This window comes from Pseudomonas sp. 65/3-MNA-CIBAN-0223 (genome assembly GCF_040310425.1).
In the GTDB taxonomy this organism is placed as follows: domain Bacteria; phylum Pseudomonadota; class Gammaproteobacteria; order Pseudomonadales; family Pseudomonadaceae; genus Aquipseudomonas; species Aquipseudomonas gregormendelii.
In genome coordinates this window covers 1-56,420 of record NZ_JBEOPV010000010.1, presented here as the reverse complement: position 1 = coordinate 56,420, position 56,420 = coordinate 1, and the positions used below count along the sequence as shown (strand labels likewise).

Genomic DNA, 56,420 nt, shown 5'->3' with positions numbered 1-56,420 from the left:
CGATTGCCACCTTCGGCGCGATCTGGACGTGGGTAATGATCCTTCTGGCCCAGCTCAAATTCCGCAAGGGCCTGAGCGCCAGCGAACGTGCCGGCCTGAAATACAAGATGTGGCTGTTCCCGGTCAGCTCGTACCTGGCGCTGGCGTTTCTGGTGCTGGTGGTTTGCCTCATGGCCTACTTCCCTGACACCCGCGTGGCGCTGTATGTCGGCCCGGCCTTCCTGGTACTGCTGACGGTGTTGTTCTACGTGTTCAAACTGCAGCCGACCAATGTATCGCAGGGTGCAGTGCGTTCGGCTCCTTGAGTCTTCGTATGTGAGATGCCAAAGCCCCGGTCTGTCGATCGGGGCTTTTTCGTTCCAGGATCTCACCGCCGGTCTGAAAAAAAACCCCGCCTGTGATTTATGACAGTCGACAAGCTCAAACCCTTATGTGCCGAGGATGACGGCAGTCAGCGAACGGGGGGGCGCCATGAGACGCTTGTGGAAAGGAATGTCCAGCTACACGGTGATCGGTATTGCAAATACGCTGATCCATTGGCAGATTTTTTTCCTGCTCAGCGTGGCGGCTGACTTCAGCCAGGCCATCAGTAACCTCATGGCGTTCTGCGTGGCCGCCTCTTTTTCTTTCTACATGAACGCGCAATTCACCTTCGACGGCAAAACGTCGGTCGCCAACTATGCTCTATTCCTGATAACCATGGGCGCCTTGAGTCTGGGGGTGGGCCATGTTGCTGACGTCTGGCGACTGCATGGCCTGCTCACGGTCGGACTGTTTTCCGCATTGAGCCTGGTGCTGGGTTTCCTTTTCTCCAAATACGTTGTTTTCCGCGAGCGTCAGGTATGAAAATCTCGCTCATCGTGCCGGTGTTCAATGAAGAACAGGCCATCAATCTGTTTTACCAGGCCGTGCGCAACGAGCTGAAACTGGACCAGACCGAAGTCGAAATTGTTTTCATCAACGACGGCAGCACGGACCGTACAGCCGAACAGGCAGCCGCGCTCGCGCAGGTCGACGAGCAGGTCGTGCTGATCAATTTTTCCCGTAATTTTGGCAAGGAACCCGCGCTGTTCGCCGGCCTCGAACATGCCACCGGCGATGCGGTGATTCCCATGGACGTCGACCTGCAGGACCCGATCAGCGTAATCCCGTTGTTGATCGAACAGTGGTTGAAGGGGGCGGACGTGGTGCTTGCCAAGCGCCGTGATCGCAGCGCCGACAGCTACATGAAGCGCCACAGTGCATCACTTTTCTACCACCTGCTCAATCGCATTTCCTACACCCGCATCGAAGAAAATGTCGGCGATTTCCGGCTGATGGACCGCAAGGTCGTCGACGTGATTCGCGCGCTGCCGGAACATCAGCTGTTCATGAAAGGCGTGCTGTCCTGGGCCGGTTTCAACACCGTGGTGGTGGAGTACGAGCGCGCCTCGCGGGTGGCCGGCAACAGCAAATTCAACGGCTGGAAACTGTGGAACCTGGCGTTGGAGGGCGTGACCTCGTTCAGCACGGTGCCGTTGCGTCTGTGGACCTACATCGGTGGTGCCATTTCAGTCTTTGCCGTGCTGTATGCGGTGTACATGGTGCTGGACAAGATCTTCTTTGGTAACAGCGTCCCTGGGTACCCCTCGCTGATGACCGCCATTCTGTTTCTCGGCGGTGTTCAACTGATCGGCATCGGCATTCTCGGCGAGTACGTCGGCCGCATCTACATCGAGGCCAAGCATCGACCGCGTTATGTGATAAGGGACATCGTCGGCGCCAGGCAGGGGCGCGATCTTTAACATGGGCCGACTGCGTGACGCTCTCACCCGTGAGCTGGGGCGGCGCCAGGCCTGGTGGTTGTTTGTGCTGGCGACGCTGGTGTATGTGTTGCCGCTGATCCTTGCCGACTACCGCTATATCGATGACAACTGGCGCGCGTTGTCGGGCGGCATGGAATGGGCAGGGCAGGGACGGTTGTTCGCCGAGCTGATGTACAACGCCCTGACTTTGAGCCCTGGCGCGCCGAACATTTTTCCGTTGCCGCTGTTGATCGCCACGCTGGCCATGGCTTCGGCCTTGACCCGCCTGACGTTTCACTACTGGCGCGAGCCCAGGGTCTCCAACTGCCTGGTGGTGTTGCCCCTGTGGTACAACCCGTTTTTTCTGCAGAACCTGTCTTATCAATACGATGGCCCTGCGATGGCATTGAGCGTGGTGGCGGTCGTCTACGCGATCAGTTTTCACCACCCCTCGCGCATCCTGCAGTGGCTGGTGCCGGCCGGTCTGGTGGCGCTGGGTTTGGGCTTGTATCAGATTAGTTTTAATGTGTTCCTGGGCTTGTGCTGCCTGGAGGTCCTGAAGGGCGCCCATGACCAGCTGGAATGGCGCAAGTGGCGAGATCTGATCGGCTGGAGAATCGCCCAGGCGGCCCTTGGCGCGTTGATCTACGGCGTGACCGCCTACCCGTTTACCGAGGCAAATCGCACCTTGTTATTGAACCTGGACGCCGATCCCTGGCTGCAGGTGCTGATCAATATCGGCCGCGTACTGGAAAAGGTGCAGTTGCTGTTCCATGGCGGCTTTACCTGGGTGTTGGCCGGGCTGCTGTTGTGTGCAATAGCGGGCGCCGCAGGGCTGGGGCGCGAGATTTCCAGGCGTCCGGACAGCGCAGCCAAACGCCTGTCCATCGGCCTGGTATGCCTGCTGACCCTACCGCTGGTGACCTTGCTTGTGTCGGGCATGGCGCTGTTATTTCGCGACTTCAACGAAGGCGCCAGAACCTTGATGGGCTTCGCCGTGCTGCTGGTGCTGCTGTTCTACCTCGGCCACCTGGCATTGGCGCGGCTTCACCCGCGCCTGCCGCTGCTGCTGGCCTTACCGCTGCTGGCGATGCTGTCGCTGTCCTACGCCTACGGCCGGGTGCTGACCGTGCAGAAAGCCTTCGCCACCCAGGCCCTGGGCAGTCTTGCGCAAGACATCAGCGCCCATCGCGAGCTGCGCGAAGCCAAGCGTATCTACCTGTCGGTGACCTATTCCGACCACTGGCTGACCGGCGCGGCCGGTTCGTTCAGGCAGATGCCGGTGCTGCATTACCTGCTCAACATCGACTTCTACATACTGGCCGAGAACCTTCCCGGCGTCGGCATCACCAATGTGGTCGCCGAGAAGGAACGGCGCAATGCCACGCGCGTGGGATACCTGGCCTATCCAGCGCTGGTGGACAGGCCGTACTACCGGATATACCTGATTGGCGACTACGGGTTTATCGTCGTCAAGGAACCACCGCCGATCAAGACTTTGCGCTGGTGAACCCGCTGATGCCAGCCTCGCGGGGCGTCAGTCGACCTGGCTGCTCTGGCGAATGGGTAACTCGACCCGGAATGTGGTGCCCACGCCGACTTCACTGCGAACCGTGATTTCTCCGCGATGCTTCTTGATAATGCCGTAGGACAAGGACAATCCCAGGCCTGTGCCCTGGCCCACGGGTTTGGTGGTGAAAAACGGGTCGAAGATTTTCTGCAGGTCCTGCGGTGCGATGCCGGAGCCGGTGTCTTGCACTTCGATCCATACCGACTGCGCAGCATGCCCGGTGCGCAGGGTCAGGGTGCCGCGTTCCGGGCCAATCGCCTGGGAGGCATTGACGATCAGGTTCATGAATACCTGATTGATTTGTGAGGGCAGGCACTCGATGTCAGGTAGCACCTGATACTCCTTGAGCACATCGGCCTTGTACTTGAGTTCGTTGGCGACGATGTTCAGGGTCGACTCGATGCCCTGCTGCAGGTTGATCCACTGCCATTCCTGATTGGCGTCCACCCGGGAAAAATCCTTGAGGTCCCTGACTATGCGGCCAACCCGGTTGATGCCGTCCTTGGACTCCTTGATCAGCAGCGGAATGTCCTCGCGCAGGAAGTCCAGTTCAATCCGTTCGCGCAGCTGCTGCAGGCGTTCGGCCCACTCACCGGCCTGGATCAAGGTCTCTGCCTGCCCATAGGCATCGAGCATTTCCTGCAGTTGCTGGAAGTAGCCATCGAGCGTGCCGAGGTTGGATGAGATGAAGCCGATGGGATTGTTGATCTCATGGGCAACGCCGGCGGCGAGCTGCCCCAGCGACGCCAGTTTTTCCGATTGCACCAGTTGTGATTCAAGCTGTTTGCGCTCGTCGACTTCCCGCTGCACCAGATGCTCAAGATGATTCATCTGCAAGCTGGCCCGTTCTGTCATGTCCCATTTGGCCAGCAGGGTATTGGCCATTTGCTGCACTTCCACATTGTCGAACGGCTTTTTCAGAATCAGTACCCGGTCATGGGCGTGCAGGCGGTCGAGCAGTTCATCCCAGGAATAATCGGAGTAGGCGGTACACACCACCACTTGCAAGCGCGGGTCTGCCTGCCACAGTTGTTCGATGGTCTGGGCGCCGTCCCAGCCTTCGGGCATGCGCATGTCGACGAAGGCCAGGGCATAGGGTCGCTGTTGGTCCAGTGCCCACTTCAGTTTATTCAGGCCTTCCTGCCCTCCGTAGGCCGAATCCAGCTCAACCGTCACGCGGGTCGGTGCGGTCTCGCTGCCGAACAGGGTCGCTTCCATCGCATCCATCTCCTGCATCTGCACCGGGGGAGGCATGAGGATCTTGCGAAAATCCGCATGAATGGACGGAGTGTCGTCGATCAGCAGGATGCGTCGGTTGAAACCCTCGCTCATGCTGGCTCCTGTACGAGGTGCAGCGGGATCCGCAAGGTGAACAGGGCGCCTTTGCCCGGGCCGTCGCTGTGGGCGGTGAGGTTGCCGTTCATCTCGATGGCGGCGAGGGCGCAGCTATGCAGACCGAAGCCGTGACCTTCCTTGCGGGTGGTAAAACCGTGGGCAAAGATCCGCGTGATGTTTTCCTCGGCAATGCCTTCGCCGTCGTCCTTGACGCTGACTTGCAGGGTTGTGTCATCGATGATTTTCACCGCCAGGGTCATTTGCCGCGCACGATTACTCAGGCCCGACATCGCGTATTTGGCGTTGCTGATCAGGTTGATCAGAATCAGCAGCAGCCGGTGCTTGTCACCCATGACTTGCGGCAATGCGCTGTAATCCTTGACCACCGTCACCTGATGTCGGGTCAGGGCGCCCGCGTTCATGCGCAGGGCGTCTTCGAGCAATTCGCTGATGTACAACGGCTCCATGAGGCTGTTGGCGCCCGCATAGGATTGCTGGGTGGCGACGATGTCCTTGATGTGATCGACGCTCTTGCTCAACTGCGCCAGTTCCTCGCTCATGCCCTGCTGCTCCAGGGCTATGGCTTCCACCAGTTGATTGAGGTAACCGGGAAGCAGTTTGCCTTTCGGGTCCTGGGTCAGGAAGGTGCCCAGATCCCCTGGATGATCGTTAATCAGCTGCATCGCCTTGGCCAGGCCCTGGGCCTTGCTGGCGCGCAGTTTACGAGTCACCAGGTCGGCGGAAATGTTGACGCTGTTGAGTACGTTGCCGACGTTGTGCAACACGTTGGTCGCTATCTCGGCCATCCCGGCCTGGCGTGCAGTGTCGAGCAGTTCACTCTGGGTATCGCGCAGTTCACGGGTGCGTTTTTCTACCCGCAATTCGAGGTCGTCATTGGCGGCTTCCAGGGCTTGGTTGACTCGCTGGATCACCCTGAAACTGCGCATCAGGTGAATGGTCAGGTACACCAGGCACAGCACCAGCAACACTGAAAATATCAGCATGGAAAAATGGTAGCGCTGGTCGACGGCTACGGTCCTGTGCTGGTCAGTGTTGAGCAGGTCGGTAATGTCGTCCAGGCGTTCGGCCACGGGGATGGCCTCGATGTTTTCCAGCAGCCGGTTGACCAGTGGTTGTTCGCGCAGGATCAATGAAATATGGCTGCTGAGGATGTCGATCGGGCTGTGAAACTGCTCGGGCAGGCGTTCTTTGTTGACCTTCAGTTTGTTCAAGCCGAGCAGAATGTCGGCAGCCTTGCCATCAGAGGTGACCTGGGCGAATTCCAGGCTGCTGAGCAGCAAGTCATAGGTGTCAGTGGCGATGTTCTGCAACTGCAATTTGTCGCCGTCCACCAGTTCGGCCAGTTGCGCCTGGATGTCGTCCTCGGCGGTGGGCAGAAACGCCAGTGAATTACGCAACACGGCGTTGTGCGACTTGAATTGTTCGACCAGGCGGGTTTTTTCCTTGAGGGCGGCAAGGAAGGCATCATGACTGGTGCGCCAGGCGGCCGAGGCATTGCGGTCGTGGCTTGACTCCATCGAATCGAATCGTTGCCAGAGCCGGGTCATCTCGGTGAGTGGCGAAACCAATGGGTCATAATTGTGGCTGATGGCGATCCTGGCCTTGAGGATTTCGGTTTCCCACTGCGCATTCAGCTGTTTGATGCGGCCGATCAAGTCCCTGGATTCGGCGTAGGTCGTGGTCTGGTCCGCGCTGGATTTGAGGTACAGGAACAGCAGCGTCGAGGCCAGCATCAGGGCGACGATGCCCAACAGCGTCATGTTGCGTCGGTAGGACAGTGTCATAAGGCTTTACCCTCCCATTCGCCGGTCAGGGTCTTGAGAAACTTGATGATCAGGTTTTTATCTTCGGCCGAAGGAATACGGCCGAGCTGGAACTTGAACATCACGTCCACCGCCTCTTCGAGCGTCGCGGCCGAGCCGTCGTGAAAATACGGCGCGGTGATTGCGACGTTGCGCAGGCTGGGCACCTTGAACACGTTGCGGTCCTCTTCGTCCCCGGTTACCAGGTATCGCCCCAGGTCGGCCTCCACCGGGTTGCCCCGCACCTGGAAGTAATCGCCCAGGACGCCGAACTTCTGGTACATGTTCCCGCCGATGTTCACCCCCTGGTGGCAAGCGATGCAGCCGTATTCCTTGAAACGCTGATAGCCGTACTTTTCCTCGCGACTGAGTATCTGGGTATCGCCCAGCAGGTACTGGTCGAACCGCGAGTTGGCGCTGATCAGCGTGCGCTCGTAACTGGCGAGGGCGTTCTGCACGTTGTCCCTGGTCACCCCGTCGGGGTAGGCGTTGGCAAATGAAGTGCGGTAGGCCGCATCGGCGGACAGGGTCTGCACCACGTGTTGCCAGTTGCTGCCCATCTCGCTGGGGCTCTGTACGACTTCGTCGATCTGGGCTTCCAGGGAGTCTGCGCGACCGTTCCAGAACTGCCGGAAATTCAGGCTGGCGTTGAGTACGCTGGGGGTATTGACCGCCACCGGAAGACCGGTAAAGCCAATCGAAAAGGCCTTGTTGTCGGCGCCGCCCCTGGTCAGATGATGGCAGCTGGCACAGGACAGTGAACCATTGACCGACAAACGCGTTTCGTTGAACAACTGGCGCCCCAGTGCTACCCGCTGAGCGTCCTGTTGAGGCACCGCCGGCAGGGGTTTGAGCGGTTCGTCCAGCGGCGCGGCTTCGGCGCTCAGGCACACCCCGAGCACGGGTATCAGCAGCAGGTGGTGAAAGCGCAACCTCATCTGGTGTTTCCTTGGCGCTGGGCATGAGTGTCGTTGGATCGGATTCACGGGAGGTTCGACAAGGAGGGCCTCAGCGACTCCACATAGCGAACGAATACCTCGGGCTCCACCGCTTTGCTGAAGTAGTAGCCCTGGACTTCCTCACAGTGCTGGGCCTTGAGGAAGTCCAGTTGCTCAGCGGTTTCCACCCCTTCGGCAATGATGGTCAGCTTGAGGCTGCGCCCCAGGCTGATGATGGCGCTGACCAGCGCTGCGTCGTTGCTGTCGCTGCCCAAGCCGCGAATGAATGACTGGTCGATTTTCAGGACGTCGATGGGAAAGCGCCGCAAGTAACTCAGGCTGGAGTAACCGGTGCCGAAGTCGTCGATGGCCAGGCGCACCCCCAGTGCCTTGATCCGTTGCAGGGAGGTAACGGTGGACTCGATGTTTTGCATCAACACGCTTTCGGTGATCTCCAGCTCCAGAAGGGCCGGCTCCATGCCGGTTTGCGCGAGGATCTGCTCGATGCCATCGACAAAATCCCGCTGACGGAAATCAATGGCTGACATATTCACTGCCATGCAGATCGGTGGCAGCCCGGCTGCCCGCCACGCGCAGCTCTGTCGACAGGCTTCGGCCAGGACCCATTTGCTCAGCGGCACGATCAGGCCGCTGTCTTCGGCCACTGCGATGAATGCCGATGGATAGACCAGGCCGTGGCCGGGCTTGTGCCAGCGGATCAAGGCCTCGGCGCCGACCACCTGGCCACTGCGAAGGTCCAGCTTGGGTTGGTAGTGCAGGACAAATTCGTTGCGAGCCAGCGCCAGGCGGATGCCGGTCTCCATGCTTTGCTGGTACAAGGCGCGCTGGTTCATTTCTTCGATGAAAAAGCGGTAGCTGTCCGGGCCGGTCTCCTTGACGTTGCGCATTGCGGTTTCCGCTTTCTTGATCAGCGAAATCGCATCAAAACCGTCGTCTGGATAGAGGCTGATACCCAGGCTGGCGGTGACCCTCAATTCGTGGCCGGCAATGTGCTGGGGCGCCCGGATCGCGTTCAGGAGTTTCTCGGCGATGCCGGTGGTCTGCTGGGGATGGCGAATGTCGGCGAGGATCACCACGAACTCGTCCGAGCCATAGCGGAACACCGAGTCGGACGCACGCACCGCCGCCACCATGTTGCGCCCGACCAATTTGAGCATCTGGTCGCCGGCGGGATGGCCGAGCGCGTTGTTGATGCGCTTGAAGCGATCGAGCCCGAAAAACATCACCGCCAGTTGTTTGTCATGGCGCCGGGACAGGGCCAGTGACTGGTTCAAGCGGTCCCCGAGTAACGTGCTGTTGGGCAGTTCGGTGAGCACGTCGTATTGCAGCAGGTGCGAGACCTTGAGCAGTTCGTGGACCCGTGCCTCGATGGTCTGTTCCAGGCTCAAGACTTTTAATGCCGCGTCCTGGGCCATCTGCCATTTCCAGGTCATGGCGCTGGCCATCTGGCGGATTTCCAGGCTGTCGAAAGGCTTTTTCAGCACCAGCAATTGATCGCCGAATTCCAGCCGCTCGGCGATGTCTTCCCAGCTGTAGTCGGAGTAAGCCGTACACAGGGCGATCTGCAGCTGCGGGTCGGCCTTCCACAGTTGCTCGATGGTTTCCAGGCCATCCCAGCCCGGTGGCATGCGCATGTCGATGAAGGCCATCGCATAAGGTCGCCCCTCCACCAGGGCCTGCTGGACTCGCGCCAGGGCTTCCTGCCCCTGATAGGCGGAGTCGAGCTGGAATGTCAGGCGCTCCACCGGCTGCGTGCCGAACAGGGCTTCCTCGGCGTCGGCCAGGGCCAGTTCGTCGTCGATGGCGGGAGCGAGGATCTTGCGGAAATCCGCATGAATCGACGGTGCATCGTCGATGATCAGAATGCGCCGGTTGGTCCGCGCCAGCAGGGTCGTCATTGACGTGAGCCGAAGCCGGCAACGGTTTCGTGGAGTGTGCTCATAGGAGGGGTATCCTTTCCCTGATCACCTGGCCGAACGTACAGATAAAGGATCCGAGTCACCTGAGCATAGACCTCTGGCCAGTGCTTCGCGCTGGCAAAATGAAATCATTTGCCGGAAGGCGCTCAATTTCATCTAGCCTGTAGGCCAGACTCCGCTTTCAGGCGCTGTCCACCCCGCCCGGACCCGGCGATGCAGCAGTGTTATCCGAGGTGACATCATGGAAGAGCAACCCCCCACCACTTTGAGTCATAAACCCAAAGTGCTGCTGGTTGATGATGAGGAGTCGATTCTCAATAGCCTGCGCCGCCTGCTGCGCGGTCAACCCTACGACGTGCTGCTGGCAACCGGTGGTGCCCAGGCGCTGGAGATCATGGCGCTGCAGCCCATCGACCTGGTGATGAGCGATGCCCGCATGCCCAATATGGATGGCGCCACGTTCCTGGCGCATGTCCACCAGCTTTATCCCCATACCACGCGAATCATGCTTACCGGCTACGCCGATCCCGCGGCCATCATCAAGGCGATCAACGAAGGGCAGATTCATCGTTACATCAGCAAGCCCTGGCACGATGAGGAGCTGCTGCTCACCCTGCGCCAATCACTCGCCTACCAGCACTCGGAGCGCGAACGCCTGCGCCTGGTGCAGGAAACCGATCAGCAGAACGAGCAGCTGAAGCGACTCAATGCCACGCTGGAAAAGCATGTGGCCGCGCGCACTGCCGAATTGCAGCAGACGGCCGATATGCTCGACCTGGCCTACGAAGAGCTCAAGCGCAGCTACGTCACGGGTACCGAGGTGTTTTCACTGCTGGCCAATTTGCGCTTGCCGCCGGCCAAGCAGACCAATCGCCAGATCATCGAGCTGGTGCGGGTGTACTGCAACCGCCATGGGGTGGATGAAGCCACCGGTCGCGACCTGACCATGGCCGCAGCGCTCTACAACATTGGCAAGCTGAGCTGGACGGACAGCATGATGACCGCCCCGGCGGACTTGCTGCATCACAACGACCGCGAGCGTTATCGCGGTTATCCGAAACAAAGCGAGACGTTGCTGATGACCCTCGACCCGATGAAGGATGCGGCCCGCCTGATCCTTCACCATCAGGAGCATTGGGACGGCACCGGTTTTCCCGACCGGCTCAAGGGCGAGGCCATTCCCTTTGGTTCGCGGCTGCTGAAACTGGCGGTGGATTTCATCGAGTTGCAACGCGGGCTGATTCTGGAGCGGCAGATGAACAGCGATGAAGCTCTGCTCTATATCCGCAACTATGTGGGACGGCTCTATGACCCGGGGATGGTGGAAGATTTCATCCAGGTCTGCGCCGCCTGCCAGAGCGATGTCTCGCTGGCCGACCCCGCGGTCAAGGTGTTGACTACTCGCGACGTGACGGCGGGCATGATCCTGGCGCGCAACCTCAATGCTGACAATGGCATGCTGCTGCTTAACGCCGGCAAGGTGTTGAACGGGGCACTGGTGGAGAAACTCATCGCCTTTGAAGCCATGGAAGGGGCGAAGTACAGCATCTTTGTAAAGGTCCCGCAGGAGCCGCCGGCTAATGTTGCGCACGCGCAGGAGAGGGCTTAGGCGTTGTACTGATCCATTGGGAACGGACAGGCGGACCTGTATCCTTGGGTTTTTTATCCAGGGCAGGTTTTCCTTCATGACCGTTACTTCAACCCCCCGCGTCATCCACATTGCCGCGGCGCTGCTGATCGGCCCGGACGGGCGCACGCTGCTGGTACGTAAACGCGGTACCACCGCCTTCATGCAGCCCGGTGGCAAGATCGAAGCCCAGGAGCAACCGGTGCACGCGCTGGCGCGGGAGTTGGAGGAAGAGTTGGGGCTGTTGATCGATCCTGCGCACGCCGCCTACCTCGGCCAGTTCAGCGCCCCGGCCGCCAATGAGCCGGGTTTTGTCGTGCAGGCAGAGCTGTTTCAGCTGGCGATTGCGACTGACGTGTCGCCGGCGGCGGAGATCGAAGAGGTGATCTGGATCGATCCGGCCACCGATGGCGATGTCTTGCTGGCGCCATTGACACGGGACCTGATCCTGCCGTTTTATCGAGCTTCGCTCATCGCGACTGCCTGATCTTTTACGGACGAAGGATTGCCCATGATTCCACTCCACGACCTGTTGATTTTCGCCGCCGCGGCGTTGCTGATGGTGCTCACGCCCGGGCCGAACATGATCTATCTCATTTCCCGCTCCATCTGCCAGGGACGCAAGGCTGGCGTGGTTCGTCCACAACCCGGGCTGGCTGGCAGTGCAGCGGTATTTCATGGGGGGTGTGCTGGCGGCGCTGGCGGTGCGCTTGATGCTGGAGCAGCGTAAGGCAACCTGAAAAGCCCAGGGACGGCTCAGGCTGTGAGGCTTTCCACGTAATCGATGTCAGCCGAACCGTGTAGGAGCGAGCTCGCTCGCGAAAAACCTGAGTGCGCCGAGGGGTGTCAGGTTTCCCGCGTCATCGTTGGCGTCCATCGCGAGCTAGCTCGCTCCTACCGGACGGCACTGACGCCATCGAGCGTCGAGAACGAGGTGTCCTTGGCGGTCAGCAGGAAGTCGCGCATGTAAGGCGCATCCAGCATGTCCGCACGAATTCCTGCGTACAACGTCGCGAACAAGCCTTTCTCGCCAAGGCGCTTGGCCTTCACATAACCCCGTGAGCTGTATTCATGCAACGCCCAATGGGGCATGCCGCATACGCCACGACCGCTGGCCACCAGTTGCATCATCATCACCGTGAGTTCGGAGGTGCGAACCTGCGCCGGTTCGGTGTCGGCCGGCTCCAGGAAGCGGGTGAAGATGTCCAGCCGGTCGCGTTCCACCGGGTAGGTGATCAAGGTCTCGCTGATCAGGTCTTCGGGCACGATGTACGCCTTGCTCGCCAGACGATGCTGGTTGGCCACCGCAAGCATTGCCTCGTAAGTGAACAGCGGCACATAGGTGATACCCGCCAGCTCCTGCGGGTCCGAAGTCACCACGAGGTCCAGATCGCCGCGCGCCAGGGCCGGCAGCGGGGCGAAGGAAAAGCCCGAGGCCAGGTCCAGTTCGACTTCCGGCCAGGCGTCGCGGAACTGGTCGATGGTCGGCATCAGCCACTGGAAGCAACTGTGGCATTCGATAGCCATGTGCAAGCGTCCCGCCGTGCCGCCGGCCAGCCGGGCAATGTCGCGCTCGGCGCCACGCAGCAGCGGCAGTGTCGCATCAGCCAGTTGCAGCAGGCGCAAACCCGCGCTGGTGAAGCGCACAGGCTTGGTTTTGCGCACGAACAGCGGCATGCCCATGCGTTCTTCCAGCTCTTTGAACTGGTGGGACAGGGCCGACTGGGTCAGGTGCAGGCGGTCGGCCGCATCGACCAGGCTGTCAGCTTCGCGCAAGGCGTGCAGGGTTTTCAGGTGGCGGATTTCAAGCACCGGGGTGTCTCCATGAGGAAAACTTGTGATCAACACGAAAAGGTTGAGTTTGTCTCATGTTGCCCTGTCTGTCGACAATAGCGCCATGTTTCACGTCCCCTTTTGATTGAGAGCATTCCCCATGGCGTTGGCCCACACACTTGGTTTTCCCCGCATCGGCGCAGACCGCGAACTGAAAAAAGCCCTTGAATCGTATTGGAAGGGCGACCTCGACCAGGATGCGCTGCACAGCGTCGGCCGGCAGTTGCGTGCCACCCATTGGCAGCTGCAGAAAGACGCCGGCATCGATTTGCTGCCGGTAGGCGACTTCGCCTGGTATGACCAGGTGCTGACCCATTCCCTGACCTTCGGCGTGATCCCACAGCGTTTTGACGGCGCCAAAGACGAGAACGGCCTGCCGACCCTCGATACCCTGTTTGCCATGGCCCGTGGCGCCACCGCCAGCTGCTGCGGCAGTGAGCATGGCCAGGCGCAATACGCCCAGGAACTGACCAAGTGGTTCGACACCAACTACCATTACCTGGTTCCGGAGTTCAGCGCCGATCAGCAGTTCAAACTCAGCTGGGAGCAACTGTTCGACGAGGTCGACGAAGCCTTGGCGCTCGGCCACACCGTCAAGCCGGTGATCATCGGCCCGCTCACCTACCTGTGGCTGGGCAAGGCCAAGGGCGACGACTTCGACCGGCTCGATCTGCTCGAACGGCTGTTGCCGGTCTACAACGAAATCCTCAGTCGCCTTGCCACGCAAGGCGTGGAATGGGTACAGATCGACGAACCGATCCTGACCCTGGACCTGCCTCAGGCGTGGAAAAGCGCATTCGAACGCGCCTACCACATCCTCCAGTACTCACCGCTGAAAAAACTCCTGGCGACCTACTTCAGTGGTCTGCAAGACAACCTCGGCCTGGCGGTCGGCCTGCCGGTGCAAGGCCTGCACATCGACGCCGTGCGTGCGCCGGATCAACTCGGCCAGGTGCTTGATCGCCTGCCGACCTACAAGATCCTGTCCGTGGGCCTGGTGAACGGGCGCAATGTGTGGCGCTGCGAACTGGAATCGGTGCTGGCGCAATTGCAACCGGCCCAGGAACGCTTTGGCGACAACCTGTGGGTCAGCAGTTCCTGCTCGCTGCTGCACAGCCCCGTGGATCTGGATCGCGAAGACAAACTCGATCCGGAACTGAAAAGCTGGTTGGCGTTTGCCGTGCAAAAGTGTGGCGAGATCGCCGTGCTGCGTGACGCGCTTAACGATCCACAAGCGCCCAAGGTGCGAGCGGCGCTGGCTGAAAGCAATGCCATTGAGGCCAGTCGTGCCGAATCGCCGCGTATTCACAAGACTGCCGTGCAGGCTCGTGTTGCGGCGGTAAGTGCCGCTGACAGCCGGCGCCAATCACCGTTTGCCCAGCGTATTGAACAACAGCGTGCTCGCCTGCAGTTGCCAGCATTTCCCACGACCACCATTGGCTCGTTCCCGCAGACCGGTGCGATCCGCCTGGCGCGCCAGGCATTCAAGCAGGGCAAGCTGTCTGCCAACGACTATACCGATGCCATGCACAGCGAAATCCGGCACGCCGTGCAAGTCCAGGAGCGCCTGGGCCTGGATGTGCTGGTGCATGGTGAAGCCGAGCGCAACGACATGGTCGAGTACTTCGCCGAGCAGCTCGACGGTTATGCCTTCACCCGGTTCGGCTGGGTACAGAGTTACGGCTCCCGTTGTGTGAAACCGGCGATCATCTATGGCGACCTGAGCCGTCCCAAGGCCATGACGGTGGACTGGATTACCTATGCCCAAAATCAGACCGAGAAGGTGATGAAGGGCATGCTGACCGGGCCGGTGACCATGCTGATGTGGTCGTTCCCACGGGAAGATGTTTCGCGCAAAGTCCAGGCTCAACAGTTGGCCCTGGCACTGCGTGACGAAGTGGTGGACCTGGAAAAAGCCGGCATCAAGATCGTGCAAATCGATGAGGCTGCGTTCCGCGAAGGCCTGCCAATGCGTCGGGCGCAATGGCAGGAGTACCTCGACTGGGCGGTGGAAGCGTTCCGATTGACCGCCTCGGGTGTCCGTGACGAAACCCAGATCCACACCCATATGTGCTACAGCGAATTCAACGACGTGATCCAGGCCATCGCGGCCATGGATGCCGATGTAATCACCATCGAAACCTCACGTTCGGACATGGAATTGCTGGAGGCTTTCGAGGCGTTCGACTACCCGAATGATATCGGGCCGGGCGTCTACGACATCCACTCGCCGCGAGTGCCGGATACTGTCGAGATGGTCAACTTGCTGCGCAAGGCCGCCAAGCGGATTCCGGCCGAGCGCCTGTGGGTCAATCCCGATTGCGGACTGAAGACCCGTGCATGGCCGGAGACCGAAGCTGCGCTGGTGAACATGGTGGCGGCAGCGCGGCAGTTGCGCACTCGATTGGCATAGCCTGGCGGCGCATGCTCCGGGCGGCGATCCGACCATCAACGATCGCATGGTTGCGAATATGACCGCTCGGCACTCTTCATCAAACTGTCATGGAACTGTGGCAGCGCGCTTGAACAAACTTCATCAGACTCGCGCTCTACTGGGGTTCTGCGTTTCGGTGTTTTTTCATGCGTTTATTTCTTTTACTGGCCGCGTTGTTGTTCGGCCTGCCGTCGATGGCGGCTTCGCGTTGCGATGTCGATGTTCCAACTGAACGAGCCGATCTGGCACAGGTAAGCCTGGCATATCAGAGTATTGGCCGTGCTTCGGATCCGGCGCTGTTGCTGGTGATGGGACTTGGCGGCCAGTTGATTCACTGGCCGGACGAAGTGGTTGTCGCGCTGTGTCAGCAAGGCTTTCGGGTGATCCGTTATGACAACCGCGATGTCGGTCTCTCGACGTGGCGCCAGGCACCCGTCGACGCCAACCTGACCTTCGAGGTGCTGCGCTACAAACTTGGTTTGCCAGTGTCCGCGCCCTACACCCTGACCGACATGGCTGATGATGCGTTTGGGTTGATGGATGCCTTGCACGTTGAGCAGTTCCACGTGCTGGGCGCGAGCATGGGCGGAATGATTGCCCAGCACATGGCGGCGATGGCGCCGCAACGGGTCGAGAGCCTGACCCTGATCATGACCAGTTCCGGTGCCGAAGGACTGCCTGCACCGAGTGCGGCGTTGGTGCAGTTGCTTGCGCGTCGTGGTGCGCCGAATCGCGAAGCAGCGCTGGAACAACAGGCTGATCTGCTCGCGGCGCTGGGCAGCCCGACGGTGAGTGATGATCGCCAGGCGTTGCTGCAACAGGCGGCGCAATCCTATGACCGGGCGTTCAACCCCGAAGGCGTGAAACGCCAGATCATGGCCATCCTCGCGGAACCGAGTCGGGTGGCGCTGCTCAATCAACTGCGGGTGCCAACCCTGGTGGTGCACGGTACGGCTGATCCGTTGCTGCCGGTCATGCATGGCGTGCACCTGGCGGCGCATATTCACGGAAGTCAGTTGAAGCTGATTCCGGGACTGGCACATCGATTCCAGGAAGCGTTCAAGGCGCCGCTGTTGGCGGCGGTGCTGCCCTATTTGCAGGCTCACCGCGAAGACACGTCGCATTGGGCGCAGATTGACCCGTTACCGGCCCCCAATCTCCTATAACCCCCCGGTCCCTGTAGGAGCTGCCGCAGGCTCGGGCCGCGTTCGGACGATCTTTTGATCTTGATCTTGCCCAGATCGCTCTAGACCAGAATCAAAAGATCGCAGCCTCTGGCAGCGCCTACGGGTGTATCGTTGGACCTTTGCGACGCGTTCCAGTCTGCGAGGTGAGTGATGACTACCCCCCTGAAAATCGATTTTGTCAGCGATGTATCCTGCCCCTGGTGTGTCGTCGGCCTGTACGGCCTGACCCAGGCCCTTGATCTGTTGGGTGACGAGGTCCAGGCCGAGATCCGGTTCCAGCCATTCGAGCTGAACCCGAAGATGGGACCCGAAGGCCAGAACATCACCGAGCACATCACCGAGAAATACGGCTCCACGCCTGAGCAGTCGCAGAAAAATCGCGAGATGATCCGCGAGCGCGGTGCCGATGTCGGTTTTGCTTTCCGCACGGACGGCAACAGCCGCATCTACAACACCTTCGATGCCCATCGCCTGTTGTATTGGGCAGGGCTGGAAGGGTTGCAGTTCAACCTGAAGGAGGCGCTGTTCAAGGCGTATTTCAGCGATGGAGCCAACCCGTCCGATCATCAGCAACTGGCGCGGATTGCCGCGAGTGTCGGGCTGGATCAGCAGCGGGCCGAGGCGATCCTGGCGTCAGACGAATTCGCCCGGGAAGTTCGGGAAGAAGAACAGCTCTGGTTGTCCCGCGGAGTGAGTTCGGTACCGACCGTGGTCTTCAACGGTCAGTATGCGATCAGCGGCGGACAACCTGTGGAGACGTTCGTGGGTGCAATTCGGCAGATCATGAGTGAAGCCAAGGGCGGCACGGTGAATCAATAGCTCAGGTTTGAAAGCGCACCCACACGCCGACCAACACGGTGGCCGCAATCAGCCAGGCCACCGCTGCCACCGCCAGTGAGGCTTCCAGCCGCATCTTGTCGACCATCACGTACAACGTGGCCAGGTAGATGAAGTACGGGATGATCGACCACATGCCAAACACGATGGTGGTCTTCAGATCATCCAGCGACCGGCCTTTGCCGACGATGTAATGCGCGATCAGGGCAAAGGTCGGGAACAGGGGTACCAGCCCGGCGATGTAATAGTTTTTGGTCCTGGCCAGCGCGGCGAGGATCAGCACCACCGCCGCGCCCAGGCTCGCCTTTAGAATCAGGTCCATCAGTGGCTCAACCCGTATTTTTTCACTTTGTCGAACAGCGTGGTCTTGGCCATTCCAAGTTCCTGGCTCGCCTGGGTCAGATTGCCGCCGCTGCGCTGCAACGCATCCACCAGCAAATTGCGCTCGAAGGCTTCGACCGCTTCGGCGAACGCCAGGCCCTGATTGCTGCCGCTGGCGCCGGATTTCTTGAAGGCCGGCAGGCCGAGGGCGAAGCGCTCGGCGACGTTGCGCAATTCGCGCACATTCCCCGGCCAGTCATGGCTCATCAGGTTCGACAGGGTCTGGTTGTCCAGGTCAGGCACCGCGCGGTCGAAGCGCAGGGAGGACTGCTGCAGGAAATGCTCGAACAGTTGCAGGATATCCTCGCGGCGTTCTCGCAGCGGTGGCAGTTCCAGTGTGACCACATTGAGTCGGTAATACAGGTCGCTGCGGAACTCACCCGCTTTGCTCGATTCGTCCAGGTCGGATTTGGTCGCGGCGATCACCCGGCAGTCCACCGCCACGCTCTGGTTCGAACCGAGGCGCTCCAGGGTCCGTTCCTGCAGAACCCGCAGCAGTTTGATTTGCAGCGGTAACGGCATGCTTTCCACTTCATCGAGGAATAGCGTGCCGCCGTCGGCGTGTTCGATCTTGCCGATGCGCCGTTTGCCCGCGCCGGTAAAGGCATTGGCTTCGTGACCGAAGATCTCGCTTTCGAACAGATTCTCCGGCAGGCCGCCGCAGTTCAACGCGACGAACTGCCTGGCATGGCGCCGGCTGAAATCGTGCAGGCAACGCGCGACCAGCTCCTTGCCGGTGCCGGTCTCGCCTTCGATCAGTACGTTGGCCGAGGTGTCGGCGACGTTGGCGATCAACTCCCGCAGATTCTGCATGGCCGGTGAGCGGCCGATGATCCGGCCTTCCAGCGAGTCGCGCTCGGCCAATTGCCGGCGTAGCGAGGAGACTTCCCGCGCCAGGCTACGTTGCTCCAGCGCGCGACGGGCGACGTCGACCAGGCGTTCCGGGGAGAACGGCTTCTCCATGAAGTCATAGGCGCCTTTTTGCATGGCGCCGACCGCCATGGAAATGTCGCCATGCCCGGTAATCAACACCACGGGCAGGCTGCGGTCACGTTCCTTGAGCCGGGTCAGCAGTTCCAGGCCGTCGATGCCAGGCAGGCGGATATCGCTGATGACAATCCCGGCAAAGTTTTCGCCGACCCGCTCCAGTGCTTCCTCGGCGCTGCCCACGCCTTCGCAGGGAATGTCTTCCAGGGTCAGCGCCTGCTGGCAGCCCAGCAGCACATGAGGGTCGTCTTCGACGATCAGCACACTCAGTTCGTGGTTCATAGGGGCTCGGCGTGAAGGGGGCTTACCAACGGTAAACTGAGAACGAAGGAGGTTCCACCATTGGCCGGGTGCTCGACACCCAGGTGCCCGCCAGTGGCGGCGGCCAGGCTGGCGGACAGGGTCAGGCCGAGGCCCAGGCCCTGTTCGCCGGGTTTGGTGGTGAAGAAGGGTTCGAACAGATGTTTGCGCGCCTCGGCGTCGATGCCATGGCCATTGTCACGCACCCGCAGGCGATATTTGCCATCGTGGGGTTCACCCTCCAGCCACAGTTGCGGCAGGGGCTGGGCCTGCATGGCATCCAGGGCATTACCGATCAGGTTGACCAGAATCTGCTCAAGGCGAGTCTGGTCGATCTGCACCTGGACATCGGCGAATTCGCGGTGCAGCTGCAAGTGCGCGCTTTCCAGACGGGCACCGAGCAGTTGCAGCGCAGCCTCTACCGCCTTGCCGAGGCTGGCCTGGCCCTTGTCGTCACCACGACGGGCGAAGGAACGCAGGCTGGCGGTGATCCGGCCCATGCGATCGATCAGCTCGTTGATGGTCTTGAGGTTGGTACTGGCGACGTCGAGCTGACCGCGTTCCAGAAAACGCACGGTGTTGCCGGACAAGGTCCGCAGGGCGGCGAGCGGCTGGTTCAGTTCGTGAGCAATGCTGGTGGACATCTGGCCAATCGCCGCCAGTTTGCCTGCCTGTACCAGTTCATCCTGGGCCCTGCGCAACGTCTCTTCAGCCTGGCGCCGTTCGCGGATCTGGCCCTTGAGTCGTTCATTGCTGGCGCGCAGGTCACTTGTGCGTTCGGTAATCCGACGCTCGAGTTGATTGTTCGCTTCCTGCAGGGCTTCCCGGGCGGCAAGGCGGGTAGCGATAACCTTGCGCCGTTCGTTCCAGGCGATCAGCAGGAACGCCACGAGGGCGAACGCGACAGCCACCAGGATCCCCTGGTTGATCGCTTCACGGCGCAAGTCCTGCAGGGGCGTGAGCAGGGTGAAATTCCACGGTGTGTCGCTCAAGGGGCGGGTCTGCGACAGGTAGCTGATGTCCTCCTGGGCGGACTCCACCTCGCTGTTGGCGGGGAAGGTCAGTTTCTCCTCACCCTCGGCCAGTTTTTCCCGCGCCAGGGGTTGCAGCTCATTCAACGGGAACCAGTAATACTGCAGGCTGCGGGCGAGTTTCTCCTTGGTTTCGTCGCTCAACGGGATGACCGACTTGAGCCGTCGTGCCGGGTCGCTGGACAGAATGATGATGCCGTTTTCATCACTGACGAAGGCTTCCAGGCGAGCACGCTGCCAGCGTTCTTCCATGGCTTCCAGCCTCACCTTGACCACCGCGACGCCGATGATCTTGCCCTGTTCCTCAAGGCCGTGGGCCAGGTAATAACCCGGTTCGCCGTTGGTGCTGCCAATTCCGTAGAAGCGCCCCGGCTGACCGCGCACGGCGTTCTGGAAATAGGCGCGAAAGGACAGGTCTTCGCCCAGGTAACTGTCGACATCGCGCCAGTTGCTGGTGGCCATGACGCGGCCGGTGGTGTCCATGACATAGATGGCCCGGCTGCGGCTGCGCCGATTCAGGCCTTCGAGGTATTCATTGACCGTCTGCCGGTGTTCCGGCGATGGATCGTCGAGCAGCTTTGACACGCTGGATTCAAGTTCCAGCAGGCTGGGCAGGTAGGTGTATTTGCTGATTTCGCTTTCGACGGCGCGGGCATGCAGTTCCAGCTGGCGCTGGCCGTTTTCGCTGAGGCTGCGGATGCCGAAATGTTCACTGACCCAGAAGCCGACGTAACCCAATCCAATCATCAGGGCGATGACCAGCGGCGGCAGGAACAGATGGCGAATCAGACGGGGTTTCACGGCGAGTGATGGCGGCGCGGCGCGATAGAGAGTGGGGTCGCATTTCATCACAGATGCCTTGGGTCAACCACAACAACAGGTCATCCGGCATCCCGTGTAGGAGCTGCCGAAGGCTGCGATCAATCACCAAATCAAGATCAAAGATCGCAGCCTGCGGCAGCTCCTACAGGGGGAGACCGTTGGCTTTTAGTGCTGCAGAATCTTGTTGAGGAAATGCTGCGTACGCTCGGCGCGGTGGCTGATGTCGCCGAAGAATTCCTCTTTCTTGCAGTCTTCGATGATCTTGCCTGCGTCCATGAAAATCACGCGGTCGGCCACTTTGCGGGCAAAGCCCATTTCGTGGGTCACGCACATCATGGTCATGCCTTCGTGGGCCAGTTGCACCATCACGTCGAGCACTTCGTTGACCATCTCCGGGTCGAGCGCCGAGGTCGGTTCGTCGAACAGCATGACGATAGGGTCCATCGCCAGTGCGCGGGCAATCGCCACGCGCTGCTGCTGGCCACCGGAAAGCTGGCCCGGATGCTTGTGCGCATGGGCAGACAACCCGACCCGCTCAAGCAACTGCAGGCCCTTTTTCGTAGCTTCTTCCTTGCTGCGGCCGAGCACCTTGATCTGCGCGATGGTCAGGTTTTCGGTGATGGTCAGGTGTGGGAACAGTTCGAAGTGCTGGAACACCATGCCGACGCGCGAGCGCAGTTTTGGCAGGTTGGTCTTGGGGTCGGCGATGGATGTGCCATCGACTACCACGTCACCTTTCTGGAAGGGTTCCAGGGCGTTCACGCACTTGATCAGGGTGGATTTGCCGGAACCGGAAGGCCCGCACACCACGATCACTTCGCCTTTCTTGACCTCGGTGCTGCAGTCAGTCAGTACCTGGAAGTCGCCATACCACTTGTTGACATTCTTGATAGAGATCATACGGCAAACCTTTTTTGCAGACGCTTGACCAGCAGCGAGGCGGCAAAGCTGATTGTGAAGTACACGAGACCTGCGAAGATCAGGAACTCATTGGAGCGGCCGATGATGTCGCCACTGGCGCGCGAAGCATTGAGGAAGTCCACCAGGCCGACGGCGTAGACCAGCGAGGTGTCCTGAAACAGAATGATGCTCTGTTGCAGCAGCAGCGGGGTCATCTTGCGGAACGCCTGGGGCAGGATGATCAACCGCATCATCTGGCTGTACGTCATGCCCAGGGCCTGGGCCGCGCCCATTTGTCCCTTGGGAATCGACTGCACGCCGGCCCGGACGATTTCGCAGAAGTACGCCGCTTCAAACATCATGAACGCCACGATGCACGAGGCGAACGCGCCGATCGGCGTGTCTTCGCCGGTGATCCAGCGCAGCACGAACGGCACCGCCAGGTAGAACCAGGTGATGACCAGCAGCAGCGGGATCGAACGGAAGTAATTGACGTAGGCACCGGCAATGTTCGACAGCACTTTGCTGTGGGACAGGCGCATCAACGCAAGGATGGTGCCCAGGATGATCCCGCCGACGACGCCCAGCGCCATCAGTTGCAGGGTCATGACCATGCCGTTCCACAAGCCCGGCAGGGACGGGATGATGCCCGAGAAGTCGAATTCCATCATTTACCCCCTACGGAGATCAGGCCCGGCACGGCAACTTTCTTCTCGACCAGGCGCATCAGCAGCATCAGGCTCATGTTCAAGGTGAAGTAGATCAGTGTCGCCAGGGTGAAGGCTTCGAACAGGTTGGCGGAGAACTCGGCGGTCTGCTTGGTCTGTGCGAGCAACTCCATCAGGCCGATCAGCGAGGCGACGGACGTGTTCTTGAAGACGTTGAGAAATTCCGAGGTAAGCGGCGGAATGATGATCCGGTAAGCCTGGGGCAGCAGCACGTTCCAGTAGATCTGCGACAGCTTGAAGCCCATTGCGCGAGCAGCGGCTTCCTGGCCACGGGGCAATGCCTGGATGCCGGTACGCACCTGTTCGCAAACGCGAGCGGTAGTGAACAGGCCAAGGCACACCACGACGCTGAGGAAGGCCGAAGTGGTCGGGTTGAGGTCCTGCTTGTACCAGTCCTGCAGATTCTGCGGCAGCAGGTCGGGCACCAGGAAGTACCAGATGAACAGCTGCACCAGCAGTGGCACGTTACGGAAGAGTTCGACGTAGCAGGTCGCGATGCCCGATACGAAGCGGTTCGGTACGGTGCGCATGACACCCAGGATCGAGCCCAGTGTCAGGGCAATGATCCATGCCACGATGGCGATGGCGATGGTCCAGCCCAGACCGGTGAGGTACCAGTCGAGATAGATCTCGCTGCCCACGCCGGTGGACTTGAAGAACACGCTCCAGTCCCAGTTGTAATTCATTCGGGTCTCCCCTCGGATCGATATACAAGTGCCCGCTTGGGGAAGCTCCGTTCCCGCCCCGACCATGATAGTCAGGCACACACGAGCGGCTCGACAGCCACCGGTTCGAGTGTTTCCAGAAAATGCCAGCAGGGAGTGACAACCCCCTGAAGGGATTTCGGTCCCGTCAGGAGGTAAGGTTAGTCAGAAATCAGGATTTCTTGTCGTCAGCCGCTTTATCGGTCGGATTGGCGATCAGGGCCTTGAGCTCGTCGCTCATCGGGAAGTTCAGGTTCAGGCCTTTTGGCGGGATTGGCGCCATGAACCATTTTTCGTAGATCTTGTTGATCTCGCCCGACTTGTAGGTGGCCACGATGGCAGCGTCTACAGCCTTCTTGAACGGCTCGTCGCCCTTGCGGACCATGCAGCCGTAGATTTCGTAGGACTGTGGATCACCGGTCACTGCCCAATCAGTGGCCTTCTTGGCTTTGGCGGCTTCACCGGCCAGCAGTGCGTCGTCCATCATGAACGCAACGGCGCGGCCCGATTCCAGCATCTGGAAGGACTCGCCGTGGTCTTTGGCGGAAATGACGTTCATGCCCATTTGCTTGTCGGCGTTCATCGACTTGAGCAGGCGCTCGGACGTGGTGCCCGCAGTGGTCACGACGTTCTTGCCCTTGAGGTCGTCGAAGTTCTTGTACGTGGAGTCTTTCTTGGAGAGAAGACGAGTACCGATTTCGAAGATGCCGACGGAGAAGTCCACTTGCTGCTGGCGTTCAACGTTGTTGGTGGTTGAACCGCACTCAAGATCCACGGTGCCGTTCTGCACCAGCGGGATACGGGTTTGCGAGGTGACCAGGTTGTATTTGACCTTCAGGTCCGGGAGGTCCAGGTCTTTTTTCAGCGCTTCGACCACTTTCAGCTGAATGTCGTGGGAGTAGCCGACCGGTTTACCGGAAGCGTCCGCGATGTAGGAAAACGGAATGGAAGCGTCACGATGCCCGAGGGTGATGGTGCCGGACTCTTTGATCTTCTTCAGTGTGCCGGTGAGTTCGGCGGCGAAAACTGGAGTGCTAATCAGAGCGGCAGCAATGGCTGCGCCCAGGAGGTGGGGAACGATACGCATCAAATTTTCCTCGACATTGTTTTTTTTATGGAGCCAGTTCATCGGCCCTTTTTGTGCTTCGAATGCCTGGTGCGCCTGATGGATCGGCACAATAGGTATTCGTCCAAGAGTGTAGAGCATGACTCGTGCCAGACCTGGGGCTGTAGATCAAAGTGTTGATTTATAAGGGGATTAATTATTTGTTGCGGGTTTTAGAGAGTGCAATGATCCGGTTAACCGAATAGATCGACAGGTAGCGTTCGGAAAACCGAATGCGATGCAGGGATTAGCCGCGCGAGCAACTGTCATCTCCCTGCCACATCAACGTCGAATGTGCAGACGCCATCGCGGGCAAGCCCGGCTCCCACAGTGATCTGCGCCGAACACAAATGCTGCGTCCACCACCAACACCCTGTGGGAGCGGGCGCCTGCAAGTAACCTGGAGTGCAGCGCAGAATGCAAAAACCCCTGGATCTCACAATCCAGGGGCTTTGCGTACCGCCAGCTATCGATCAGGCCGCTTCAATCTTGCTGCGGTTCTGCTCGACCTTGCTCAGGTAATCCGCCAGCTTCTGTTGCTCTGCCGGGGTGGTGAACAGCCCCAGTTTGCTGCGGCGCCACAGGATATCGTGGGCGGTGGTGGCCCATTCTTCGCTGCACAGGTAATCCACTTCGCGGGTATAGAGACCGCCGCCGATGTGTTCGCCCAAGTCGTTCAGGTCGCGCACGCCTTCGAGCATGCGCCAGGTGCGGCTGCCATAGGTGGTGGCCCAGCGGCGGGCGATTTCGGCGGGCACCCAGTCGAACTTGTCACGGATCAAGGCGCTTAGCGCCTGCGGGGTGCTCATGTCCTCGCCACCGGGCAGGGTCGCGTGGGCGGTCCAGCTTGGCTTGATGTGGGTGAAATACGGGGTCAATTGCGCCAGGGCCGACTCGGCCAGCTTGCGATAGGTCGTCAGCTTGCCACCGAATACCGAGAGCAATGGCGCTTCTTCGCCGCTACCAGACAGCGCCAGGGTGTAATCCCGGGTCACGGCCGACGGGTTATCGGATTCGTCATTGCACAGAGGACGCACTCCCGAATAGCTGTGCAGAATGTCTTCGCGGCTGACCTGCTTCTTGAAGTGCGCATTCACCACTTTGAGCAGGTAATCGGTCTCGCCTTCGGTAATCGCAACTGCCGCCGGGTCGCCGGTGTACTCGCGGTCGGTGGTGCCGATCAAAGTGAAGTGATTCAGGTAGGGAATGGTGAACACGATGCGCTGGTCTTCGTTTTGCAGAATGTGCGCGTGTTCGCCTTCGTACAGCTTCGGCACGATCAGGTGACTGCCCTGGATCAAGCGGATGCCGTAGGGCGATTCCATCTTCAAATCGTCACGAATGAATTTCGCCACCCATGGCCCGGCAGCATTCACCAGGGCCTTGGCGCGGATCGAAAACAGGCTGCCGTCGGCGCGTTCCAGGTGCAGATGCCACAGGCCCTTGGTGCGACGGGCGCTGACGCAGCGGGTTTGGGTGTGAACGTGGGCGCCTTTCTCGCGGGCGGCCATGGCGTTGAGTACCACCAGGCGTGCGTCGTCTACCCAACAATCGGAATATTCGAAGCCTTTGGTGATTTCGCTCTTCAGCGGGCTGTCTGGACCGAACTTGAGGCTTTTTGAACCTGCCAGCTTTTCCCGTTTGCCGAGGTTGTCATAAAGGAACAGGCCGGCACGGATCATCCACGCCGGACGCAGGTGCGGGCGGTGGGGCAGCACAAAACGCATCTGCTTGACGATGTGTGGCGCCTTGGCCAGCAGCACTTCACGTTCGGCGAGAGCTTCACGCACCAGGCGGAATTCGTAATGTTCGAGATAGCGCAGGCCACCGTGGATCAGCTTGCTGCTGGCCGAGGAGGTGTGGCTGGCCAGGTCGTCCTTTTCGCAAAGGAACACAGAAAGGCCGCGACCGGCCGCATCCGCTGCGATCCCCACGCCATTGATCCCGCCACCGATGACGGCAACATCGTAGACCTCGGAGAGTGGGGGGGTAGGCAAGGTAGAAGTGGGCATCGGCTGGCCTCTGGTTTTTGGTTATCTATATTTGAATTCGAACATTAATGTTCATTTGTGAAAATGGTAGCCCATAAATACGCGCACAGCCAGTCAACTTCGATTGAAAATACTGATCGAAGGGCGGGGAAAGGAAAATTTTCGAACATTTAAAGCAAAAGATCGCAGCCTCCTGCAGCTCCTACAGGGGTGAGTGAACCTGTAGGAGCTGCAGAAGGCTGCGATCTTTTGAGGCAGAAAGCCTTAAACGACTTCCAACCGAATCTTGTGCTGACTCAACAACTGCGCCAACGCCGGCACGGGTGGCTGATCAGTCACCAGGCAATCGATCAGGCTGATCGGCCCCAGGCGAATCATGGCATTACGCCCGAACTTGCTGGAGTCCGCCGCGAGTATCACCTGCCGGGCATTGGCAATGATCGCCTGGGAAACCCGCACTTCCTGATAGTCAAAATCCAGCAGGCTGCCATCTTCATCAATGCCACTGATCCCGACCAGGGCAAAGTCGACCTTGAACTGGTTGATGAAGTCGACACTGGCCTGGCCCACCACGCCGCCGTCTCGGCGCACATTGCCGCCGGTCAGCAGCACGTCGAAGTCATCCTTGGCGCTGAGCATCGAGGCCACGTGCAGGTTGTTGGTGATGATCTTCAGGTGGCTGTGGTTGAGCAGGGCGCGGGCAATCGACTCGGTGGTGGTACCGATGTTGATGAACAGCGAGGCGTGATCAGGGATTTGTGCGGCAATCGCTTCGCCAATCCGCTGTTTTTCATCGCGCATCTGGTCGGCGCGCATGGCGTAGGCGGTGTTTTCGACGCTGGAATCATAGGCTGCACCACCGTGGTAGCGGCGCAATAAATTGGCTTCCGCGAGCTGATTGATGTCGCGGCGGATAGTCTGCGGTGTGACGACGAACAGCGTAGCCATTTCCTCGATACTCACGTAGCCGCGTTCGCGGACCAGTTCGAGGATTTGCTGCTGACGGGGAGGCAGATTCATGGGGCTTCCTTTGGGCTGCCGGGCAAAATTTGCCCATGATGCCGCAGGAATCTGCTCCCGACCAGTTACATGCCGATACGGAGTGCCTTGGCTGGCTTATTCATCGCCTTCGTGGGGTTCCCAGTCGCGGGTGCGGCTCACGGCTTTTTTCCATCCGGCGTAGAGTTTTTCCTTGGCGGTTTCGTCCAGGGTCGGTTCGAATTCACGCTCGATCACCGCCTTGCCGCGCAGCTCATCGAGGCTGCCCCAGAAGCCGCAGGCAAGGCCCGCCAGGTACGCAGCGCCGAGTGCCGTGGTTTCGCGCATTTGCGGACGCTCGACCTGGGTGCCGAGGATGTCGGCCTGGAACTGCATCAGGAAATTGTTCGCTACCGCGCCGCCGTCCACGCGCAGGGCCTTGAGGCGTTCGCCGGAGTCCTGTTGCATGGCGTCCAGGACATCGCGGGTCTGGTAGGCAATCGACTCCAGCGCGGCACGGATGATGTGATCCACGCGCACGCCGCGGGTCAGGCCGAACAGTGCGCCACGGGCATACGGGTCCCAGTACGGCGCGCCGAGGCCGGTGAAGGCCGGCACCAGGTACACGCCATTGCTGTCTTTGACCTTGTTGGCGAAATACTCGGTGTCGTGGGCGTCATTGATGATTTTCAGTTCGTCACGCAGCCATTGAACGGTCGAGCCGCCGTTGAACACGGCGCCTTCCAGGGCGTAAGCGACTTCACCGCGCGGGCCACAGGCGATGGTGGTGAGCATGCCGTGTTGGGATTTCACTGCCTTGTCGCCGGTGTTCATCAGCAGGAAGCAGCCGGTGCCGTAAGTGTTTTTAGCCTGGCCAGGTTCCACGCACATCTGGCCGAACAGCGCGGCCTGCTGGTCGCCTGCGATGCCCCCGATGGCGATGCCGCTCTTGGTGTGGCCGTAGATTTCCGAGGAGGACTTAACTTGCGGCAGCATCTCGCGCGGAATATCCAGCACCTCCAGCATTTTCGCATCCCACTCCAGGGTGTGGATGTTGAACAGCATGGTGCGCGAGGCATTGGTGTAGTCGGTGACGTGCACTTTGCCGCCGGTAAATTTCCAGATCAGCCAGCTGTCGACGGTACCGAACAGCAATTCGCCGTTGCGCGCACGCTCGCGGCTGCCTTCGACGTTGTCGAGGATCCACTTGAGCTTGGTTCCGGAGAAGTAGGGGTCGGTGACCAGGCCGGTGGTGTCGCTGATGTATTGCTCGTGGCCGTCGCGCTTGAGCTGCTGGCAGATCTCGGTGCTGCGCCGGCATTGCCAGACGATCGCGTTGTAGATCGGCCGGCCGGTGGTCTTGTCCCAGACCACGGTGGTTTCGCGCTGGTTGGTAATACCAATGGCGGCCACCTGGTCGTGGTGCAGGCCGGCTTGCGCCAGGGCTTCGACCATCACGGCGCTCTGGGTGGCGAAGATTTCCATCGGGTCATGCTCGACCCAACCGGCTTGCGGGTAATGCTGCACGAATTCGCGCTGGGCGGTGCACACCACGTTTGCATCACGGTCGAAAATGATCGCGCGCGAGCTGGTCGTGCCCTGATCAAGGGCAATGATGTAGTTCTTATTCTGAATGTCGGTCATGTCGATTGCCTTGGGACGAATAAAAGGGAGTGGAGTCAGGCGCGGGACCAGATTGGCAGGATCACGCGCCTACGGTATCAAGAAGTGCGCGGTTTGCCGTCAATGGCCGGTACTGCATCCGTGGTCTCGGGCGCGGCGCTGGGCAGATGACGGGCAATCAGCCCGCGATAGGCGGCAGCGCCGAGGCAGGCACCGACAATCGGTGCAAAAATCGGAATGAGGAAGTAGGGGATATCACGGCCTCCGGTCAGGGAAATTTCACCCCAGCCGGTGAAAAAAGTCATCAGTTTCGGACCGAAGTCCCGGGCCGGGTTCATCGCAAAACCGGTCAGCGGGCCCATCGAGCTGCCGATTACCGCGATCAGCAAGCCGATCAGCAGCGGGGCCAATGGGCCCTTGGGCAAGCCGTTGTTGTCGTCGGTGAGGGACATGATGACGCCCATCAGGATGGCAGTGATGATGACTTCAACCAGAAACGCCTGGGCCGTGGACAGGGCCGGATGCGGGAAGGTCGAGAACACCGAGGCCAGTTCCAGGCTTGCCTGGGTGCCGCGAACCATTTGGTGGGTTTGTTCGTAATCGAAGAACAGGTTGCTGTAGAGCGTGTAAACCAACAAGGCGCCACAGAAGGCACCGGCGACCTGGGCGAGGATGTAAAAGGGCAGTTTGCGCTTTTCGAAGTCAGTAAAGATGCACAGCGCGATGCTGACGGCGGGGTTGAGGTGAGCCCCGGAAACGCCGGCGGTCATATAGATCGCCATGCTCACGCCGACACCCCAGATGATGCTGATTTCCCACAAGCCGAAGCTGGCACCCGCGACCTTGAGCGCAGCCACACAACCGGTGCCGAAAAAGATAAGCAGGGCAGTGCCCAGGAACTCGGCCATGCACTGGCTCGAGAGCGGCGGTTGTTGTAAAGCAGTTGTCATTGAAAACCTCGTTGTTGTTTTTGTCTGCGTGCAGCGTAGGACCATTCGTACAGCATTCGTATTCGAAAAAATATAGACAAGAAACACTGCTGTCAAAGGTCGAAAGTGAACCATCAGTCACATTTCAACTATTAGTCATGTGAATGATCCTATTGTTCACCCGGCAGGAGGAATGCGGACGAGTGGTAAACCGCTGCTGCGCGCCGATGAAACAGTGGCGCTATAGAGCCTTTTAGGGGGCAATGACCTAGAATCCGCCAGTGGATTTTTCCACCGCCGCCCAGTCTGGAGCTGACATGACCCCCGCATTGGATTTGTTGAAAAAAGTTCGAGCCGAACATCGAGTGCACAGTTACGAACATGATCCCAAGGCCGCTTCTTATGGTTTGGAGGCCGCAGAGAAGCTCGGCCTTGATCCGGCACAGGTGTTCAAGACATTGCTGGTGGCCAGTGAGAAAGGCGAACTGTTGGTGGCGGTGGTGCCGGTCGTCGGAAGTCTCGACTTGAAGGGCTTGGCGCACGCTGCGGGGGTGAAGAAGGTCGAGATGGCAGATCCTGCGGCAGCGCAGCGCTCGACCGGGTATTTGCTGGGGGGGATCAGCCCGCTGGGGCAGAAGAAGCGCTTGCGCACTTTTATCGATAATTCAGCTCAGGTGTTTGACAGCATCTTTGTCAGTGCGGGGCGCAGGGGGCTGGAAGTGGAGCTGGCTCCTGCGGTGCTGGCCGAGCATACCCAGGCGAAGTTTGCGGATATCGGGCGTGCCTGACACCGCAACACCGCTCCTGTAGGAGCGAGCTTGCTCGCGAAAGACTGCAGTGCGCCGCTGGGTATCAGGATCTTCGCGTAATCGTTAACGTCCATCGCGAGCAGGCTCGCTCCCACAGGGGAACGAGCCGGTTCAACTGCGCTTGGCTCAGCTGGCTGTGCTGTACCGTCGAACGCCGGTCTCGGTTGCCGGAATCTGCGCCGCCGTGCTGCCGGAGGCCTGGAACAACACCAGGTGTTCGGCCGCGACACGAATGCCCACTTCAGCACCGACCAGATGATCGGCGTGGCTCGGGAAAATCGACTCCAGCTGTGCACCCGTCGGCAATTGCAGGCGATACAAGGTCGAAGCCCCCTGGAACGACTTGCCGACGATCCGCGCTCTCAAGCCGCTGTCCGGTGCATAAACGATATCGTCGGGACGCAATAGCACGTCCACGGCGCCGCCGACCGGCCAGGTATACGCCCGATTACCGCGCAACTCGCCCAGTTCGGTCTGCACCGACTCGGGACTGTCCAGCCTGCCGCGAATGAAATAGCCCTGGCCGATGAAGCTTGCGACATAAGGTGTCAGCGGTTCGTGGTACAGGTTGTAGGGCGTGTCCCACTGCTCCAGGCGCCCCTCCTTGAATACCCCTACATGATCGCTGACAGCGAAGGCTTCTTCCTGGTCGTGGGTCACCAGAATCGCGCTGGTGCCACGGGCCTTGAGGATGTCGCGCACCTCATGGCTGAGCTTGCGTCGCAACTCGCCATCAAGGTTGGAAAACGGTTCGTCGAGCAGCAGCAATTGCGGCTCCGGCGCGAGGGCGCGGGCCAGGGCGACACGCTGCTGCTGGCCACCGGAAAGCTCGTGCGCAAAGCGTTTGCCGAGGCCTTTGAGGTTGACCAGTTCCAGCAACTCTTCGGTCACACGATCTTTTTGCGGGTGCTTGCGAATGCCGAAAGCGATGTTTTCGGCGACGCTCAGATGCGGAAACAGCGCGTAATCCTGGAACACCATGCCGATCCGGCGTTTCTCCGGCGCGAGGGTGAATCCAGCGCTGGAGATCGTCTCGCCCGCCAGGGTAATTTCCCCTTCGTGCACCGGTTCGAAGCCGGCAATGGCGCGCAGGGTGGTGGTCTTGCCGCAGCCCGAAGAGCCCAGCAGGCAACCGATATCACCGGCATTCAAATGCAGGTTGAGGTTCTGCACGACTCGCTGGTCTTGATAGCCGCAGGCGAGGTTGCGCAGGTTTAGCAATAATGGCTGGCTCATGCGTGGTGGTACGCCGGTTCGACGAGAAATTCGAGCAGGGCCTTCTGTGCGTGAAGACGGTTTTCGGCCTGATCCCAGGCGACCGAGCGCTTGTCATCGAGCAGGTCGAGGCTGATTTCCTCGCCACGGTGGGCAGGCAGACAGTGCATGAACAGCACGTCCGGAGCGGCCAGGTCGAGCAGCGCACGGTTGACCTGGAAGGGAGCAAACAGCTTGAGACGCTTGGCGGTTTCTTCTTCCTGGCCCATGGAGGTCCAGACGTCGGTGCTCACCAGGTGCGCACCGTGTACGGCGTCTTTCGGGTCGCGGACGATGGTCACACGATCGCCGGCCTTGGCCACGAATTCCGGATTGGGCTCATAGCCTACCGGGCAGGCAATGCGCAACTGGAAGTCGAACTGGATCGCCGCTTCTATATAGCTGTTGCACATATTGTTGCCGTCGCCGATCCAGGCCACGGTCTTGCCCTGGATCGAGCCCCGGTGTTCGAGGAAGGTTTGCATGTCGGCCAGCAACTGGCACGGGTGCAGGTCATCGGACAGGCCATTGATGACCGGCACGCGGGAGTTGGCGGCGAATTCGGTCAGGGTGCTGTGGGCGAAGGTGCGGATCATCACCGCGTCAAGCATGCTCGACATAACGATCGCGCAGTCACTGATCGGCTCGCCGCGACCCAGTTGGGTGTCGCGCGGCGACAGGAAGATCGCCTGGCCACCCAGCTGGATCATGCCGGCTTCGAACGAGATACGGGTGCGCGTCGAGGACTTCTCGAAGATCATCCCGAGTACGCGGTTTTTCAGAGGCTCGAACAGTACGCCGCGGTTACGCAGGTCCTTGAGCTCAACGCCTCGACGGATCACGCTGACCAGCTCTTCGGGCGTGCAATCCATCAGGGAGAGAAAGTGCCTTGCGCTCATCATTGACTACCTTTTTGCAACAGACCGCAGATACTCAAAGCCTTGTTTAACTGAAAAACGGGCGAGACCTGCGGCGTAAGCCGCACGGGGCGACGAAATAGGGGAAGGCGCGATATTATAATTAAATGTCGCGTCTTACCAATAGGGCTACGGTTTTTAGGGGGTTCGGAGGGGCTACGGGATTACCGCAGTAGCGCTTTTGAAGCCTGTTTCCTGACAGCAGCGCACCATTTGTACACTGCGGCCCCGGGGCTTTGCAATCAAACCGGGCAGGCAGAGTCGATTTCTGACCTTTCGTCCAGCCACGGCAACGCGCCTGTTTCTGGTCTGAAAGTTTTGCTAATACAAAGTGCTGGGTTATAACTAACGCACGAACGACGCAGGAAGCCCTTCGGAATGGAATCGAAAGAACAGCAACTCATGGAACTGCTCGGCCTCACGGCCCGCTCCCTTACTCACCTCACCGCTTCCATGACTTCGATGTCCTTCGAGCTGCTGCGCAGCAATGACGAAGTTACCAAGGCCGCCGGCCGCCGCATGATCGACCGCATGGCTACCATCAGCAGCGGCCTGGACGAACACTGGCGCCTGATCGGCGAGCTCACCGGCGTGCATGTCGGCCATGAGCAGATCGAGACCGTCCAGGAAATCCAGCAGCAACTCCCCCCCAGGCTGCCGCCGAACTGATTCCTTGTGTGCATCGGCTGGCCTGATGGCGGCCGATTCACAAGACGAACGTCGCTGGCGAAGAGGCAGGGCAGGCGCCATAGTTTTGTTCCCGCGGTCGCTATTGCCCGCCCAGAACAAGACAGAGACTGGCCATGACCAAGACTCTCCACCACCGTGCGTGCCACCTGTGCGAGGCCATCTGCGGCCTGACCATCGAAACCACTGAAGTTGAAGGCGCGGGCGTGCAGATCACCTCGATCAAGGGTGATGCCCAGGATACGTTCAGTCGCGGTCACATCTGCCCCAAGGCGGTGGCCCTGCAGGATATCCAGAATGATCCGGATCGCCTGCATCGGCCCATGCTTCGAGTGGGCAGTGAATGGCAGCCGATCGAGTGGGAGGCTGCGTTCAGTCTGGTGGCCGAGCGCCTGGCGCAGATTCAGGAGCGTCACGGACAGAATTCGGTGGCGGTCTACCAAGGTAACCCCAGCGTGCATAACTACGGGCTGATGACCCACAGCAACTACTTCCTCGGCCTGCTGAAAACCCGCAACCGCTTTTCCGCGACCTCGGTCGACCAGTTACCCCATCACCTGACCAGTCACCTGATGTACGGCCACGGTTTGCTGCTGCCGATTCCGGATATCGATCACACCGACTTCATGCTGATCCTGGGCGGTAATCCCCTGGCCTCCAACGGCAGCATCATGACCGTGCCGGACGTGGAAAAACGCTTGAAGGCCATTCAGGCCCGGGGCGGCAAAGTGGTGGTGGTCGATCCGCGGCGCAGTGAAACGGCGGCGATCGCCGACCAGCATCTGTTCGTGCGTCCCGGCGGCGATGCCGCGCTACTGTTCGGTCTGCTCAACACCTTGTTCGCTGAGGGCCTGGCCAAGGGCAGTCACCTGCCGGTGGATGGCCTGGACGAAGTGCGTGCGGCCGTTGCGCCGTTCACGGCCGAGACCATGAGCCCGCTGTGCGCGGTGCCGGCCGAGTCCATCCGCCAGCTGGCCCGTGATTTCGCCGGCGCGCCTACGGCGGTGTGCTACGGACGCATGGGGGTGTCGACCCAGGCCTTCGGCACGCTGTGCCATTGGCTGGTGCAATTGTTCAACCTGGTCACCGGCAACCTTGATCGGGTGGGTGGGGCGCTGTGCACCGAGCCCGCAGTGGACCTGGTGGCGTCGACTTCCGGCGGGCATTTCAATTTGTGGCAGAGCCGCGTGTCCGGGCGGCCGGAATATGCCGGCGAGCTGCCAGTCTCGGCGCTGGCCGAGGAAATGCTCACCGAGGGCGAAGGGCAGGTGCGGGCGCTGATTACCGTGGCCGGCAACCCGGTATTGTCCACGCCCAACGGTCGCCAGCTGGAGCAGGCGCTGGATGGCCTGGAGTTCATGGTCAGTATCGACCTGTACATCAATGAGACCACGCGTTACGCCGACCTGATCCTGCCGTCGACCTCGGCCCTGGAGAACGATCACTACGACACCACGTTCAACCTGTTCGCGGTGCGCAACGTCAGCCGCTTCAACCGGGCGATCCTCGCCAAGCCTGAAGGCGCGCTGCACGACTGGGAGATTTTCGTGGGGCTGGCCCAGGCCTTTGCCGCCAGGACCGGCAAGGCGCTCAAACCGACGATTGCGCCCGCGCAGATGATCGACCTTGGCCTGCGCATGGGCGCCTATGGCGACGCTTCCGAGCACAAGTTGTCATTGGCGACCTTGTTCGATCACCCCCATGGCGTCGACCTGGGCGCTTTGAAACCCAACCTGGCGCAGCGCCTGAAAACCGCCAACCAGCGACTTCAGGCGGCGCCGCCGGTGATCCTCGCTGACCTGACACGTTTCGCTGCCCTGCAGGCGCCGGCCGCCGATGAGCTGTTGATGATTGGCCGCCGTCATGTGCGCAGCAACAACTCCTGGATGCATAACTATCACCGTCTGGTGAAAGGCAAACCGCGCCATCAGTTGCTGATGCACCCTGAAGACCTGAGCAAGCGCGGGCTGGTCGATGGGCAGCGGGTGCGGGTGAGTTCGCGGGTAGGGGTGATTGAAGTCGAGGTGATGGCGAGCCTGGACATGATGCAAGGTGTGGTCAGCTTGCCTCACGGTTGGGGCCATGCCCGCCCCGGTGTGCAGATGACCATCGCCAGCGGCCAGCCTGGCTCGAGCGCCAATGACCTGACCGATGAATGCCAGCTCGACGAACTTTCAGGTAACGCGGCGTTGAACGGCGTACCAGTGACGGTGGCGGCGGCGTGATCGTGTCTGTCGGGGAGACCGAGCATGGCGCTCGGGTTTCCGTTACAATGCGCCACCGTGCCGACCCTTGAGTCGGAAAGTTCAGCCGAGGTGCTCCATGGATATCATCGAAACGATTAAAGAGCAGATTGCTAACAACACCATTCTGCTTTACATGAAAGGTTCGCCGAATGCCCCGCAGTGCGGCTTTTCCGCAAAAGCTGCTCAGGCCGTGATGGCATGCGGTGAAAAGTTCGCTTACGTGGACATCCTGCAGAACCCGGAAATTCGCGCCAACCTGCCAAAATACGCCAACTGGCCAACTTTCCCGCAACTGTGGGTCGGTGGTGAGCTGGTCGGTGGTAGCGACATCATGACCGAGATGGCTGCTGACGGTTCGTTGCAGACTACGATCAAGGCTGCTGTCGAAGCGGCTGCTACGACCAAGACCGAAGCCTGATTGGTCTTGCTGGTTACGGTACACCTTGTAGGAGCGAGCTTGCTCGCGATGGAGGATAACGATAACGCGGGCTGCCCGGGTTTACGCGTTGTCCGAGCGTTTCTCGCGAGCAAGCTCGCTCCTACAGTTTGTATGCGCATTTCGGCCGGCGCAGGCAAGACAGTGTTCGGTGACAAAAAAGCCCCGCCTCTGTAAAGAGAGCGGGGCTTTTTAATGGCTCGAGATTAGCTGACGCTAAATTACTCTTCGCCCATCTGCGACTGCAGGTAGTTCTCAAGACCAATCTTGTCGATCAGGCCCAACTGCGTTTCCAGCCAGTCGATATGTTCTTCTTCGGATTCAAGAATGTCTTCAAGCAGTTCGCGGCTGCCGAAGTCGGCAACGGTTTCGCAATGCGCGATGGCCACCTTGAGGTCGGCATGCCCGGTGCGTTCGATGCGCAGGTCACACTCGAGCATTTCCCGGGTGTGCTCGCCGATCTGCAGCTTGCCCAGGTCCTGGACGTTCGGCAGGCCTTCCAGGAACAGGATGCGCTTGATGAGCTTGTCGGCGTGCTTCATCTCGTCGATGGATTCTTTGTACTCATGCTTGCCGAGCTTGTTCAGGCCCCAATCTTCGTACATGCGCGCATGCAGAAAATATTGATTGATCGCGACCAGCTCATTGGCAAGGATCTTGTTGAGATGCTGGATGACTGTAATGTCGCCTTTCATGATGGGGTCCTGCCCTGTATTAACTGTCTATAAGGCAGAGTTTGAGCCGCTCAACTAAGAGTGTCAAACCTAAGTTATTGAAAGATAAGTGAAAATTAATCGGAATAAGAATGTTTGTGTTCCGCGTCTAGCATCTAAGCAATTGATTTAAAGGCATAAAAAAACCGGACATGAAGTCCGGTTGTTCGAAATAGGGTATTTAAGCCGCAGTAAATTCTACCGGGAAGGGGATCGCCGCCTGGGCGGTTTGCAGCTTGGTCAGGGTTTCACGCACCACTTCCTTGGCAAGGCAGGCGCATTTACCGCATTGGCTGGCTACGCCGGTAGCCTGACGGACTTCCTTGTAGCTGCAGCAACCTTCATAGATTGCATCGCGGATTTGACCGTCGGTGACGCCAGTGCAGAGGCAGACATACATAAGTGAGAACCGTCGCTGGTTGTGACTCAATTGCGATGGATCTTAATGTTAACGAGAATGATTGTCAAAGTGGTTTATGAAAGCATCTCGTTATAAGGGCGTGTCTCTGACGAACGGTTCAGACTAACAAAATCATCGGCCACGATATTTTGTGGCGCTCGGGAAATCCGTTGGGGACAGGTTAAAAACCCAGTGTATGATTGCCGGTCCTTATGAAGCGGGTTCGTGTCACAGGGCTGTCGCCTCAAGGTGGCAGGCTGGCACCGACCCGGCACTTCACGTTTCTACACCAGGAGATATCAATGAGCGTACTCGTAGGCAAGCAAGCCCCTGACTTCACCGTACCGGCCGTACTCGGCAATGGCGAAATCGTAGACAGCTTCACCCTGTCGTCGGCCATCAAAGGCAAATACGGCCTGGTGTTCTTCTACCCGCTGGACTTCACTTTCGTTTGCCCGTCCGAGCTGATCGCTCTGGACAACCGCATGTCTGACTTCAAGGCACGCAACGTCGAAGTGATCGCAGTGTCGATCGACTCGCACTTCACTCACAACGCATGGCGCAACACCCCGGTGAACAATGGCGGTATCGGCCAGGTTCGCTACACCATGGCTGCCGACATGAAGCACGAAATCGCCAAGGCCTACGACGTTGAGTCCGAAGGCGGCGTGGCTTTCCGTGGCGCGTTCCTGATCGACGACAAAGGCGTTGTCCGTTCGCAGATCATCAACGACCTGCCGCTGGGCCGTAACATGGAAGAGCTGATCCGTCTGGTCGACGCTCTGCAATTCCACGAAGAGCACGGCGAAGTCTGCCCTGCCAACTGGAAGAAAGGCGACAAGGGCATGACGGCTTCGACTGAAGGCGTTGCTGCTTACCTGACCGAGAATGCTGCTGCCCTGTAAGGCGCATTCGAGGCAAAAAAAACCGGCCATTGCGGCCGGTTTTTTTATGGATGGGATAAACCGACTGCGTCAGTCGTTGAAGTCTTCCCAGCCGCCCATCTGCTTCCAGCGATTGACGATGCCGCAGAACAGCTCAGCGGTTTTCTCGGTGTCGTAGCGAGCCGAGTGCGCCTCACGACCGTCGAAATCGATGTCGGCGGCCTGGCAAGCCTTGGCCAGTACGGTTTGACCGTAGGCGAGACCGGCGAGGGTTGCGGTATCGAAGCTGGAGAACGGATGAAACGGGTTACGTTTCATGTCCAGGCGCGCAACGGCTGCGTTGAGGAAGCCCAGGTCGAAGCTGCTGTTGTGGCCGACCAGGATCGCGCGCTTGCAACCGTTGGCTTTGAGTGCCTTGCGGATGCCGCGGAAAATATCAGTCAGTGCAGCTTCTTCGCTCACCGCCATGCGCAGCGGGTGATCGAGCTTGATCCCGGTGAACTCCAGTGCTGCCGCTTCAATGTTCGCCCCTTCAAAAGGCTCTACACGGAAGAAGTAGGTGTGGTCCGGATACACGAAGCCTTTTTCATCCATGGCAATCGTGGTGGCGGCGATTTCCAGCAGGGCGTCAGTGGCAGAGTTGAAACCACCGGTTTCAACGTCGACAACGACTGGCAGGTACCCACGGAAGCGGGCAGCCATCGGGTGGCGTGAACCACCGCCGCCTTGACCTTCCTGTTCGTCGTCGTAATGGTCTTCACTCACGCGTGTTCCTCCAGCAGGCGCCAGCGCAGTTTTTCACCGGCGCGCAGCGGGATAACGGTCAGCTCGCCAAATGGCAGGCTGGTAGGGGCGGTCCACTCCTCGCGGACCAGGGTGATGCGATCGGTGTTCGCCGGCAGGCCGTAAAAGCGCGGGCCGTTGAGGCTGGCGAAGGCTTCGAGCTTGTCCAGCGCGTTGCGTTGTTCAAATGCCTCGGCGTACATCTCGATTGCCGCATAAGCGGTGTAGCAACCGGCACAACCGCAGGCGGCTTCTTTAGCGTGCTGGGCGTGCGGCGCCGAATCGGTACCCAGGAAGAACTTGGCGCTGCCGCTGGTGGCGGCGTCGAGCAGGGCTTCCTGGTGGGTATTGCGCTTGAGGATCGGCAGGCAGTAGAAGTGCGGCCGAATCCCGCCCACCAGCATGTGATTGCGGTTGTACAGCAAGTGATGCGCGGTGATGGTTGCGCCGACGTTGGCCGAGGCTTCGTTGACGAACTGCACGGCGTCTTTGGTGGTGATGTGTTCGAACACCACCTTGAGGGTCGGGAAACGCTCGACCACTCGACGCATGTGCTCGTCGATGAAGATTTTCTCCCGATCGAAGACGTCGACATCGCCACGGGTGACTTCACCATGGATCAGCAAGGGCATACCGACTTCGGCCATGGCCTCGATTGCCGGGAAGATCTTGTCGATGCTGGTGACGCCAGAGTCCGAGTTGGTGGTGGCACCGGCCGGATACAGCTTGGCGGCGTGCACGAATCCACTGGCCTTGGCCTCGCGAATTTCTTCAGGCTGGGTGCGGTCGGTCAGGTACAGCACCATCAGTGGTTCGAACTGGCTGCCGGATGGGCGCGCGGCGAGGATCCGCTGGCGATAGCCATCGGCTTCAGCCGCATTGCGTACCGGAGGTACCAGGTTGGGCATGATGATGGCGCGACCAAAGGTGCGCGCGACATCCGCGACGGTATTGGTCAACACGGCACCATCGCGAAGATGAATGTGCCAGTCGTCGGGACGCAGCAGGGTCAGGCGGTCGGACATGAGGGGATTCCAGGCGGGTCAAACTGAGGGGAATGCTACCGGAAAAGACTCTTCCAGGCACTCGCTATCAAGTTTTGCGACAACCTTCCGATATCCAACAGGTACGCCGTAAACAAGTCGGCGTCCGTCTTTCAGTTGTCGAAGCCAGTGGAGCCTCCCGTGCGCCAGCGTTATTTAGCCTTGCTCAGTGTGTTTACCAGCGTCCCCGCGATGGCGCTGACTTTCCAGACCCGCCTGGAGAACACCGAGTGGACGGTCGCCGGCGACCGGTTCGAATGCCGTCTGGCCCAGCCCATCACGGACTTCGGTGCGGGCGAGTTCGTTCGCCGCGCGGGCGAGCAGGCGGTGTTCCGCCTGACGGCCTACAACGCGATGATCGGCGGCGGGTCGGCGACGCTGCTGGCCGCTGCGGCTCCCTGGCAGCCGGGACGTGGCGACATCAATCTGGGCTCGGTGCATATCGGCAGTGGCAACGTGCTTTTTAATACGTCCCAGGTCCAGGCAGGCCGCTTGATCAGCGGCTTGCTCGACGGCCGCAGCCCGGTGATCCGGCATTCGTCAGGCGATGGGCGAGTGTCGGAAGTGCGCCTGTTGCCTGTCAGGTTCAGTCAGGCGTTCAATGAGTACCAAGGCTGCGTGGCGAAGCTGTTGCCGAAGAATTTCGAGCAGGTGAGGCAGTCACAGATCGGTTTCCCCGGAGAAAGCCTGGACCTCGACGCGCGCGCCAAGGCTCAGTTGCAGGTGATGCTGGAGTACATGAAGGCCGATCCAACGGTCAATCACATCGAACTCGATGGGCACTCCGACAACAGCGGCAACCGCCTGACCAACCGTGACCTGTCACGTCGCCGAGCGCTGGCGGTGATGGAGTTCTTCAAGGCCAATGGCATCCTGGAGTCGCAGGTAACCCTGCGTTTCCACGGCGAGCGGTATCCCTTGGCACCCAATACCAACGCCGCCAACCGGGCGAAGAACCGGCGGGTGGCTGTGCGTCTTGAGCGCGTGGCTGCAGACAAGGCCGCCCCTCAAGTCGCCCCGCAGACCAACACTCCCGGGGCCGCGCCTGCAACTTCCTGAGCGGCGAGTCATCGTCGCGCTCTCGACAGAATCTGTCGCTTCGTCGTCATAAGCTGTCGCGCCTCTGTAAATTAACGCGCATGACCGGTAGACTCGACGGCTTTCCGTAGAACCCCGTGGAGTGATGGCATGGCGGACGTAAACAAGGTCGTTCTGGCGTATTCCGGCGGCCTGGACACTTCGGTGATCCTCAAGTGGCTGCAGGATACTTATAACTGTGAAGTGGTGACTTTCACCGCTGACCTGGGTCAGGGCGAAGAGGTCGAACCTGCACGCGCCAAGGCTCAGGCCATGGGCGTCAAAGAGATCTACATCGACGACTTGCGCGAAGAGTTCGTGCGCGATTTCGTTTTCCCGATGTTCCGCGCCAACACCGTTTACGAAGGCGAGTACCTGCTGGGTACTTCCATCGCTCGTCCGTTGATCGCCAAACGCCTGATCGAAATCGCCAACGAAACCGGCGCTGACGCCATTTCCCACGGTGCCACCGGTAAAGGTAACGACCAGGTTCGTTTCGAACTGGGCGCGTATGCCTTGAAGCCTGGTGTAAAAGTGATCGCTCCGTGGCGCGAGTGGGACCTGCTGTCCCGTGAAAAACTGATGGATTACGCCGAGAAGCACGCGATTCCGATCGAGCGTCACGGCAAGAAGAAGTCCCCGTACTCGATGGATGCCAACCTGCTGCACATCTCCTATGAAGGCGGCGTGCTGGAAGACACCTGGACCGAGCACGAAGAAGACATGTGGAAATGGACCGTCTCCCCTGAGAAGGCTCCGGACAAGGCGCAATACCTGGAACTGACCTATCGCAACGGCGACATCGTCGCGCTGGACGGCGTCGAGATGACCCCGGCCACCGTGCTGGCGACCCTTAACCGCATCGGTGGCGAACACGGCATCGGTCGTCTGGACATCGTCGAGAACCGCTATGTGGGCATGAAGTCCCGTGGCTGTTACGAGACCCCAGGCGGCACTATCATGCTGCGCGCCCACCGGGCGATCGAATCGATCACCCTGGACCGTGAAGTGGCTCACCTCAAAGACGAGCTGATGCCTAAATACGCCAGCCTGATCTACACCGGTTACTGGTGGAGCCCTGAGCGGCTGATGCTGCAACAGATGATCGACGCATCCCAGGCCCACGTGAATGGTGTTGTGCGCCTGAAGCTGTACAAAGGCAACGTGATCGTCACCGGTCGCAAGTCTGACGAATCCTTGTTCGATGCCAATATCGCAACGTTCGAAGAAGACGGCGGAGCCTACAATCAGGCGGACGCAGCGGGCTTTATCAAGCTCAACGCGTTGCGCATGCGCATTGCCGCGAACAAGGGCCGCAAGCTGTTCTGAGCCCTGTGAGCCAATGAATGAAAGGCCTTGTCATCGACAAGGCCTTTTTTTTTGTCATTCGTGCCTGCCATCGGCGGTGCGCGTTGGTTTGCGTGTGTCCACTGGCGTCCCGCCTCGGCAGGCTTCAGATAACGTTGCGAATATCGCAAATATTGACATGGGGTTGGTTGGTGTTTGCTTGATTCTGTCCATGGTTTTTACTTGTTTGATTGTATGTTTAATTAGCAAATAGTTTGAACATTGTGGGTGTTGGCCGGTGCATGATAGGCGTCCAGAGTTGTTCGTTTAATGTGCCTGCTTTTCACTAGGATCGATCAAGGCTTTTTTCGGTAATTATTGCTCACTGTTGCGCATCTATCGTGGTTACTTCATTTGTTTTATGGTTGGTGCTGATCTGATAAGTCGTGCCGAATACGTAAATATCTGGAATTGTAAGAAATCCCCGATCTCGCATTCCGATACAAAAAAACCCGGGCAAACGGATTTTGGTGGTCAGTACCCTCACTCCTGTTCGCTCAGTTCAAGGATTTTTTGTAGGAATTTTCTTTATGTTTTGTAGGGTATGTCTCTTGGTGAGGGCGCGCAGGGGACGCACCGTGCCAAGGGTGAAACGACTAGGCTATTGTGCTGGTTCTAAAAATTCGAACAGCGAAAATTGGACTTGCCCATGAATAAAGTGCTGATCGTGGATGATCACCCCGTCATTCGTCTTGCGGTGCGTTTGCTGATGGAACGTCATGGCTACGACGTCGTTGCAGAGACCGATAATGGTGTAGACGCATTGCAACATGCCCGCGACTATACGCCGGACATTGTCATTCTGGATATTGGGATACCGAAGTTGGACGGGTTGGAAGTCATTGCGCGGCTGGCATCTTCTGCGATGCCGATGAAAGTACTGATATTGACATCGCAGGCGCCGGGGCGTTTTTCCATGCGTTGCATGCAGTTGGGCGCTGCCGGGTATGTCTGCAAACAGCAGGATCTCACAGAGTTGTTAAGTGCGATCAAAGCGGTGCTGTCGGGCTACAGTTACTTTCCCAATCAGGCGCTGCATACAGTGCGCTCCAGTCTAGGCAATGCCAGTGAAGCCGATATGGTGGATCGGCTATCGGGGCGCGAAATGATGGTCTTGCAACAATTGGCAAGAGGAAAAACCAACAAGGAAATTGCCGACGGAATGTTCCTCAGCAACAAGACCGTCAGCACTTACAAAACCCGCTTGCTGCTTAAACTCAATGCACGCTCCCTGGTCGACCTGATCGAGTTGGCTCAACGCAATGGCCTGGTGTGAAGGCGCAGGCCCTGATCATGCTTCATACAAAGTAATAAGCCTCCGTTTCGGGAGGCTTTCAGGTTTCACAAGTCAAAATCGTAATCGGCCAATTGCTTTTGCAGTCGGCGCTCCTCCAACATATTATCGATGGTGCGGCGCTTGCTCAGGTTGGTCTTCGCCACTTCCACCACCGGTTCGGCGTCATCAGCCTCCACGGGAGTAAAATCGTCTTCGACGTCCAATTGCTCTTTGCCAGTGCTCATAGGTTAACTCCAGGCTAAAGATGCCTTTGGCGCCTCTTATATCGATAATCTCCCAGCGGGTAAAAAAGATTTTTTCAATCGGTTGATAAAGAAACCTAATAGTCGCTCAATCGTCCGAAGTCTTGTGCTTGTATTCGCACAGGTCTTCGATGCGGCAACTGCCACACCGCGGCTTGCGGGCCAGGCACACATAGCGCCCGTGGAGGATCAGCCAGTGGTGGGAATCAAGCAAAAATTGCTTGGGCACAAACTTCATCAACTTGGTCTCGACCTCCACCACGTTCTTGCCTGGCGCTATACCCGTTCGGTTGCTCACCCGGAAAATGTGAGTGTCAACGGCCATGGTCAATTGCCGAAATGCGGTGTTGAGGACCACATTTGCTGTTTTGCGACCCACGCCCGGCAGCGCTTCCAGTTCTTCGCGGGTTTGCGGCACTTCACCGCCGTGGCGTTCCACCAACAGGCGACAGGTCTCGATGACATTCTTCGCCTTGCTGTTGAACAGGCCGATGGTCTTGATGTACTCCGACAGACCCTCGATCCCCAGCGCATGAATGGCCGCCGGAGTATTGGCGACTGGGTAAAGCCTGGCTGTGGCTTTGTTGACGCCTACGTCGGTTGACTGCGCCGAGAGGATTACCGCGATCAGTAGTTCGAACGCAGAAGAGTAGGCAAGCTCGGTTTTCGGTTCCGGGTTGTCTTCATGCAGCCTGCGGAAAATTTCCAGACGTTTTGCGGCATTCATGTGAAGTGCGTTTCCTCGCAGGAGTCAATTCGATGAGATGGGGCGCGCCCAGGCTTGCCGTGCAGCGATCAGCAGTCCGAGCACAATGAACCCACCCGGGGCCAGCGTGGCCAGGCGCAGCCCGCTGTCGCCAAGCAGCTCGCGCAACAGGCCCAGGCCTACCATCAGTACGCCAAATATTGCGGCTTGGCGCAGGCGATCAAGCACTGGGCGCTGATGAAATCCACTGTATTCGAGCACCACGCATTGCAAGGCAATCAGTCCTGAGTAAAGTCCCAGTTGCTGGTGCCACTGCAAGGCCATAGCTTGCAGGGCCAGTTGCAGGCAACTGGTGAACGTTGCCGCGACGATCACTGCGGCAACCAGCCGGCTTGCGGGCGTCAGCCGCAGGCGCAGCCCCACCATGGCCAAGCCGAACACGCTGATGACGACAACGAACATCAGCCATACGCCCAGCGCGGGCATCCACGAATACGTGGCACCGATCAACGGTGTCAGCATCAGAGCACCTGGTAAGGATGACCTGGTCATTCGTCACTACCCCCAATCAAGGCCTGCCGATGTTCGTCGAAATAGCGTAACGCGTCATGGATGGCATTGATCGCCGCCCGTGAGGTGATGGTTGCGCCGGCAATCTGGTCGAACTGCCCCTGATCCTTTTTCAGCGCCCATCCCGCGTCGACAGGATCGGCGCGTGACCGGCCGGCAAACACCTGGAGCCAGCCCTGCGGCCAGTCGGCGATATGAGCGCCGAGCCCCGGAGTTTCCGAGTGCTTGAGGGTCTTGACTGCCAGCAGCCTGCCGTCGGGACCGATGGCGATCATCAAGTCAATGCTGCCCGCATAACCCAGGGTCTGGCTGCGCAGCAACAAGGCAATGACCTGTCCGGATCGCGTCGCGCGGTAGCCGCCGAGCAGGGTGCTATGGGCCAGCTTGACGTCGGCGAGGCTAAGCGGTTGCTCCAGTGGCTGATTGTCATAGCTGTCAGGCGCGAGCATGTCGAGCAAGTGACGACTGTCGAGCAGGCGTTGTTGCTCGGCAATACGCGGTGCGGCCGTATGCTGGACGAACCAGGTCACGCCGGTGCCCAGCACCGCCAGTAACGCCAGGGTGGCAATGCTCGTGGTTCGATTCATCGCGCAAGCCTTTCCTGCCGCGACGCCACCAGTCGGTCCAGCGCGGGTACGCCCAGATTCATCAGCAGCACGGCAAACGCCACCCCATCAGGATAGCCACCCCAGGTGCGAATCACGTAGGTCAGCAGCCCCACGCCCGCGCCGAACAGCAGGCGCGCACCCGGGGTCCTCGGCCCGGACACCGGTTCGGTGGCGATGAAAAACGCGCCCAGCATGCTCGCGCCGGTCAACAGGTGAAACAGCGGCGAGCCATTGGAATCGGAGCCCGAGCCGTTCCAGCACAGCAGGCTGATGACGAACAGGCTGGACAGCATCCCGGCCGGCGCATGCCAGGTGAACACCCGGCGCTGCAGCAAAAAAACGCCCCCGGCGAGAAACGCCAGGTTGACCCATTCCACGCCGTGGCCACCATAGCGGCCGAACGCCGGATTGGCCGTGAACAGCTCGTCCATGGTCAGGCTTTTATTGATGCGCAGGCTGTCCAGCGCAGTGGCTTGGGCCCAGGCGTCCGGCGCCTGATCCACGCCAAAACCGAAGACGTGCTGCAGGCCCTTCAACAGGTCCATGCCATGGGACACCGGCCAATGCGTCAGCTGTTGCGGGAAACTCACCATCACCAAGGCGAAACCGAGCATCGCCGGGTTGAAGGGATTACTGCCGACGCCGCCGTACAGGTGCTTGCCGAATGCCATCGCGCAGAGGGCGGCGCTGACAGTCACCCACCAAGGGCAATACGGGGGCAGGGCCAGCGCCAGGAGTGTCGCCGTGACGAGCGCGCTGCCGTCTTGCAGGGTTGGCCACAACGGGCGCTTGCGCAATTGCAGCACCAGCGCTTCGGTGGCCAGGGCGGTAATACCCGCCAGAAGCAGATTGATCAGCATGCCCCAGCCGTTCAGCCAGAACATCACTGCCATACCGGGCAGCAGCGCCAACAGCACCAGCTTCATCGCCTGCTGCAAGCGCTCATCGACCGGTTCAAGGGGAGGCATGGGCGTGCACCAGTTTCGCCAAGGCCTGCTCGGCGGCTTCGAATTGCTGTTGCAGTACGATCAACTGCGATTGCTGGTCGAAGGTTGGGGGATGCCCGAACGCCTTGAGTGATTTGTTCAGTTGGGCGCGGCTCATGGCCACTTCAATCTTGGCCTTTTTCAACGCCGCGTCAGCGCCTGCGGCCTTCTGCGCGCGAACCCGTTCGAGGGCGGCCCGGACCGGATCCTGCGCAATCTCGTCAGCCTTGGGTACGGCCTGCTGCGAGCGGGCCAGGCGCTCGGCGATTCTCTGTTGTTCCTCGCGCTGCAAACGCGCATTGCGCTGTTCGAAGCGGCCGCGGGCGTGGTTACGTTTGACGGCTCGTGCGCGGTGTTCTTCAAGGCTTATGGCCAGCCCACCGACGACCGGCACCACCGTTTTCAGTGGCAGCGGCCGCATCTCGATGCAATCCACCGGGCAGGGCGCTACGCAGAGATCACACCCGGTGCACTCATCGATGATCACGGTGTGCATCAATTTTGCCGCGCCGACAATCGCATCGACAGGGCAGGCCTGGATGCACTTGGTGCAACCAATGCACTCGGCTTCGCGTATGTAGGCAATTTGCGCCGGCGCCGCGCCGCGGCTGATATCCAGCTCCAGCACCGGAACCTTCAACAGCTCGGCGAGCGCGCTGATGGTCTCGTCGCCCCCGGGCGGGCATTTGTTGATCGGCTCCCCGGCGGCGATGCCTTCGGCGTAGGGTTTGCATCCTGGATGGCCGCACTTGCCGCATTGGGTCTGCGGCAGAAGGGCGTCGATGCGTTGAATCAGACTCATGTTTTGATCAGTCCGCTGAATCCGAGAAAAGCCACTGCGATCAGTCCGGCGCCTATCAGATCGATTGGCAGGCCGCGGAAGGGCAGGGGGACATCATTATCACGTGTACGTTGGCGCAAGTCGCTGAACAGGCTCAGCACCAGCCAGAAGCCCAAGCCCGCGCCGAGGCTGAGGGCCGTGGCGCGCAGCATACCCAGGTCGTCCCGTGCGTTGAGCAGCATCAGGCCCAGAACGGCGGCGTTGCCCAGTACCAGCGGCCATAGTCGTTCAAAGCAGAGCTGGGGCAATGCAGCAGACAGTAACTTCAGCACCGGACTGATCAGCAGCACGCTCAGCGGCAGGAAGACCAGCAATTGCAGCGATGTCAGTTGCAGGGGGACCAGCAGCCACCGATGGAGCGCATGAGCGAGCAGGCCGGCGATCAGCATCAGGCTCGTCGTGGCGATGCCCAGTGCATGCACCTGGCGGCGCTCGGCCCCCAGCAGTGGATCGACGCCCAGCGGCCAGTGCAACACGAAATTGTTGATCAGGGCTGCGCTGACAAGCGTAAGAATAATTTCGCTCATGATCGTCCGAGGTTGCAGGCTCCTATGGGGTAATTATGGGCCAGACATGAAAATCCCACAGTCATGCCGGGCACGACTGTGGGATCGGTCGAGCAGATCGAACCTTACTTGATGCGCTGACCTGGCTTGGCGCCGCTGTCGGGGCTGAGCAGGTAAATCTCTTCACCGCCTGGGCCCGCTGCCATCACCATGCCTTCGGAGATGCCGAACTTCATTTTTCGTGGCTTGAGGTTGGCGATCATCATGGTCAGGCGACCATTGAGCCTGGACGGATCAGGATAAGCGCTCTTGATCCCGGAGAACACATTGCGCTGCTCATCGCCGATGTCCAGGGTCAGGCGCAGCAGTTTGTCGGCACCTTCCACGGCTTCGGCCTTGAGAATCAGCGCAACGCGCAGGTCGACGGCGGCAAAGGCGTCGAACTCGATTTCCGGCGACAACGGATCCTTGGTCAACTCGCCGTTGCCGACCTGGGCAGCTTCGCCGGTGTCGGTGGCGCTGGCGGTCAGGTCTTCTTTCGAGGCGTCGGTCATGGCTTGCACTTTTACCGGGTCGATACGAGTCATCAACGGTTTGAACTCGTTCAACGGGTGGTTACTGAGCAGGGTAGCGTGGTCATTCCAGGTCAGCGGCGCGACGTTCAGGAACGCCTCGGCGTCGGCGGCCAGCAACGGCAGTACCGGCTTGAGGAAGATCACCAGCTGGCGGAACAGGTTGATACCCAGGGCGCAGATGGCCTGGACTTCGTCCTGCTTGCCTTCCTGTTTGGTCAGCGACCAGGGTGCCTTGTCGGCGATCCACGCGTTGGCGCGGTCTGCCAGGCCCATGATCTCGCGCATGGCGCGGGCAAAGTCACGAGCCTCATAGGCCTCGGCGATGCTCGGTGCGGCAGCCAGGAACGCGTCGGTCAGTTCCGGCGCGGCGTTGCCGGCCACCAGTACGCCGGCGTTGCCTTTATGGATGAAGCCGGCACAGCGACTGGCGATGTTGACGACTTTGCCCACCAGGTCGGAGTTGACCTTCTGCACGAAGTCTTCAAGGTTCAGGTCCAGGTCATCGACGCCACGGCCCAGCTTGGCCGCGTAGTAGTACCGCAGGTATTCCGGGGACAAGTGGTCCAGGTAGGTCCGCGCCTTGACGAAGGTCCCGCGGGACTTGGACATTTTCTGGCCGTTGACGGTGAGGTAGCCGTGCACGTTGATGCCGGTCGGTTTACGGAAACCGGCGCCTTCAAGCATCGCTGGCCAGAACAGGGCGTGGAAGTTGACGATGTCCTTGCCGATGAAGTGGTACAGCTCGGCGGTGGAGTCCTTGGCCCAGAACGCGTCGAAGTCCAGGTCTGGACGACGGGCGCAGAGGTTCTTGAAGCTGGCCATGTAGCCGATTGGCGCGTCCAGCCAGACGTAGAAATACTTGCCTGGCTCACCCGGGATTTCGAACCCGAAGTACGGCGCGTCGCGGGAAATGTCCCACTGTTGCAGGCCTGCATCCAGCCATTCGGCGATCTTGTTCGCCACAGCGTCCTGCAGCGTACCGCTGCGGGTCCATGCCTGGAGCATTTCCTGGAAGTCCGGCAGCTTGAAGAAGAAGTGCTGGGAATCCTTGAGCACCGGGGTGGCGCCAGAGATCGCCGACTTCGGATCCTTCAGGTCGGTCGGTGCGTATGTCGCGCCGCATTTTTCACAGTTGTCGCCGTACTGGTCTTCAGTGCCGCATTTAGGGCAGGTGCCCTTGATGAAACGATCGGCCAGGAACATTTTCTTTTCCGGGTCGAAATACTGGGTGATCGAGCGCTGGTCAATGTGCCCGGCGTCACGCAGCTTCAGGTAGATCTGGCTCGACAGCTCACGGTTTTCTTCGGCGTGAGTGGAGTGGAAGTTGTCGAAGTCCACCAGGAACTCGGCAAAGTCGGCGCTGTGTTCGGCCTGGACGTTGGCGATCAGTTGCTCCGGAGTGATGCCTTCCTTTTCCGCGCGCAGCATGATGGCCGAACCGTGGGCGTCGTCGGCGCAGACATAGATGCATTGGTTGCCGCGGTGCTTCTGGAAGCGCACCCACATATCAGTCTGGATGTATTCCAGCATGTGGCCAAGATGGATCGAACCATTGGCATAGGGCAGGGCGCTGGTGACGAGGATCTTGCGTGGCTCGGACATGGGGCTCGGCTACTTGATGAAACGGAGGTCGGCCACTATAAAGCGCTGGCGCAGATTTTTCACCCCGTGAGGTTGTTTCCTCCGATGATTGAATCGGTGGTGCGGCCAAAAGATCGGAGCCTTCGGCGGCGCCCACAGGCGCGTAGGCGCTGCCGAAGGCTCGGGCCGCGTTCGGACGATCTTTTCTCGGCATCCCGCGAAACGATCAGAACAGGTACGATACCCGCCTGATTTTCCAGTCTTGCTATCGGAGTTGCCCATGAGCGCCGTCAATCGCGCAGCGGTGGAAGCCGTCCTTCGCCAATACACCGACCCTTACCTGAACCAGGACCCGGTCAGCGCCGGGTGCGTGCGCACCATCGACATCCAGGGTGATCGCGTCAGCGTCCAGCTGGAGCTCGGTTACGCCGCCGGTCTGTTCAAGACGGGCTGGGCGCAGATGCTGGAAATGGCCCTCCAAAACCTGGACGGCGTGACCAGCGCCCGCGTTGATATCACCAGCGTCATCGCCGCACACAAGGCCCAGGCGCAGATTCCGGGCCTGGCCAACGTGAAGAACGTAGTCGCCGTAGCCTCCGGCAAAGGCGGCGTCGGCAAATCCACCACCGCTGCCAACCTGGCGCTGGCGCTGGCGCGCGAAGGCGCCAAGGTCGGTATTCTCGACGCGGACATCTACGGCCCGAGCCAAGGCATCATGTTCGGTATTGCCGAGGGCACGCGGCCCAAGGTCAAGGATCAGAAATGGTTCGTGCCGATCGAGTCCCATGGCGTTGAAGTGATGTCGATGGCGTTCCTCACCGACGACAACACACCCATGGTCTGGCGCGGCCCGATGGTGTCCGGTGCGTTGTTGCAGCTGGTGACACAAACCGCTTGGGGCGAACTGGATTACCTGGTCATCGACATGCCGCCAGGCACCGGCGACATCCAGTTGACCCTGGCGCAGAAAGTCCCGGTGGCGGGTGCCGTGATCGTCACCACCCCGCAGGATCTGGCCCTGCTGGACGCCCGCAAAGGTGTCGAAATGTTCCGCAAGGTCAACATTCCGGTACTGGGTGTAGTGGAAAACATGGCCGTGCACATCTGCTCCAATTGCGGGCATGCCGAGCATCTGTTCGGTGAAGGCGGAGGAGTGAAGCTGGCCAATCAGTACGGCGTTGAACTGCTGGCCTCGTTGCCGCTGGCGATGGCTATCCGCGAGCAGGCCGATGGCGGCAAGCCCACGGTAATCGCCGAGCCGGACAGCCCGATTGCGCTGGTGTATCAGGAACTGGCTCGCCATGTAGGCGCGCGCATTGTGCTGCAGGAAGCGGCTTCGCCGGCGATGCCGAACATCACCATCAGCGACGATTGATCTGCTGATCGGCGTCGCCTGTTGAAAGATCGCAGCCTCGTTTCACTCGACAGCTCCTACACAGCTCCTACGGGAGAGGGGGCATTCCCTGTAGGAGCTGTCGAGCGAAGCGAGGCTGCGATCTCTTGATCTTGCTTTAGATGCGCAACCCGCCATCCATTTCCAGAATCCGCCCGGTGTAGTAGTCGTTCTCGAAGATATAAGCTGCCGAATGCGCGATCTCGTCCGGTTTGCCCATGCGCTTGAGCGGAATACCGGCAGTCATTTTCTCCAACGCTTCAGGCTTCATGCCCAGCGTCATCTCGGTTTCGATAAAGCCTGGCGCAATGCCCGCTACGCGAATGCCGTAGCGTGCCAGTTCCTTGGCCCAGGTGACGGTGGCTGCGGCGACACCGGCCTTGGCTGCCGAGTAGTTGGTCTGGCCGACGTTGCCGGCGCGGGAAATCGACGAGATGTTAATGATCGCGCCGCTGTTGTTCAGCTCAACCATTTTCGCCGCGACCTCACGGGTGCACAGGAACACGCCTGTCAGGTTCACATCGATAACCGCCTGCCACTGGGCCAGGCTCATCTTGCTCATTACGCCGTCCTTGACCTTTAGCAGCAAGCCATCACGCAGGATGCCGGCGTTGTTGATCAGGCCATGGATTGCGCCGAAATCCTCGGCTACCTGGGCGACCATGTGCGACACCTGTTCTTCATTGGCGACGTTGCACAGGTAGGCACGGGCCTCGACCCCTTGGGCCTTGCACGCGGCAACCGCAGCGTCGAGTTTTTCCTGATTCAAGTCCACCAGCGCCAATTTGGCGCCTTTTGTTGCGAAATACTCGGCCATCGAACGGCCTAAACCCTGGCAACCGCCAGTGATAATGATTACTTTGTCAGTGAGTTGCATTCGCATGCCCTGGTCGCAGTTTGAGGGGTCTTCCTTCTAGAGAGCCGCCCTTATCTGCACCGGTCGTGGACGGGTTGCACATGAGAATTGCCCGATGGCGACTGGGAACTTATCCCCAGTCGCCCGTCCGTTTTTTCGACGGATTCTATATAAGGAGTCATAAATTGAGCGTTGAAGCGGCCAAGAATGCCCGAGAATTGCTTCTCAAGGAATACCGTGGCGTGCTGTCGACCCACTCCAAGGCCATGCCCGGTTTTCCATTCGGTTCTGTCGTCCCGTATTGCCTGGACGAGCAGGGGCGGCCGCTGATCCTGATCAGCCGCATCGCCCAGCACACCCATAACTTGCACAAAGATCCAAAATGCTCGTTGTTCGTGGGCGAGCGTGGCGCTGAAGACGTGCAGGCCGTCGGCCGCCTGACCTACCTCGCCGAAGCCGAAAAAATCGACGACCCCAGGGCCATCGAGGCTGCTGCAGAGCGTTATTACCGCTATTTCCCTGATTCGCAGAATTATCACCAGGCCCATGATTTCGACTTCTGGATGCTCAAGCCCGTGCGCCATCGCTACATCGGCGGTTTCGGCGCGATCCACTGGGTGGATCAACTGACCCTGGCCAACCCCTTCGCCGGGAAGGCGGAAGCGAGCATGGTCGAGCACATGAACGCCGATCATGGCAAAGCCATCGCGCACTATGTTGAACTGGCCGGCCTGCCCAAAACCGAGCCGGCCCTGCTGGCGGGTATCGATACCGAAGGCATGCACCTGCGCATCGGTCAGAGCCTGTACTGGCTACCGTTCCAAACGCCGTGTAATACGCCGACACAAGTGCGCGAGGCCTTGGTTTTCCTGGCTCACGCCGAGCATTGGCCAAAAAATCCGGTGGCTGGCGCTTGAATTCACGAAATGGCGACGTCATCTAGGGATTACTGGCAAGGCATTCTTGCGTTGAGGAACCATTTGATGCGCCCTTTTTTATTGCTCTTTGTACTGTTTCCGGTGTTGGAGCTGTTCGTATTCGTCAAGGTGAGTGGGGCGATCGGGTTTTTCCCGGCCCTGCTCCTGGTGATTCTCGGCTCGATGCTCGGCGTGTTCGTGCTGCGTATCGCCGGGCTGGCCACTGCGTTGCGTGCTCGTGAAAGCCTGAACCGCGGCGAATTGCCTGCCCAGACCATGCTTGAGGGCCTGATGCTGGCTCTGGCCGGTGGTCTGTTGATCCTGCCGGGTTTCGTCACTGACGTCCTGGGCCTGATCATGCTGCTGCCGATCTCCCGTCGACTGCTGGCCAACAAGATGCGCCAGCGCGCCGAAGAAGCGGCGATCCGTCAGCGCGCATTTGCCGACGACCTGCAGCCGCGGGGCGGCCCCGCTCCACGACAACCGCTGGGTCGTGAGCCTGATGTGATCGAAGGCGAGTTCGAACACCGCGATTCCAAGTAACACCTTCCATCGACACGGCACCCTCGGGTGCCGTGTTCATTTGCAGGCGCTCCAGCTAAAAAATTTTCAATGCCCACTCTTGTAATAAGCTTATGTGCCCATATGTAACGGTCACCGCAAGGTTTCTGGCGATCACGCCAGACAGACTTCCGCGTCACGCTCGTCGAGACGCACCCGGCACCGCCGGATTTGTTAAACCCGCCGGGACTACACCGGCCGATGAAAACCACAATTAGGAGAGATCGACAATGAAGCTTCGTCCTCTGCATGACCGCGTCGTCATCCGTCGCAGCGAAGAAGAAAAGAAAACCGCTGGCGGTATCGTCCTGCCAGGTTCGGCTGCTGAAAAAGCCAACAGCGGCGAGATCCTCGCTGTCGGTACCGGCCGCGTGCTGGACAACGGTGAAGTGCGTGCGCTGGCCGTGAAAGTGGGTGACAAGGTTGTGTTCGGCCCTTACTCCGGCAGCAACACTGTGAAAGTTGACGGCGAAGACCTGCTGGTAATGGCTGAGAACGAGATTCTCGCTGTTATCGAAGGCTGATACCCCGCTCATTTTCCCGCTACTACAAAGTATTTAAGGAATATCGATCATGGCTGCTAAAGAAGTTAAATTCGGCGATTCCGCCCGCAAGAAAATGCTCGCCGGTGTCAACGTCCTGGCTGACGCAGTAAAAGCGACCCTGGGCCCTAAAGGCCGTAACGTGATCATCGAGAAGAGCTTCGGCGCTCCGACCATCACCAAGGACGGCGTTTCCGTAGCCAAAGAAATCGAGCTGAAAGATCGCTTCGAAAACATGGGCGCGCAGCTGGTCAAAGACGTTGCCTCCCGTGCCAACGATGACGCAGGCGACGGCACCACCACCGCTACCGTTCTGGCTCAATCGATCGTCAACGAAGGCCTGAAAGCCGTCGCTGCCGGCATGAACCCGATGGACCTGAAGCGCGGCATCGACAAAGCGACCATCGCTATCGTCAAAGAGCTCAAAGCCCTGTCCAAGCCTTGCGCTGACACCAAGGCCATCGCTCAGGTCGGCACCATCTCGGCCAACTCCGACAGCTCCATCGGCGACATCATTGCCGAAGCCATGGAAAAAGTCGGTAAAGAAGGCGTGATCACCGTTGAAGAAGGCTCGGGCCTGGAAAACGAACTGTCGGTTGTAGAAGGCATGCAGTTCGACCGTGGTTACCTGTCCCCGTACTTCGTCAACAAGCCAGAAACCATGACTGCCGAGCTCGACGGTCCGCTGATCCTGCTGGTCGACAAAAAGATCTCCAACATCCGCGAAATGTTGCCAGTACTGGAAGCCGTTGCAAAAGCCGGCCGTCCACTGCTGATCGTTGCTGAAGACGTTGAAGGCGAAGCCCTGGCGACTTTGGTTGTGAACAACATGCGTGGCATCGTTAAAGTCGCAGCCGTCAAGGCTCCAGGCTTCGGCGACCGTCGCAAGGCCATGCTGCAGGACATCGCTGTTCTGACTGGCGGTACCGTAATCTCCGAAGAGATCGGTCTGAGCCTGGAAAGCACTACCCTGGAACACCTGGGTAATGCCAAGCGCGTGATCCTGTCCAAAGAAAACACCACCGTGATCGACGGTGCCGGCGTTGAGGCTGATATCCAGGCTCGCGTCCTGCAGATCCGTCAGCAAGTGGCTGACACTTCGTCCGACTACGACCGTGAAAAACTGCAAGAGCGTCTGGCCAAGCTGTCCGGCGGCGTTGCAGTGATCAAGGTTGGCGCTGGTTCCGAAGTTGAAATGAAAGAGAAGAAAGCCCGCGTTGAAGACGCCCTGCACGCTACCCGTGCAGCCGTTGAAGAAGGCGTGGTACCTGGCGGCGGCGTGGCACTGGTTCGCGCTCTGCAGGCTATCTCCGAACTGAAAGGCGACAACGCTGATCAAGACGTTGGTATCCAGTTGCTGCGTCGCGCTGTTGAAGCGCCACTGCGCCAGATCGTTGCCAACTCCGGCGACGAGCCAAGCGTAGTAGTCGACAAGGTCAAGCAGGGTTCGGGTAACTACGGTTACAACGCTGCTACCGGCGAATACGGCGACATGATCGAAATGGGCATCCTTGACCCGGCTAAAGTGACTCGTTCGGCTCTTCAGGCAGCGGCTTCCATCGCCAGCCTGATGATCACCACCGAAGCGATGATCGCCGAGATCAAGGACGACGCTCCAGCTGGCGGCGGTATGCCAGACATGGGCGGCATGGGCGGTATGGGCGGCATGATGTAAGCCAGCCTCACCCCTTGCATAAAAACCCCGCCTGCGTGAAGCAGGCGGGGTTTTTTATTGGCTGTCATAAAGACAAAGTCAAAAGATCGTCCGATCGCGGCCCGAGCCTTCGGCAGCTCCTTGTATGTTGACCCAGCACCCAGCGAGAGAGGTCTAAGCTCGTTGGTGCTGACATACAAAG

General features: G+C 59.6%; 52 protein-coding genes and 2 pseudogenes (1 of these 54 running past the window's edge). 23 read left to right on the top strand and 31 right to left on the bottom strand.

The genetic code is table 11. The features are described 5' to 3' along the window. The 4 genes from AAEZ09_RS14215 to AAEZ09_RS14200 form a co-directional block, all read left to right on the top strand. Nucleotides 1-305 carry the end of an amino acid permease gene (locus AAEZ09_RS14215; RefSeq protein ID WP_045058034.1) on the top strand. It extends 1,117 nt beyond the left edge of the window, so the window shows 305 of its 1,422 coding nt (coding positions 1,118-1,422); the start codon falls outside the window, past its left edge; the stop codon is at nt 303-305. 166 nt (nt 306-471) lie between these two features. Next, a complete protein-coding gene (locus tag AAEZ09_RS14210) occupies nt 472-846 on the top strand; it encodes a GtrA family protein (protein WP_350599903.1) in 375 nt (124 codons plus the stop codon). Beyond that, nucleotides 843-1,784 carry a glycosyltransferase family 2 protein gene (locus AAEZ09_RS14205; RefSeq protein ID WP_045058032.1) on the top strand — a complete coding sequence of 314 codons (942 nt, stop codon included), beginning with the start codon at nt 843-845 and terminating at the stop codon, nt 1,782-1,784. The genes AAEZ09_RS14210 and AAEZ09_RS14205 overlap by 4 nt, the downstream gene beginning before the upstream one ends. 1 nt (nt 1,785) lies before the next feature. After that, a complete protein-coding gene (locus AAEZ09_RS14200) occupies nt 1,786-3,294 on the top strand; it encodes a glucosyltransferase domain-containing protein (RefSeq protein WP_045058031.1) in 1,509 nt (502 codons plus the stop codon). A gap of 27 nt (nt 3,295-3,321) precedes the next feature. On the opposite strand, the gene AAEZ09_RS14195 is transcribed toward AAEZ09_RS14200, so the two are convergent. From AAEZ09_RS14195 to AAEZ09_RS14180, 4 genes are read right to left on the bottom strand one after another with little or no spacing between them, the layout of a single operon-like run. Continuing rightward, the gene (locus AAEZ09_RS14195) at nt 3,322-4,686 is read right to left on the bottom strand and encodes an ATP-binding protein (RefSeq protein ID WP_350599821.1); all 1,365 of its coding nucleotides are present in this window, start codon (nt 4,684-4,686) and stop codon (nt 3,322-3,324) included. Next, nucleotides 4,683-6,494, bottom strand: a complete 1,812-nt coding sequence (locus AAEZ09_RS14190; protein WP_350599820.1) for a DAHL domain-containing sensor histidine kinase — start codon at nt 6,492-6,494, stop codon at nt 4,683-4,685. The genes AAEZ09_RS14195 and AAEZ09_RS14190 overlap by 4 nt, the downstream gene beginning before the upstream one ends. Beyond that, nucleotides 6,491-7,450, bottom strand: a complete 960-nt coding sequence (locus tag AAEZ09_RS14185; protein WP_045058028.1) for a cytochrome-c peroxidase — start codon at nt 7,448-7,450, stop codon at nt 6,491-6,493. Before AAEZ09_RS14185 ends, AAEZ09_RS14190 begins: the two co-directional genes overlap by 4 nt. Before the next feature lie 44 nt (nt 7,451-7,494). Continuing rightward, nucleotides 7,495-9,369, bottom strand: coding sequence for a putative bifunctional diguanylate cyclase/phosphodiesterase (locus AAEZ09_RS14180; protein ID WP_045058027.1), 1,875 nt, complete (start codon nt 9,367-9,369; stop codon nt 7,495-7,497). Nucleotides 9,370-9,631: 262 nt separating this feature from the next. Here AAEZ09_RS14180 and nosR point away from each other — a divergent pair, with 262 nt between their 5' ends. The 3 genes and pseudogenes from nosR to AAEZ09_RS14165 form a co-directional block, all read left to right on the top strand. After that, nucleotides 9,632-10,999 (top strand): response regulator c-di-GMP phosphodiesterase, NosR family, encoded by a 1,368-nt coding sequence (nosR, locus tag AAEZ09_RS14175; RefSeq protein WP_350599819.1) that lies wholly within the window; start codon nt 9,632-9,634, stop codon nt 10,997-10,999. 76 nt (nt 11,000-11,075) lie between these two features. Beyond that, entirely contained in the window at nt 11,076-11,504 is a 429-nt protein-coding gene (locus AAEZ09_RS14170; RefSeq protein WP_045058025.1) for an NUDIX hydrolase, read from the top strand. Nucleotides 11,505-11,528: 24 nt separating this feature from the next. Then, nucleotides 11,529-11,711: pseudogene (locus AAEZ09_RS14165) on the top strand (LysE family translocator); the annotation flags it as partial. A gap of 200 nt (nt 11,712-11,911) precedes the next feature. On the opposite strand, the gene metR reads toward AAEZ09_RS14165, so the two are convergent. Next, on the bottom strand, nt 11,912-12,829 hold the full coding sequence (gene metR, locus AAEZ09_RS14155; RefSeq protein WP_350599818.1) for a transcriptional regulator MetR: 918 nt from the start codon (nt 12,827-12,829) through the stop codon (nt 11,912-11,914). 121 nt (nt 12,830-12,950) lie between these two features. Here metR and metE point away from each other — a divergent pair, with 121 nt between their 5' ends. The 3 genes from metE (at nt 12,951) to AAEZ09_RS14140 (ending at nt 17,290) form a co-directional block, all read left to right on the top strand. After that, nucleotides 12,951-15,263, top strand: a complete 2,313-nt coding sequence (metE, locus tag AAEZ09_RS14150) for a 5-methyltetrahydropteroyltriglutamate--homocysteine S-methyltransferase (protein WP_350599817.1) — start codon at nt 12,951-12,953, stop codon at nt 15,261-15,263. A gap of 167 nt (nt 15,264-15,430) precedes the next feature. After that, nucleotides 15,431-16,450: an alpha/beta fold hydrolase gene (locus tag AAEZ09_RS14145; protein ID WP_205891652.1), complete on the top strand. Its 1,020-nt coding sequence runs from the start codon at nt 15,431-15,433 to the stop codon at nt 16,448-16,450. 171 nt (nt 16,451-16,621) lie between these two features. Next, complete coding sequence (locus AAEZ09_RS14140; protein ID WP_350599816.1) at nt 16,622-17,290, top strand: DsbA family oxidoreductase; 669 nt, start codon at nt 16,622-16,624, stop codon at nt 17,288-17,290. A 1-nt stretch (nt 17,291) separates the two neighbouring features. On the opposite strand, the gene AAEZ09_RS14135 is transcribed toward AAEZ09_RS14140, so the two are convergent. The 11 genes from AAEZ09_RS14135 to AAEZ09_RS14085 all read right to left on the bottom strand — a co-directional run bounded on the left by AAEZ09_RS14135 (nt 17,292) and on the right by AAEZ09_RS14085 (nt 29,808). Further along, complete coding sequence (locus AAEZ09_RS14135) at nt 17,292-17,621, bottom strand: GlpM family protein (protein ID WP_163019478.1); 330 nt, start codon at nt 17,619-17,621, stop codon at nt 17,292-17,294. Between the two features lie 8 nt (nt 17,622-17,629). Beyond that, a complete protein-coding gene (aauR, locus tag AAEZ09_RS14130; protein ID WP_045058018.1) occupies nt 17,630-18,958 on the bottom strand; it encodes a two-component response regulator AauR in 1,329 nt (442 codons plus the stop codon). Beyond that, the gene (gene aauS / locus AAEZ09_RS14125) at nt 18,955-20,856 is read right to left on the bottom strand and encodes a two-component sensor histidine kinase AauS (protein WP_205891653.1); all 1,902 of its coding nucleotides are present in this window, start codon (nt 20,854-20,856) and stop codon (nt 18,955-18,957) included. Before aauS ends, aauR begins: the two co-directional genes overlap by 4 nt. Nucleotides 20,857-20,994: 138 nt before the next feature. After that, a complete protein-coding gene (locus tag AAEZ09_RS14120) occupies nt 20,995-21,729 on the bottom strand; it encodes an amino acid ABC transporter ATP-binding protein (protein WP_045058016.1) in 735 nt (244 codons plus the stop codon). Continuing rightward, nucleotides 21,726-22,397 (bottom strand): amino acid ABC transporter permease, encoded by a 672-nt coding sequence (locus tag AAEZ09_RS14115; RefSeq protein ID WP_045058015.1) that lies wholly within the window; start codon nt 22,395-22,397, stop codon nt 21,726-21,728. Before AAEZ09_RS14115 ends, AAEZ09_RS14120 begins: the two co-directional genes overlap by 4 nt. Further along, complete coding sequence (locus AAEZ09_RS14110; protein ID WP_205891654.1) at nt 22,397-23,143, bottom strand: amino acid ABC transporter permease; 747 nt, start codon at nt 23,141-23,143, stop codon at nt 22,397-22,399. The genes AAEZ09_RS14115 and AAEZ09_RS14110 overlap by 1 nt, the downstream gene beginning before the upstream one ends. A 190-nt stretch (nt 23,144-23,333) precedes the next feature. Continuing rightward, nucleotides 23,334-24,248, bottom strand: coding sequence for a glutamate/aspartate ABC transporter substrate-binding protein (locus tag AAEZ09_RS14105; RefSeq protein WP_045058062.1), 915 nt, complete (start codon nt 24,246-24,248; stop codon nt 23,334-23,336). Nucleotides 24,249-24,739: 491 nt separating this feature from the next. After that, nucleotides 24,740-26,278: a glycerol-3-phosphate dehydrogenase gene (gene glpD / locus AAEZ09_RS14100; protein WP_350599815.1), complete on the bottom strand. Its 1,539-nt coding sequence runs from the start codon at nt 26,276-26,278 to the stop codon at nt 24,740-24,742. Between the two features lie 243 nt (nt 26,279-26,521). Then, on the bottom strand, nt 26,522-27,277 hold the full coding sequence (locus AAEZ09_RS14095) for a DeoR/GlpR family transcriptional regulator (RefSeq protein WP_045058012.1): 756 nt from the start codon (nt 27,275-27,277) through the stop codon (nt 26,522-26,524). 96 nt (nt 27,278-27,373) lie between these two features. After that, nucleotides 27,374-28,879: a glycerol kinase GlpK gene (gene glpK, locus AAEZ09_RS14090; RefSeq protein WP_045058011.1), complete on the bottom strand. Its 1,506-nt coding sequence runs from the start codon at nt 28,877-28,879 to the stop codon at nt 27,374-27,376. A gap of 77 nt (nt 28,880-28,956) precedes the next feature. Further along, the gene (locus AAEZ09_RS14085; protein ID WP_122840064.1) at nt 28,957-29,808 is read right to left on the bottom strand and encodes an MIP/aquaporin family protein; all 852 of its coding nucleotides are present in this window, start codon (nt 29,806-29,808) and stop codon (nt 28,957-28,959) included. A gap of 296 nt (nt 29,809-30,104) precedes the next feature. Here AAEZ09_RS14085 and ybaK point away from each other — a divergent pair, with 296 nt between their 5' ends. Then, nucleotides 30,105-30,575 (top strand): Cys-tRNA(Pro) deacylase, encoded by a 471-nt coding sequence (gene ybaK, locus AAEZ09_RS14080; RefSeq protein ID WP_350599901.1) that lies wholly within the window; start codon nt 30,105-30,107, stop codon nt 30,573-30,575. 147 nt (nt 30,576-30,722) lie between these two features. Here ybaK and AAEZ09_RS14075 read toward each other — a convergent pair whose 3' ends face one another. Both AAEZ09_RS14075 and argF read right to left on the bottom strand, forming a co-directional pair. Continuing rightward, complete coding sequence (locus AAEZ09_RS14075; protein ID WP_045058008.1) at nt 30,723-31,832, bottom strand: ABC transporter ATP-binding protein; 1,110 nt, start codon at nt 31,830-31,832, stop codon at nt 30,723-30,725. Next, nucleotides 31,829-32,749, bottom strand: coding sequence for an ornithine carbamoyltransferase (gene argF / locus AAEZ09_RS14070; RefSeq protein WP_045058007.1), 921 nt, complete (start codon nt 32,747-32,749; stop codon nt 31,829-31,831). Before argF ends, AAEZ09_RS14075 begins: the two co-directional genes overlap by 4 nt. Before the next feature lie 396 nt (nt 32,750-33,145). Here argF and plzR point away from each other — a divergent pair, with 396 nt between their 5' ends. The 3 genes from plzR to grxD all read left to right on the top strand — a co-directional run bounded on the left by plzR (nt 33,146) and on the right by grxD (nt 36,118). Continuing rightward, nucleotides 33,146-33,436: a PlzR type 4 pili assembly inhibitor gene (gene plzR / locus AAEZ09_RS14065; protein ID WP_045058006.1), complete on the top strand. Its 291-nt coding sequence runs from the start codon at nt 33,146-33,148 to the stop codon at nt 33,434-33,436. Between the two features lie 134 nt (nt 33,437-33,570). After that, nucleotides 33,571-35,679 (top strand): molybdopterin oxidoreductase family protein, encoded by a 2,109-nt coding sequence (locus AAEZ09_RS14060; RefSeq protein ID WP_350599814.1) that lies wholly within the window; start codon nt 33,571-33,573, stop codon nt 35,677-35,679. Between the two features lie 97 nt (nt 35,680-35,776). Further along, nucleotides 35,777-36,118 carry a Grx4 family monothiol glutaredoxin gene (gene grxD, locus AAEZ09_RS14055; protein ID WP_045058004.1) on the top strand — a complete coding sequence of 114 codons (342 nt, stop codon included), beginning with the start codon at nt 35,777-35,779 and terminating at the stop codon, nt 36,116-36,118. Nucleotides 36,119-36,357: 239 nt separating this feature from the next. On the opposite strand, the gene bfr is transcribed toward grxD, so the two are convergent. Both bfr and AAEZ09_RS14045 read right to left on the bottom strand, forming a co-directional pair. Next, nucleotides 36,358-36,831: a bacterioferritin gene (bfr, locus tag AAEZ09_RS14050; protein WP_045058003.1), complete on the bottom strand. Its 474-nt coding sequence runs from the start codon at nt 36,829-36,831 to the stop codon at nt 36,358-36,360. 199 nt (nt 36,832-37,030) lie between these two features. Beyond that, entirely contained in the window at nt 37,031-37,249 is a 219-nt protein-coding gene (locus AAEZ09_RS14045; protein ID WP_008057530.1) for a bacterioferritin-associated ferredoxin, read from the bottom strand. Between the two features lie 302 nt (nt 37,250-37,551). Between AAEZ09_RS14045 and AAEZ09_RS14040 the strand changes: the two genes are divergently transcribed. Continuing rightward, the gene (locus AAEZ09_RS14040; protein ID WP_017340570.1) at nt 37,552-38,154 is read left to right on the top strand and encodes a peroxiredoxin; all 603 of its coding nucleotides are present in this window, start codon (nt 37,552-37,554) and stop codon (nt 38,152-38,154) included. 69 nt (nt 38,155-38,223) lie between these two features. Here AAEZ09_RS14040 and rnt read toward each other — a convergent pair whose 3' ends face one another. Together rnt and pyrC are read right to left on the bottom strand one after the other, a co-directional pair. Next, complete coding sequence (gene rnt, locus AAEZ09_RS14035; RefSeq protein ID WP_045058002.1) at nt 38,224-38,898, bottom strand: ribonuclease T; 675 nt, start codon at nt 38,896-38,898, stop codon at nt 38,224-38,226. After that, on the bottom strand, nt 38,895-39,941 hold the full coding sequence (gene pyrC, locus AAEZ09_RS14030; RefSeq protein ID WP_045058001.1) for a dihydroorotase: 1,047 nt from the start codon (nt 39,939-39,941) through the stop codon (nt 38,895-38,897). The genes rnt and pyrC overlap by 4 nt, the downstream gene beginning before the upstream one ends. Nucleotides 39,942-40,100: 159 nt before the next feature. On the opposite strand from pyrC, the gene AAEZ09_RS14025 reads away from it, so the two are divergent. From AAEZ09_RS14025 to AAEZ09_RS14015, 3 genes are all read left to right on the top strand, one after another. Further along, a complete protein-coding gene (locus AAEZ09_RS14025; RefSeq protein WP_350599811.1) occupies nt 40,101-41,018 on the top strand; it encodes a flagellar protein MotY in 918 nt (305 codons plus the stop codon). A gap of 129 nt (nt 41,019-41,147) precedes the next feature. Next, nucleotides 41,148-42,365 carry an argininosuccinate synthase gene (locus AAEZ09_RS14020; RefSeq protein ID WP_008032151.1) on the top strand — a complete coding sequence of 406 codons (1,218 nt, stop codon included), beginning with the start codon at nt 41,148-41,150 and terminating at the stop codon, nt 42,363-42,365. A gap of 667 nt (nt 42,366-43,032) precedes the next feature. Then, nucleotides 43,033-43,659 carry a response regulator gene (locus AAEZ09_RS14015; RefSeq protein WP_350599810.1) on the top strand — a complete coding sequence of 209 codons (627 nt, stop codon included), beginning with the start codon at nt 43,033-43,035 and terminating at the stop codon, nt 43,657-43,659. Nucleotides 43,660-43,724: 65 nt separating this feature from the next. On the opposite strand, the gene AAEZ09_RS14010 is transcribed toward AAEZ09_RS14015, so the two are convergent. From AAEZ09_RS14010 to metG, 8 genes and pseudogenes are all read right to left on the bottom strand, one after another. Continuing rightward, a complete protein-coding gene (locus tag AAEZ09_RS14010; RefSeq protein WP_030128194.1) occupies nt 43,725-43,904 on the bottom strand; it encodes a PA3496 family putative envelope integrity protein in 180 nt (59 codons plus the stop codon). A gap of 106 nt (nt 43,905-44,010) precedes the next feature. Further along, on the bottom strand, nt 44,011-44,649 hold the full coding sequence (gene nth, locus AAEZ09_RS14005) for an endonuclease III (protein WP_045057998.1): 639 nt from the start codon (nt 44,647-44,649) through the stop codon (nt 44,011-44,013). Between the two features lie 24 nt (nt 44,650-44,673). Beyond that, nucleotides 44,674-45,180, bottom strand: coding sequence for an Rnf-Nqr domain containing protein (locus AAEZ09_RS14000; protein WP_350599808.1), 507 nt, complete (start codon nt 45,178-45,180; stop codon nt 44,674-44,676). Next, the gene (locus AAEZ09_RS13995) at nt 45,177-45,785 is read right to left on the bottom strand and encodes an RnfABCDGE type electron transport complex subunit G (RefSeq protein WP_350599807.1); all 609 of its coding nucleotides are present in this window, start codon (nt 45,783-45,785) and stop codon (nt 45,177-45,179) included. The genes AAEZ09_RS14000 and AAEZ09_RS13995 overlap by 4 nt, the downstream gene beginning before the upstream one ends. Continuing rightward, entirely contained in the window at nt 45,782-46,774 is a 993-nt protein-coding gene (locus AAEZ09_RS13990) for an RnfABCDGE type electron transport complex subunit D (RefSeq protein WP_350599805.1), read from the bottom strand. Before AAEZ09_RS13990 ends, AAEZ09_RS13995 begins: the two co-directional genes overlap by 4 nt. Before the next feature lie 424 nt (nt 46,775-47,198). Continuing rightward, nucleotides 47,199-47,573: pseudogene (rsxB, locus tag AAEZ09_RS29450) on the bottom strand (electron transport complex subunit RsxB); the annotation flags it as partial. Nucleotides 47,574-47,590: 17 nt separating this feature from the next. Then, nucleotides 47,591-48,160 carry an electron transport complex protein RnfA gene (locus tag AAEZ09_RS13980; RefSeq protein WP_045057994.1) on the bottom strand — a complete coding sequence of 190 codons (570 nt, stop codon included), beginning with the start codon at nt 48,158-48,160 and terminating at the stop codon, nt 47,591-47,593. 104 nt (nt 48,161-48,264) lie between these two features. After that, nucleotides 48,265-50,316, bottom strand: a complete 2,052-nt coding sequence (gene metG / locus AAEZ09_RS13975) for a methionine--tRNA ligase (RefSeq protein ID WP_350599804.1) — start codon at nt 50,314-50,316, stop codon at nt 48,265-48,267. A 259-nt stretch (nt 50,317-50,575) separates the two neighbouring features. Here metG and apbC point away from each other — a divergent pair, with 259 nt between their 5' ends. Then, nucleotides 50,576-51,670, top strand: coding sequence for an iron-sulfur cluster carrier protein ApbC (gene apbC / locus AAEZ09_RS13970; RefSeq protein ID WP_350599802.1), 1,095 nt, complete (start codon nt 50,576-50,578; stop codon nt 51,668-51,670). A 136-nt stretch (nt 51,671-51,806) separates the two neighbouring features. Here the strand turns inward: apbC and AAEZ09_RS13965 are convergent, their stop codons facing one another. Continuing rightward, on the bottom strand, nt 51,807-52,565 hold the full coding sequence (locus AAEZ09_RS13965; RefSeq protein WP_045057991.1) for an SDR family oxidoreductase: 759 nt from the start codon (nt 52,563-52,565) through the stop codon (nt 51,807-51,809). A gap of 164 nt (nt 52,566-52,729) precedes the next feature. Between AAEZ09_RS13965 and AAEZ09_RS13960 the strand changes: the two genes are divergently transcribed. The 4 genes from AAEZ09_RS13960 (at nt 52,730) to groL (ending at nt 56,239) form a co-directional block, all read left to right on the top strand. Continuing rightward, complete coding sequence (locus AAEZ09_RS13960) at nt 52,730-53,461, top strand: HugZ family pyridoxamine 5'-phosphate oxidase (protein ID WP_350599801.1); 732 nt, start codon at nt 52,730-52,732, stop codon at nt 53,459-53,461. A 66-nt stretch (nt 53,462-53,527) separates the two neighbouring features. After that, nucleotides 53,528-54,004 carry an FxsA family protein gene (locus AAEZ09_RS13955; RefSeq protein WP_045057989.1) on the top strand — a complete coding sequence of 159 codons (477 nt, stop codon included), beginning with the start codon at nt 53,528-53,530 and terminating at the stop codon, nt 54,002-54,004. 248 nt (nt 54,005-54,252) lie between these two features. Beyond that, complete coding sequence (locus AAEZ09_RS13950) at nt 54,253-54,546, top strand: co-chaperone GroES (RefSeq protein WP_019827816.1); 294 nt, start codon at nt 54,253-54,255, stop codon at nt 54,544-54,546. Between the two features lie 49 nt (nt 54,547-54,595). After that, on the top strand, nt 54,596-56,239 hold the full coding sequence (gene groL, locus AAEZ09_RS13945; protein WP_045057988.1) for a chaperonin GroEL: 1,644 nt from the start codon (nt 54,596-54,598) through the stop codon (nt 56,237-56,239). Nucleotides 56,240-56,420: the final 181 nt, after the last annotated feature.

Coding starts and splice junctions, on each gene's coding strand:
- AAEZ09_RS14210 (WP_350599903.1), top strand. CDS start 472: ATGAGACGCTTGTGGAAAGGAATGTCCAGCTACACGGTGATCGGTATT.
- AAEZ09_RS14205 (WP_045058032.1), top strand. CDS start 843: ATGAAAATCTCGCTCATCGTGCCGGTGTTCAATGAAGAACAGGCCATC.
- AAEZ09_RS14200 (WP_045058031.1), top strand. CDS start 1,786: ATGGGCCGACTGCGTGACGCTCTCACCCGTGAGCTGGGGCGGCGCCAG.
- AAEZ09_RS14195 (WP_350599821.1), bottom strand. CDS start 4,686: ATGAGCGAGGGTTTCAACCGACGCATCCTGCTGATCGACGACACTCCG.
- AAEZ09_RS14190 (WP_350599820.1), bottom strand. CDS start 6,494: ATGACACTGTCCTACCGACGCAACATGACGCTGTTGGGCATCGTCGCC.
- AAEZ09_RS14185 (WP_045058028.1), bottom strand. CDS start 7,450: ATGAGGTTGCGCTTTCACCACCTGCTGCTGATACCCGTGCTCGGGGTG.
- AAEZ09_RS14180 (WP_045058027.1), bottom strand. CDS start 9,369: ATGACGACCCTGCTGGCGCGGACCAACCGGCGCATTCTGATCATCGAC.
- nosR (WP_350599819.1), top strand. CDS start 9,632: ATGGAAGAGCAACCCCCCACCACTTTGAGTCATAAACCCAAAGTGCTG.
- AAEZ09_RS14170 (WP_045058025.1), top strand. CDS start 11,076: ATGACCGTTACTTCAACCCCCCGCGTCATCCACATTGCCGCGGCGCTG.
- metE (WP_350599817.1), top strand. CDS start 12,951: ATGGCGTTGGCCCACACACTTGGTTTTCCCCGCATCGGCGCAGACCGC.
- AAEZ09_RS14145 (WP_205891652.1), top strand. CDS start 15,431: ATGCGTTTATTTCTTTTACTGGCCGCGTTGTTGTTCGGCCTGCCGTCG.
- AAEZ09_RS14140 (WP_350599816.1), top strand. CDS start 16,622: ATGACTACCCCCCTGAAAATCGATTTTGTCAGCGATGTATCCTGCCCC.
- aauR (WP_045058018.1), bottom strand. CDS start 18,958: ATGAACCACGAACTGAGTGTGCTGATCGTCGAAGACGACCCTCATGTG.
- aauS (WP_205891653.1), bottom strand. CDS start 20,856: ATGAAATGCGACCCCACTCTCTATCGCGCCGCGCCGCCATCACTCGCC.
- AAEZ09_RS14120 (WP_045058016.1), bottom strand. CDS start 21,729: ATGATCTCTATCAAGAATGTCAACAAGTGGTATGGCGACTTCCAGGTA.
- AAEZ09_RS14115 (WP_045058015.1), bottom strand. CDS start 22,397: ATGGAATTCGACTTCTCGGGCATCATCCCGTCCCTGCCGGGCTTGTGG.
- AAEZ09_RS14110 (WP_205891654.1), bottom strand. CDS start 23,143: ATGAATTACAACTGGGACTGGAGCGTGTTCTTCAAGTCCACCGGCGTG.
- AAEZ09_RS14105 (WP_045058062.1), bottom strand. CDS start 24,248: ATGCGTATCGTTCCCCACCTCCTGGGCGCAGCCATTGCTGCCGCTCTG.
- glpD (WP_350599815.1), bottom strand. CDS start 26,278: ATGCCCACTTCTACCTTGCCTACCCCCCCACTCTCCGAGGTCTACGAT.
- AAEZ09_RS14095 (WP_045058012.1), bottom strand. CDS start 27,277: ATGAATCTGCCTCCCCGTCAGCAGCAAATCCTCGAACTGGTCCGCGAA.
- glpK (WP_045058011.1), bottom strand. CDS start 28,879: ATGACCGACATTCAGAATAAGAACTACATCATTGCCCTTGATCAGGGC.
- AAEZ09_RS14085 (WP_122840064.1), bottom strand. CDS start 29,808: ATGACAACTGCTTTACAACAACCGCCGCTCTCGAGCCAGTGCATGGCC.
- ybaK (WP_350599901.1), top strand. CDS start 30,105: ATGACCCCCGCATTGGATTTGTTGAAAAAAGTTCGAGCCGAACATCGA.
- AAEZ09_RS14075 (WP_045058008.1), bottom strand. CDS start 31,832: ATGAGCCAGCCATTATTGCTAAACCTGCGCAACCTCGCCTGCGGCTAT.
- argF (WP_045058007.1), bottom strand. CDS start 32,749: ATGAGCGCAAGGCACTTTCTCTCCCTGATGGATTGCACGCCCGAAGAG.
- plzR (WP_045058006.1), top strand. CDS start 33,146: ATGGAATCGAAAGAACAGCAACTCATGGAACTGCTCGGCCTCACGGCC.
- AAEZ09_RS14060 (WP_350599814.1), top strand. CDS start 33,571: ATGACCAAGACTCTCCACCACCGTGCGTGCCACCTGTGCGAGGCCATC.
- grxD (WP_045058004.1), top strand. CDS start 35,777: ATGGATATCATCGAAACGATTAAAGAGCAGATTGCTAACAACACCATT.
- bfr (WP_045058003.1), bottom strand. CDS start 36,831: ATGAAAGGCGACATTACAGTCATCCAGCATCTCAACAAGATCCTTGCC.
- AAEZ09_RS14045 (WP_008057530.1), bottom strand. CDS start 37,249: ATGTATGTCTGCCTCTGCACTGGCGTCACCGACGGTCAAATCCGCGAT.
- AAEZ09_RS14040 (WP_017340570.1), top strand. CDS start 37,552: ATGAGCGTACTCGTAGGCAAGCAAGCCCCTGACTTCACCGTACCGGCC.
- pyrC (WP_045058001.1), bottom strand. CDS start 39,941: ATGTCCGACCGCCTGACCCTGCTGCGTCCCGACGACTGGCACATTCAT.
- AAEZ09_RS14020 (WP_008032151.1), top strand. CDS start 41,148: ATGGCGGACGTAAACAAGGTCGTTCTGGCGTATTCCGGCGGCCTGGAC.
- AAEZ09_RS14015 (WP_350599810.1), top strand. CDS start 43,033: ATGAATAAAGTGCTGATCGTGGATGATCACCCCGTCATTCGTCTTGCG.
- AAEZ09_RS14010 (WP_030128194.1), bottom strand. CDS start 43,904: ATGAGCACTGGCAAAGAGCAATTGGACGTCGAAGACGATTTTACTCCC.
- nth (WP_045057998.1), bottom strand. CDS start 44,649: ATGAATGCCGCAAAACGTCTGGAAATTTTCCGCAGGCTGCATGAAGAC.
- AAEZ09_RS14000 (WP_350599808.1), bottom strand. CDS start 45,180: ATGACCAGGTCATCCTTACCAGGTGCTCTGATGCTGACACCGTTGATC.
- AAEZ09_RS13995 (WP_350599807.1), bottom strand. CDS start 45,785: ATGAATCGAACCACGAGCATTGCCACCCTGGCGTTACTGGCGGTGCTG.
- AAEZ09_RS13990 (WP_350599805.1), bottom strand. CDS start 46,774: ATGCCTCCCCTTGAACCGGTCGATGAGCGCTTGCAGCAGGCGATGAAG.
- AAEZ09_RS13980 (WP_045057994.1), bottom strand. CDS start 48,160: ATGAGCGAAATTATTCTTACGCTTGTCAGCGCAGCCCTGATCAACAAT.
- metG (WP_350599804.1), bottom strand. CDS start 50,316: ATGTCCGAGCCACGCAAGATCCTCGTCACCAGCGCCCTGCCCTATGCC.
- apbC (WP_350599802.1), top strand. CDS start 50,576: ATGAGCGCCGTCAATCGCGCAGCGGTGGAAGCCGTCCTTCGCCAATAC.
- AAEZ09_RS13965 (WP_045057991.1), bottom strand. CDS start 52,565: ATGCAACTCACTGACAAAGTAATCATTATCACTGGCGGTTGCCAGGGT.
- AAEZ09_RS13955 (WP_045057989.1), top strand. CDS start 53,528: ATGCGCCCTTTTTTATTGCTCTTTGTACTGTTTCCGGTGTTGGAGCTG.
- AAEZ09_RS13950 (WP_019827816.1), top strand. CDS start 54,253: ATGAAGCTTCGTCCTCTGCATGACCGCGTCGTCATCCGTCGCAGCGAA.
- groL (WP_045057988.1), top strand. CDS start 54,596: ATGGCTGCTAAAGAAGTTAAATTCGGCGATTCCGCCCGCAAGAAAATG.